44 protein-coding genes (2 of these 44 running past the window's edge) are annotated in these 57,671 nt (G+C 36.8%); 24 read left to right on the top strand and 20 right to left on the bottom strand.

Annotated features, from left to right (window positions below):
- The 3 genes from L2586_RS15345 to L2586_RS15335 form a co-directional block, all read right to left on the bottom strand.
- Positions 1-960, bottom strand: the 5' end (the start) of a protein-coding gene (locus L2586_RS15345; protein ID WP_235293805.1) for an outer membrane beta-barrel family protein. It extends 1,524 nt beyond the left edge of the window; only the first 960 of its 2,484 coding nucleotides appear in the window; it begins with the start codon at positions 958-960; its stop codon lies off the left edge, out of view.
- A 52-nt stretch (positions 961-1,012) separates the two neighbouring features.
- Positions 1,013-1,267: a hypothetical protein gene (locus tag L2586_RS15340; protein WP_235293804.1), complete on the bottom strand. Its 255-nt coding sequence runs from the start codon at positions 1,265-1,267 to the stop codon at positions 1,013-1,015.
- Positions 1,268-1,349: 82 nt separating this feature from the next.
- Positions 1,350-2,861, bottom strand: a complete 1,512-nt coding sequence (locus L2586_RS15335; RefSeq protein WP_235293803.1) for an ABC transporter ATP-binding protein — start codon at positions 2,859-2,861, stop codon at positions 1,350-1,352.
- A 71-nt stretch (positions 2,862-2,932) separates the two neighbouring features.
- Here L2586_RS15335 and L2586_RS15330 point away from each other — a divergent pair, with 71 nt between their 5' ends.
- The 3 genes from L2586_RS15330 to L2586_RS15320 all read left to right on the top strand — a co-directional run bounded on the left by L2586_RS15330 (position 2,933) and on the right by L2586_RS15320 (position 5,311).
- On the top strand, positions 2,933-3,826 hold the full coding sequence (locus L2586_RS15330; RefSeq protein ID WP_235293802.1) for an ABC transporter ATP-binding protein: 894 nt from the start codon (positions 2,933-2,935) through the stop codon (positions 3,824-3,826).
- 1 nt (position 3,827) lies between these two features.
- Positions 3,828-4,634 (top strand): ABC transporter permease subunit, encoded by an 807-nt coding sequence (locus tag L2586_RS15325; RefSeq protein ID WP_235293801.1) that lies wholly within the window; start codon positions 3,828-3,830, stop codon positions 4,632-4,634.
- A gap of 494 nt (positions 4,635-5,128) precedes the next feature.
- Positions 5,129-5,311 carry a hypothetical protein gene (locus L2586_RS15320; protein WP_235293800.1) on the top strand — a complete coding sequence of 61 codons (183 nt, stop codon included), beginning with the start codon at positions 5,129-5,131 and terminating at the stop codon, positions 5,309-5,311.
- A 339-nt stretch (positions 5,312-5,650) separates the two neighbouring features.
- Here L2586_RS15320 and L2586_RS15315 read toward each other — a convergent pair whose 3' ends face one another.
- From L2586_RS15315 to L2586_RS15305, 3 genes are all read right to left on the bottom strand, one after another.
- Positions 5,651-5,932, bottom strand: coding sequence for a hypothetical protein (locus L2586_RS15315; RefSeq protein ID WP_235293799.1), 282 nt, complete (start codon positions 5,930-5,932; stop codon positions 5,651-5,653).
- A 55-nt stretch (positions 5,933-5,987) separates the two neighbouring features.
- Positions 5,988-8,234 carry a right-handed parallel beta-helix repeat-containing protein gene (locus L2586_RS15310; protein WP_235293798.1) on the bottom strand — a complete coding sequence of 749 codons (2,247 nt, stop codon included), beginning with the start codon at positions 8,232-8,234 and terminating at the stop codon, positions 5,988-5,990.
- A 368-nt stretch (positions 8,235-8,602) separates the two neighbouring features.
- Positions 8,603-9,145: a DUF421 domain-containing protein gene (locus L2586_RS15305; RefSeq protein ID WP_235293797.1), complete on the bottom strand. Its 543-nt coding sequence runs from the start codon at positions 9,143-9,145 to the stop codon at positions 8,603-8,605.
- A 350-nt stretch (positions 9,146-9,495) separates the two neighbouring features.
- Here L2586_RS15305 and L2586_RS15300 point away from each other — a divergent pair, with 350 nt between their 5' ends.
- The 4 genes from L2586_RS15300 to L2586_RS15285 are packed head-to-tail and all read left to right on the top strand — an operon-like array spanning position 9,496 to position 15,354.
- Positions 9,496-10,725: a Tm-1-like ATP-binding domain-containing protein gene (locus L2586_RS15300; protein ID WP_235293796.1), complete on the top strand. Its 1,230-nt coding sequence runs from the start codon at positions 9,496-9,498 to the stop codon at positions 10,723-10,725.
- 19 nt (positions 10,726-10,744) lie between these two features.
- The gene (locus tag L2586_RS15295) at positions 10,745-11,605 is read left to right on the top strand and encodes a phosphoenolpyruvate hydrolase family protein (RefSeq protein WP_235293795.1); all 861 of its coding nucleotides are present in this window, start codon (positions 10,745-10,747) and stop codon (positions 11,603-11,605) included.
- Positions 11,605-12,012: a cupin domain-containing protein gene (locus L2586_RS15290; protein ID WP_235293794.1), complete on the top strand. Its 408-nt coding sequence runs from the start codon at positions 11,605-11,607 to the stop codon at positions 12,010-12,012. Before L2586_RS15295 ends, L2586_RS15290 begins: the two co-directional genes overlap by 1 nt.
- A gap of 18 nt (positions 12,013-12,030) precedes the next feature.
- Positions 12,031-15,354, top strand: coding sequence for a PVC-type heme-binding CxxCH protein (locus L2586_RS15285; protein WP_235293793.1), 3,324 nt, complete (start codon positions 12,031-12,033; stop codon positions 15,352-15,354).
- Between the two features lie 236 nt (positions 15,355-15,590).
- Here the strand turns inward: L2586_RS15285 and L2586_RS15280 are convergent, their stop codons facing one another.
- Entirely contained in the window at positions 15,591-17,054 is a 1,464-nt protein-coding gene (locus L2586_RS15280; RefSeq protein WP_235293792.1) for a DUF1501 domain-containing protein, read from the bottom strand.
- Between the two features lie 5 nt (positions 17,055-17,059).
- Positions 17,060-20,293 carry a DUF1553 domain-containing protein gene (locus tag L2586_RS15275; RefSeq protein ID WP_235293791.1) on the bottom strand — a complete coding sequence of 1,078 codons (3,234 nt, stop codon included), beginning with the start codon at positions 20,291-20,293 and terminating at the stop codon, positions 17,060-17,062.
- 740 nt (positions 20,294-21,033) lie between these two features.
- Between L2586_RS15275 and L2586_RS15270 the strand changes: the two genes are divergently transcribed.
- Together L2586_RS15270 and L2586_RS15265 are read left to right on the top strand one after the other, a co-directional pair.
- Entirely contained in the window at positions 21,034-23,280 is a 2,247-nt protein-coding gene (locus L2586_RS15270; RefSeq protein ID WP_235293790.1) for a GH92 family glycosyl hydrolase, read from the top strand.
- 793 nt (positions 23,281-24,073) lie between these two features.
- On the top strand, positions 24,074-26,659 hold the full coding sequence (locus L2586_RS15265; RefSeq protein ID WP_235293789.1) for a T9SS type B sorting domain-containing protein: 2,586 nt from the start codon (positions 24,074-24,076) through the stop codon (positions 26,657-26,659).
- Between the two features lie 6 nt (positions 26,660-26,665).
- Here the strand turns inward: L2586_RS15265 and L2586_RS15260 are convergent, their stop codons facing one another.
- The 3 genes from L2586_RS15260 to L2586_RS15250 all read right to left on the bottom strand — a co-directional run bounded on the left by L2586_RS15260 (position 26,666) and on the right by L2586_RS15250 (position 34,950).
- Positions 26,666-28,768 carry a right-handed parallel beta-helix repeat-containing protein gene (locus L2586_RS15260; RefSeq protein WP_235293788.1) on the bottom strand — a complete coding sequence of 701 codons (2,103 nt, stop codon included), beginning with the start codon at positions 28,766-28,768 and terminating at the stop codon, positions 26,666-26,668.
- Between the two features lie 120 nt (positions 28,769-28,888).
- Entirely contained in the window at positions 28,889-29,065 is a 177-nt protein-coding gene (locus tag L2586_RS15255) for a hypothetical protein (RefSeq protein WP_235293787.1), read from the bottom strand.
- 167 nt (positions 29,066-29,232) lie between these two features.
- Positions 29,233-34,950 carry an alpha-2-macroglobulin family protein gene (locus L2586_RS15250; RefSeq protein ID WP_235293786.1) on the bottom strand — a complete coding sequence of 1,906 codons (5,718 nt, stop codon included), beginning with the start codon at positions 34,948-34,950 and terminating at the stop codon, positions 29,233-29,235.
- Positions 34,951-35,121: 171 nt separating this feature from the next.
- Between L2586_RS15250 and lgt the strand changes: the two genes are divergently transcribed.
- The 3 genes from lgt to L2586_RS15235 all read left to right on the top strand — a co-directional run bounded on the left by lgt (position 35,122) and on the right by L2586_RS15235 (position 38,287).
- Positions 35,122-35,940 (top strand): prolipoprotein diacylglyceryl transferase, encoded by an 819-nt coding sequence (lgt, locus tag L2586_RS15245; protein WP_348535565.1) that lies wholly within the window; start codon positions 35,122-35,124, stop codon positions 35,938-35,940.
- Between the two features lie 66 nt (positions 35,941-36,006).
- Positions 36,007-37,512 carry a TlpA disulfide reductase family protein gene (locus tag L2586_RS15240; protein ID WP_235293784.1) on the top strand — a complete coding sequence of 502 codons (1,506 nt, stop codon included), beginning with the start codon at positions 36,007-36,009 and terminating at the stop codon, positions 37,510-37,512.
- Positions 37,502-38,287: a class I SAM-dependent methyltransferase gene (locus L2586_RS15235; RefSeq protein ID WP_235293783.1), complete on the top strand. Its 786-nt coding sequence runs from the start codon at positions 37,502-37,504 to the stop codon at positions 38,285-38,287. Before L2586_RS15240 ends, L2586_RS15235 begins: the two co-directional genes overlap by 11 nt.
- Positions 38,288-38,347: 60 nt before the next feature.
- Here L2586_RS15235 and L2586_RS15230 read toward each other — a convergent pair whose 3' ends face one another.
- Both L2586_RS15230 and L2586_RS15225 read right to left on the bottom strand, forming a co-directional pair.
- Positions 38,348-40,093: an arylsulfatase gene (locus L2586_RS15230; protein WP_235293782.1), complete on the bottom strand. Its 1,746-nt coding sequence runs from the start codon at positions 40,091-40,093 to the stop codon at positions 38,348-38,350.
- A 1-nt stretch (position 40,094) separates the two neighbouring features.
- A complete protein-coding gene (locus L2586_RS15225; RefSeq protein WP_235293781.1) occupies positions 40,095-40,325 on the bottom strand; it encodes a DUF3820 family protein in 231 nt (76 codons plus the stop codon).
- Between the two features lie 274 nt (positions 40,326-40,599).
- Between L2586_RS15225 and L2586_RS15220 the strand changes: the two genes are divergently transcribed.
- The 3 genes from L2586_RS15220 (at position 40,600) to L2586_RS15210 (ending at position 42,335) form a co-directional block, all read left to right on the top strand.
- Positions 40,600-40,854 (top strand): SemiSWEET transporter, encoded by a 255-nt coding sequence (locus tag L2586_RS15220; RefSeq protein ID WP_235293829.1) that lies wholly within the window; start codon positions 40,600-40,602, stop codon positions 40,852-40,854.
- Complete coding sequence (locus L2586_RS15215) at positions 40,854-41,279, top strand: hypothetical protein (protein ID WP_235293780.1); 426 nt, start codon at positions 40,854-40,856, stop codon at positions 41,277-41,279. The genes L2586_RS15220 and L2586_RS15215 overlap by 1 nt, the downstream gene beginning before the upstream one ends.
- A gap of 114 nt (positions 41,280-41,393) precedes the next feature.
- Positions 41,394-42,335, top strand: a complete 942-nt coding sequence (locus L2586_RS15210) for a hypothetical protein (RefSeq protein WP_235293779.1) — start codon at positions 41,394-41,396, stop codon at positions 42,333-42,335.
- Between the two features lie 8 nt (positions 42,336-42,343).
- Here L2586_RS15210 and L2586_RS15205 read toward each other — a convergent pair whose 3' ends face one another.
- A complete protein-coding gene (locus L2586_RS15205; RefSeq protein WP_235293778.1) occupies positions 42,344-43,045 on the bottom strand; it encodes an SIMPL domain-containing protein in 702 nt (233 codons plus the stop codon).
- A 1-nt stretch (position 43,046) separates the two neighbouring features.
- Entirely contained in the window at positions 43,047-44,219 is a 1,173-nt protein-coding gene (locus L2586_RS15200; protein ID WP_235293777.1) for a tetratricopeptide repeat protein, read from the bottom strand.
- A 44-nt stretch (positions 44,220-44,263) separates the two neighbouring features.
- Between L2586_RS15200 and purB the strand changes: the two genes are divergently transcribed.
- Both purB and L2586_RS15190 read left to right on the top strand, forming a co-directional pair.
- Entirely contained in the window at positions 44,264-45,595 is a 1,332-nt protein-coding gene (purB, locus tag L2586_RS15195; protein ID WP_235293776.1) for an adenylosuccinate lyase, read from the top strand.
- 12 nt (positions 45,596-45,607) lie between these two features.
- The gene (locus L2586_RS15190) at positions 45,608-46,315 is read left to right on the top strand and encodes a hypothetical protein (protein WP_235293775.1); all 708 of its coding nucleotides are present in this window, start codon (positions 45,608-45,610) and stop codon (positions 46,313-46,315) included.
- A 290-nt stretch (positions 46,316-46,605) separates the two neighbouring features.
- Here the strand turns inward: L2586_RS15190 and tnpA are convergent, their stop codons facing one another.
- A complete protein-coding gene (gene tnpA / locus L2586_RS15185) occupies positions 46,606-47,067 on the bottom strand; it encodes an IS200/IS605 family transposase (RefSeq protein ID WP_235293774.1) in 462 nt (153 codons plus the stop codon).
- 348 nt (positions 47,068-47,415) lie between these two features.
- A complete protein-coding gene (locus L2586_RS15180) occupies positions 47,416-48,591 on the bottom strand; it encodes an AIR synthase related protein (RefSeq protein ID WP_235293773.1) in 1,176 nt (391 codons plus the stop codon).
- 153 nt (positions 48,592-48,744) lie between these two features.
- On the opposite strand from L2586_RS15180, the gene L2586_RS15175 reads away from it, so the two are divergent.
- On the top strand, positions 48,745-49,359 hold the full coding sequence (locus L2586_RS15175) for an START domain-containing protein (RefSeq protein ID WP_235293772.1): 615 nt from the start codon (positions 48,745-48,747) through the stop codon (positions 49,357-49,359).
- Position 49,360: 1 nt separating this feature from the next.
- Here L2586_RS15175 and L2586_RS15170 read toward each other — a convergent pair whose 3' ends face one another.
- Positions 49,361-49,903, bottom strand: a complete 543-nt coding sequence (locus L2586_RS15170; RefSeq protein WP_235293771.1) for an NADPH-dependent FMN reductase — start codon at positions 49,901-49,903, stop codon at positions 49,361-49,363.
- Positions 49,904-50,027: 124 nt separating this feature from the next.
- On the opposite strand from L2586_RS15170, the gene L2586_RS15165 reads away from it, so the two are divergent.
- From L2586_RS15165 to L2586_RS15155, 3 genes are read left to right on the top strand one after another with little or no spacing between them, the layout of a single operon-like run.
- Positions 50,028-50,855, top strand: a complete 828-nt coding sequence (locus L2586_RS15165; protein WP_235293770.1) for a ParA family protein — start codon at positions 50,028-50,030, stop codon at positions 50,853-50,855.
- Positions 50,856-51,740, top strand: a complete 885-nt coding sequence (locus L2586_RS15160) for a ParB/RepB/Spo0J family partition protein (protein ID WP_235293769.1) — start codon at positions 50,856-50,858, stop codon at positions 51,738-51,740.
- Between the two features lie 39 nt (positions 51,741-51,779).
- Positions 51,780-52,385: a DUF5683 domain-containing protein gene (locus L2586_RS15155; RefSeq protein ID WP_235293768.1), complete on the top strand. Its 606-nt coding sequence runs from the start codon at positions 51,780-51,782 to the stop codon at positions 52,383-52,385.
- Here the strand turns inward: L2586_RS15155 and L2586_RS15150 are convergent.
- Positions 52,382-53,062, bottom strand: a complete 681-nt coding sequence (locus tag L2586_RS15150) for an RluA family pseudouridine synthase (protein ID WP_235293767.1) — start codon at positions 53,060-53,062, stop codon at positions 52,382-52,384. The two genes, L2586_RS15155 and L2586_RS15150, sit on opposite strands and share 4 nt — an antisense overlap.
- Positions 53,063-53,728: 666 nt before the next feature.
- On the opposite strand from L2586_RS15150, the gene ald reads away from it, so the two are divergent.
- Complete coding sequence (ald, locus tag L2586_RS15145) at positions 53,729-54,844, top strand: alanine dehydrogenase (RefSeq protein WP_235293766.1); 1,116 nt, start codon at positions 53,729-53,731, stop codon at positions 54,842-54,844.
- A 131-nt stretch (positions 54,845-54,975) separates the two neighbouring features.
- Positions 54,976-55,224, top strand: coding sequence for a DNA-binding protein (locus L2586_RS15140; RefSeq protein ID WP_235293765.1), 249 nt, complete (start codon positions 54,976-54,978; stop codon positions 55,222-55,224).
- A 58-nt stretch (positions 55,225-55,282) separates the two neighbouring features.
- Here the strand turns inward: L2586_RS15140 and L2586_RS15135 are convergent, their stop codons facing one another.
- Positions 55,283-56,650: a 3-keto-disaccharide hydrolase gene (locus L2586_RS15135; protein ID WP_235293764.1), complete on the bottom strand. Its 1,368-nt coding sequence runs from the start codon at positions 56,648-56,650 to the stop codon at positions 55,283-55,285.
- Between the two features lie 103 nt (positions 56,651-56,753).
- On the opposite strand from L2586_RS15135, the gene L2586_RS15130 reads away from it, so the two are divergent.
- Positions 56,754-57,671: the 5' portion of a Gfo/Idh/MocA family protein gene (locus tag L2586_RS15130; RefSeq protein WP_235293763.1), read on the top strand. The gene runs 411 nt beyond the window's last position; only the first 918 of its 1,329 coding nucleotides appear in the window; it begins with the start codon at positions 56,754-56,756; its stop codon lies off the right edge, out of view.

Genomic DNA, 57,671 nt, shown 5'->3' with positions numbered 1-57,671 from the left:
AAGACTTATGTTTCCATTGACTCCATTTCTATTCATATCTCTGGTGGAACTAAAAATCTCTGATGTGCCATCGAAGTATTTTTGCTCTTGATAAGTAAAACCTGAACCTGGTCCAGTTCTATATCCAGCGCCAATAGAAGAAAATAAATTAATTTTTTCTCTTCTATAATTAAGGTTAAAAGCGGTAGACCCCATTAAAGGATAACCACCTGAAACATCTATCGAACCATTAAATCCACGTTTTCTATCTTTCTTTAATACGATATTAATTATTCCAGCCATCCCCTCTGCTTCATATCGAGAACTCGGATTAGTAATGACTTCTACTGACTCGATCATATTACTCGGAATATTTCTCAATCCATTCGTATTGCCATCACCCACCATCATACTTGGCTTGCCATCGATAAGTATCCTTACACCACCACTTCCTCTTAGTTCTACACCTCCATCTAGATCTACAGAAACAGAAGGCACATTATCAAGAACATCTTCTGCCGTTCCTCCTTTATTTGTTAGATCTTTTCCAACATTAAATACTTTTTTATCTAAGCTAAGTGAAACTTGTGATCGTTCTTCCACAATAACTACTTCGTCTAACTTTTCCGCATCTATGGACAAGTTAAAATCTGGCAATTCTATGTTTTTATTATCTTTCGTTACAACGATGTCTGTAATCTTTCCAGGTGCATATGAGATGAACTCAATTTCTAAATAATAATTTCCAGGCTTTGTTTCAATGGTATATTTTCCTTCTTGATCTGTAATAGCGCCTCCTACGAGTGTAGAAGTTTCTGTTTCAAATAAAGATAACGTTGAAAACTCTAGTGGTACGCCACTGTCTCCATCAATTATTTTACCAGAAATAGTATGTTGAATTGCGCTTTTGTTGTTTTTTTGTCCATAGCCCAAGGTTAAAGTGCATAAAAATACCAGTAGGATTGCTAATCTATTTTCCATAAGTTGAATTTCTTCTTAATAACTAAGACAGAAGAAAACTGGAAAGGTTTAATTAAGCTCTAGTAAAAATTAATTCCATGATTCTTTGGAAACTATTCTCGAAGAAATGTAAGTCCGGAAGTACAATTTCTTCAATTCTGAAATCAGAATAACTAATGTCACCCATATATTCAGCTATCATCAAAGTATTTTCTGTACACAAATTCAGATAAGCGAAACAGGACAGGCTTAGGAAAGCAACTGCAAAGAACATGTAGGCTACATGTTTTCTTCTTTTTTCTTGTGGAGGCATAATAATTGTTTTCATTGGGTTCTATCTAAAAGACACAATCTTTTTGCAAAGGTTGCATACCATAAGAACGGAACTAAGATTAAAAAAGTTACACTTATCAGTATCTATTTAAGAAATATTTAACCTTATAGATGGAATTAATTAGTTCTTTGGCGTATCCTTCTTGGTTTTCTTCAAATAAATGTTTGGTTTCACCTAAAAATTCCATTCCTCCATTCTTCATTATCAACACCCTATGACAGAAATATTTAACCAATGAAATATCGTGCGAAATAAACACAATCGTCAGATCATCACCTTTACTTGAAAGCAAATCTATGATCTCCATTTGTACTTTCAGATCTAGACCAGAAGTGATCTCATCACATATTAACACAGATGGATTACAGGCTAAACTTCGCGCTAGATTTACCCTTTGCCTTTGGCCTCCTGATAATTCAGTGATCTTCCTATTAAGAATATCAGTTGATAAATTAACCGAAGCCAACAATTCTCCGATGTCCCGTTTTTTTTCTTGAAGTCGGATCACTTCATGTAGAATTGCCTTTATAGAGAGATCAGGATCAACTGAATTGTACGCATCTTGGAAAACATAACTAATATTTCTCTGATTAACTTTTGAAGAAATACGACCTTCAGTAGGAGGAATCATTCCTGATAGACATTTCGCTAATGTAGTTTTGCCACTTCCAGACTCTCCTATGATACCAAGATTTTCCCCTTTCTTTATACAAAAACTCAAATCCTTGAAGGCATACTTGCCACTTCTAAATTGAACAGAAAGCTCTTTAATATCCATTAAATCCTCTGAATTTCCCGAAACCTTAAATTGACCATTATAAAAGTCTTTTAATTGTTCCACTAATTGCTGAGAGACCTGGTGTGCCGACTTAGTAAAAAAAGAATCCACATCTTGATTAGCGATCAGTGCGCCCTTATCAATGTGCAAAATCCGATCAGCAAAATCACTAACCAATGCCAGATCATGGGTAATCAATAATATACTCAATCCTTCTTCCGCCTTCAGCTTTTTTAGAAGATCTATAATTTTTATCTGGACAATTCTATCCAATGATGCAGTAGGTTCATCAAGTATTAAAAATTCCGGATGGCAGGCAAGTCCCATCGCAATCATAACTCTCTGAAGTTCACCGCCAGATAATTGATGCGGAAAGGAGTGATAGATTCGATCAGTTTCATTTAGCTCGACTTTGTGGAAGAGTTCTTTCGTGTTCTGCTCTGCTTCTACCCTACTGAGCGACATTTGCTTCCTAAGAATTCTTTTTATCTGCACACCGCACTTCACAACCGGATTAAGGGATAACTGTGCATTTTGAAATACAATAGCGATATCTTTCGGCAGCGATATCTGAGGGTTCTTTTTATCATTATAAACCAATTTTTCAGCAGATACCTTTGCAATATGGGCCTCTAACAAATTAAAAATTGAAGAAATGGCAACTGATTTCCCGCTGCCTGTTTCGCCGATTATCGCAACAGTTTCTCCTTTTTGTATGGCAAAACTAAGATCCTTCACAACCTGAGTTTCTCCGAAATAAGTATTTAATTTCTGGACTTCTAAAATTGTCTGTCCATCAGAATGCTGCATTAATCGTATTTTAGTGCTAAAATTAAACAATCTGTCTTATATTCATCATTGCAAGACGAACGAACTAACATATGTCAGTATTAAAAATAAATAATCTCCATAAAAATTATGGAAATATACATGCCTTGAACGGGTTAAATCTGGAAGTGGAAGCTGGTCAGGTTTACGGAATTTTAGGCCCTAACGGTAGTGGAAAAACCACCACCTTAGGAATTATCCTTGGTATTCTTGAACAGACCTCGGGCTCTTTTACTTGGTTTGATAATAAATACGGAGATAATCCGAGGCGAAGAATAGGAGCCATATTAGAAACTCCAAATTTCTATCCATATTTGGATGCTATTTCTAATCTGAAAATCGTACAAAGAATTAAAAAATCGCACAACGATGACTTAGATGAAATTCTCCGAAAAATTAACTTATACGAGCGGAGAGAAAGTAAATTTAGAACCTTTTCACTAGGAATGAAACAGAGACTAGCGATAGGTGCAACCTTAATCGGTGAACCTGACGTTGTTATTTTCGATGAACCGACGAATGGACTGGATCCACAAGGAATTGCTGAAGTTAGGACAACCTTACAAGACATTGCAGACTCTGGAAAAACGGTCATCATGGCAAGCCACATCTTGGATGAGGTAGAAAAGATATGCTCTCACGTAGCGATCATTAAAAAAGGAAACCTACTTGCAACTGGATCGGTTGGTTCGATTCTAAGTACCGATACAACTGTAGAAATCGGTGCAACAGATATGAATTTATTGAAGAATATCTTAAGCAATATATCTTCTATTAAGTCGGCAATCGATCGCCCAGGATTCATTGAATGCTCAGTTGCTAATGAGGATCAATTCGAAAACATTGTCAAAAGCTGTATCGATGGCGGCATCGTGCCTACCCACATCATTAAGCGTAAGAAAAGACTAGAGGAAGAATTTTTAGAAATCACAAAAGAAACGGCTTAACATGTTAAACTACTTGAAATTAGAATACCAGAAATTTGGCAATAACGCCGTTGTGAACATGCTCCTTGCAATGTACATGTTGTTTTTGCCAACTTTGATTTTTATCGGAAAGCAAGTTCAGCCTATTCCCCCAGTTCTGCTTAGCAATGATGTATTTTTTGAATTTCCTACCGTATGGGAATGGATGGGATTCGCTGGAAACTGGTTGGTATTTTTCTGTTTAGGCTTTGTTGCTGTGCACATCATTACTTCTGAAGTATCTAACAAGACGATGCGTCAGGCGGTGATAAATGGTCAGACGAGAACGGAATTCTTTATCGGGAAAGTTATATTTATTGTTACGCTAAGCTTTCTAGCAACTGTATATTTTGCACTTGCGACTTTTGTCATCGGATGGTTTAACACAGATTCTCCTACGATCGGTCTAGCTCTGGAAGGATGGCCAGCTATATTAAGATATTTTCTGATGTGCCTAGGCTATTTGTCTTTCGGACTAATGATCGGTATTGTCATTCGACGATCTGGTATAGCAGTCTTGACTTTCTGGTCTTACATTTTATTCCTCGAGCCAGCGATTCGGTGGTTAGGACACAAGAAGATATTCAATAATGAAACAATGAATTACTGGCCTATGAATGCGGTAGAGGACTTACAACCTTTCCCATTCTATAAATTTGCCAGCTTTATACCTAGCGAGGTCAAATTCGACTTTCTATTAGACTATAAAGTTGCGGTCATTTTAACATGTTTTTATACTGTTTTATTTATTGGTTTAGCCTATTGGAGCTTGTTGAAGAAAGATATGTAGGTTTTTATTTGCTTTTGTAACTCAGCCTAAATCTACTTGTAGTTAGCATATTTATTAGCCAATAAAGGGCGTAAATAATGCATATGTAGTCACCCTATCATTTTCGAAGTGATCTGACTTATTCATTAGAGTTCATTATTCTATGTCAATTTATAAGTTTCCTATAACTATAAATAAAGACTTGATTGTACATACTTTCAAGCTGTATAAATCATCTCTACTTTTTATCTGCCCAACCTCTTATTTATCTAATTAGCTTGTTGCTTTTATGAAGCTGTATCCAAATACCGCATCTATAGCTTTTATATTTCTTGACATATTTCCCCTACTCCACTTCTAAATAAGCATGAATTCTTTTCTAATGCCAATGGTCTTTTGATTCGTTAGTTGCTTGCCTTTCAATATTTTTGTTTAACATTTACAACTTAATACTTGAACAAAATAGCAATATTAACAGTTTAGATAATATATTAATCATTATCAAAATCAATACAATGCTGAAAAAATTAAGCAAAACAGATGTAATAATGCTTTTCCTAGCTTTCTCTACGCTCATCTTATCAGAAATCATGTGGTTTAACGGAGAAACCGACGGAGCACTTTTCTTAGGCTTATGGGTACCTTCTATTCTAGCCTTTGCTATTTATTTAAAACTTATAAAGATTGACAACAAATGATAGACCTCATACCATATATCTCAGGAGCAGTCACCTTACTGTTCGGAATTAGCTTTTATTTTGGATTACAAGAATTCAAAGACATTCAAGATGAAGAAAAAATTCACCATAAATAATGTTTGTGGTGGATATACCTAGGTCTATATAAAGCAAAATGTGGAAGAGTTTCAGGTCAGTAACTATGATTAGGAATTAAAAAGAGATTATTAGATTAAGCTAATTGTTCTCTAATAACTTCTTCCGTTTTTAATGGTCAATGTAGTTGCTATGAATATTGCTAATGCTAACATCACATTAAGCTGCTCTTATTTCTAGGTCAATGTATAAATGTCATTCATATTAATCAATTGATCTAATTATCCTAAGCGCTTTTTGATAGTCAGCATCAGGCATTTTTTTAGTAGGAATGGTTTCAAACTCATTAAAACTTTGAGAACTATCATAGTGGTCAAATCCAATACCTGTCTCATCCCCTTTTTTCCAATGCATACCTTCTGGTAATATAGGATGGAAACCCCATTCTACCTTCTTATCATTAGCTCTAATCTTAATGTAATACACTACATCGATACCGTGACGATCTGTAATTTGGTCATAGACCACTTTAATAGGTTTTTCCATATAATGATGGTTTAATAATTTAGCTTACTAATGTATAATGATTTTTGATCATCAATCATTTCAAATTTTCTTTGGATATTTCAGTTCGAAACTCATCAATATATAGTCCCATTTTATCAAATGGAATCGGCTCGAACCCTGGAATCTTTTGGAATACTTCTGAATCCTTTTTCAGATTGAAATTCTTATTCTCATAATCTAAGAATCCTGGATCATTTTCAGTTCTATAATTATTGACATAATCACATTGCGCATGCTCACCACCAGCTAGATGTAATGGGTTTTCAGGACCACCAACGATTAAATTATTACTTAAAATGTTACGTCTAGAACGCATCCCTTCCCATTCTTTTCCTTCAACGATTGGATCCAGGTAATTCGCTAATTCTGGATACCTTTCTGAATATGGACTAACTGAAATATTGACATTCTCTAAAAGACGTTTTCTTAATAATCCTTCTTCCCCAAATGTTGCTTGCCCTCCATTTTTATACCAAGAATAATAGTGTGCAGAAAATTCTCCTGTTTTCGAAATTGGTTCTATGACTATGTTATTCTTAAATTTTAAATCCCAGCCAGTATTGGTAAAGATCACGCCGTGCTTGGTATTCATTTTATAAAATACATTTCCATAAACAAGCACATCAGTACTTGAATCATCACAATAAATCCCCATATTCATTCGATTAGGATTACCGCAATCATGAAAGTAATTATACCGAATAACATTTCCGCGATCACTTGGATCTCTTCCGATATACCAAGGTGAAGTATCATCAGAATTTAAGGTTACATGATGAATATGATTGTATTCGAAAAGATGTTCATTACCGTGCACATAGATTCCCTGCCATTCTGAATCAAAAATTTCACAATGCGATATTCGATTTCCGCAACCATCTATATTGATTCCAGACCATAAAAATTTGTTTCTTCTGTTGTAGTTATGAACCTTACAATTCTCAACGTAATTATTCCCTGGAATCAGTTTACGCTTACTACCTCCACTTAAGTAAATCCCTCCACTTCCAGTATTATAGACATCACAACTTACAATTCCATGATTGGATCCAGCTTTACGATCCCAATGAGTATATTTATAGATATGCCCCTGAAGATTTCCTATTCTCCTTGAAATCGGAACACCTTCATAATCATCGTGTGTGATGTGTGGAAATGTTTGTTTCGCTCCTTGTCCCATCAGAATTCCGCTTGTCCCGACGTTTCTAACTGTACACCCAGCAATTAAATTATGAGAACCTCGCTCTATATAAATACCTATTCCTCTCCCTACTTCTACTATTAGATCACGTATTGTCACATAACTACTTCCTTCTAAACTGACGATCGGATCTTCTAAAATAGAAACCATTATAGAACTAGCATTCATATCTGCAGGTGGCCAAAAATAAAGTATCCCTGAAGATTTATCTACATACCATTCGCCAGGACTATCTAATTCTTCTAAAATATTGTAAGCCACATAATGCTGAAAATCTCGACCGCTTGCTACTCCATATAAAGAAGGAGTTGTCAATTTGATTTGCTTGTTTTTTGGATTGATTGATTCAACTAAAATGTTATCATCAGCATAGCCATATTTAAATGAACCTTGAAACCAAACATCTTCAAGTCCAATCCATTTTTCATGTCTTAGATCTGTATATTCGAATATACCACCTCGCTCACCATAATCTTGAACTCTAGGCACAGATCCTGGATCTATGACTTTACCAATTTTAATATAACCTTCGTTTGGATACCTTGCTAATGTCATCGCCTCATTGTTAAAAAACAACTCGATTGGAGAAGGATTCACGGACATCGCATGACCGTATTGCTTGATTTGTCCATAATCAGTGATGCCCATTGCTCCTAAATCGATCTGCATCACTTTACCTCTTGCTTCTTTAGGTAACCGGTCTAGAATAGAAGAATTCGACACCTTTTCAAATTGCTCTACTGGAAGACGACTTCCTCCTATGATTTTAACTTCTTCATTAGGCATGGCTCGCCAAACAATTCGAGCATCTACTTCACCTGAATCATTTTCATTAAGTGCGAAAGCTTGATTTTGCTCATAAGTGCCCTCTCCTATCCATACAGTAATTCCTCCTTTCGGCAAATCATTTAATGATTTGTACTTTCTTATTAAGTCACGCGCCGCTTCTAATGTTGCAACGGGTTCAGATTCTGTTCCAGGATGTGCGTCGTTACCGCTTGGATTAACGTAGATGTTTTGAGCGGTAGTAATAATTAGAGTAAATGAAAGTAGAATGGAAACGAAAATCTTAAGTTTCATGCATAAGTCTTTATCAGTGTGGAATAATTCGAATGTAAGACTTTTTCAAAAAACTACATACTATCATCTAAAGTACTTGTGCAAATACCACGCTTTAGTTCGGCGAATTCGAAGTTAAAAACAACCGAAAAGAAAACTTCATCATATCAACTCTTGTACTTGTCCGGTTACCAGCGGAAGCTTATGAATGTATTTACTTCGAATTAATTAAGTCTTTCGCAACCCATAATATTGATAGGCTGACTACAGGTCAGTCCATCAAATTATTCGACAGTTAAAGAGGAAAACTTCATTATGATTTTTTTAGGTCAATGCAAACTCATATCTATCAAATAAAATTGGAACATAGAACATATACTTAAGCAATCCTAGACCGATGAACTTGTACTCCTTCTCACACCTGAAAGCAATTCCTCATCAAAATTTTCATCCTTTTTATCATACGAAGAATGAAGCACAGAAATATCTCCCGTAGATTCTAAAACAACAGCATAAACTTGATCATAATTTAGCACATTGGCCTCTCGTAATTTAGCTATGAGTTGTTCCTTTTCTATTCGAGCGAATTTCAAATTATCATATAAGATATCATTACCATCCATCAACAATAATGGAGCATTAGAAATCAAACTACTTAAAGCTGGCGATTTTCTTTGCAAAAAAGAAAAAAAATAGGTAATCAAAAGCAATCCAGCGATTGCAATAGAACCATGTACCAAACTTGTAGAAGAAGTCAACGTAGAAGATATGATACTACCAATCGCAATTGTAAAGGCAAAATCATATGCCGTAAATTTTGCGAAAGAACGAAGTCCTATGATTCTGGTAAGTATTATGATGACAATGAAAATATAAAAACATCCTATTAAGGTTTGCAAAAGAGGATCGTCGGTACTGTATATCCAATTCATATTTGTAATTTAAATTTATTTTCCAATGTCTTGTCTTTACCTAAATACGACATACGCTACCTAAGTATTTCCTTATTTAAATTGTTCGCAACATATACTTTAATACGGCTCGACTTGATAAACACTGTTCCTTTATTTAGAAACAAAAATTGACATAAACCAATATGATAATCTAGGAAAATGAAAGAGTGTTACTTAGCCTATAGCACGTTAAAATTTACACTCATAGACCAATTCATCAAAAGCTTATTCATCCCTTCGGCTAGAAGATTTCAAGAAATGTTAAAATTTCATTGTTGACAGATAGAATTTCACAGGTGAATTGTTATTTTTAGTTAACTAATAAATATATGGACACATTTAATTCTGGTCGGCAGTCCAAAATGGTCATTTTGGGATGCTTTGATTCAAAAAGTGAGGAATTTGAATATTTATATTCATGCCTCAAGGAATTAAATGTAGAGGTTTTCACTATAAATACGGGCGTTCGCTCAACTGAGGTAAATTTCCACATTGATGTTTCAGCAGAGGAAGTTGCCAAAGCTGCTGGATATGAATTATCGACAATTTCAAAGCTAATTCAAAGAGGTGAAATTCTTGAAATCATGGGATTAGGTGCCCAAGAAATCGTATCTGAATTAAAAGATAAAATCAATATTTTAGGTGCCATCGGAATGGGCGGTGGCGGTGGAACTTACTTGACTATTATGGCCATGCAAGCTCTACCTTTTGGCATACCTAAAATATGTATCAGTACCGTTGCCACTAAAGATTTATCTAGGCAAATTGGTGCTAAAGATATTGTGATGATTCCTTCTATTGTGGACTTAGCTGGTCTAAATTCCATCAGTAGAAAAGTCATCAGTCAAGCAGCATCAGCCATCTTAGGCATGGCTAATGCTAAGCAACCAAAGGAAGCGTACACCAAGAAAACCATTGCTATATCTATGTTCGGCAATACGACCGAATGTGTCAACTATTGTTCAGATTTGTTAAAAGCAAAAGGATACGAAGTACTTTGCTTTCATGCTGTAGGATCTGGCGGAAGGACCATGGAAGCATTAATAGAAGATGGTTTAATAGATGCAGTTTTGGATATCACAATCACGGAATTGGCAGATGAACTTTGTGGAGGAATCTGCAGTGCAGGACCTGAAAGACTAGAAACTGCTGGAAAAGTAGGGATTCCTCAGGTTGTGGTGCCTGGATGTCTTGACATGGTCAACTTTGCTCAATTAGATACGGTACCTAAAAAGTATGCTGACCGATTGCTATTTAATTGGGCTCCAGACGTAACATTAATGAGAACGGATAAAGCTGAAAACATCGCATTAGGTAGCCTCATAGCCAGTAAACTTAATCGCTCAAAAGGAAAAGCGACCATACTATTACCTCTAAAAGGTATTTCAATTGTCAGCTCTGAAGGAAATTTGTTTTATGCTCCTGAGACTGATAAGGCATTATTTGATACTATTAAATCGAAAGTAAATAACAATATAACCATCAGAGAAGTAAACTTTAACATAAATGATATCGCTTTTGCAAAAGAAGCAGTAGATTCAATACTTGAACTTATTTAAATTTTAAACCAACTATTATATGCCAAATCCATGGACTGGGATAGGAAATCCTTATACAAAACAAGAAGTAATAGATCGACTTCGAATAACCATCAATGACAAAAAAGCCATCATCGGCGCAGGAGCAGGAACAGGAATTAGTGCCAAATTTATAGAAAAAGGTGGTGCAGATTTCATCATCGTATACAACTCAGGTCGTTTCAGAATGTCAGGGCACGGCTCTACAGCTGGGCTAATGGCCTATGGAGACGCGAATGCAGTAGCCATGGAAATTGGTGAGTTTGAGGTGCTTCCAGTGGTTGAAGAAATTCCAGTAATCTGCGGAGTGCATGGTAGTGATCCAAGAAGACGAATGTGGCACTTCCTCGGCAAAGTTAAGGATATGGGCTTCTCTGGAGTTAATAATTTCCCTACACATTCGATCATCGATGGACACTTCAGAAATGTGCTAGAAGAAACAGGAATGAGTTTTCAGAAGGAAGTAGAAATGATTAGACTTGCTTCGAAAATGGATTTATTCACCGTAGTTTATGTCGCAAAACCTGAGGAAGCTGTACAAATGGCTGATGTTGGAGCTGATGCGATTATCACACATGTCGGAACTACTGTAGGAGGCTCGATAGGTGTAACTTCAGCTTCTTGCACAATGGATGATGCCATCGAGAGAACTCAAATAATCATTGACGCAGTCAAAAAAAGTAACCCAGATACTATTTTTCTTACCCATGGAGGGCCCGTTAATACACCAGCTGATGTAAGGAAGGTACTTGATCATACAGAAGCTCATGGTTTCGTCGGCGCCTCTTCGCTCGAACGAATGGGTGTGGAAGCTTCATTGACATCACTGACTCAAGAATTTAAATCCATCACTTTAAGATAATGAACAATTATTTTAAATTTCTAGAAGAGAAGGAAACTAAAATTGTCGATTATCAAGGTCGCGGTCATCGATGGTATTTTAATCCAGACGAAACTGCGGGCGCTGATACCATTTTGGTACACGTTACGATCAAAAAAGGTGACGGACACAGTTTCCATCGACACCCAGAAATGAATGAAACGCTCTATATTTTAAAAGGAACGGCAGAACAATGGATAGAAGAAGAAAAAAGAATTCTGACGAGAGGTGCTGCTGTTTATATAGATCCGAATATCGTACACGCTACTTTTAATATTGGCGATGATGACTTAGAATTTCTAGCTGTACTTGCTCCTGCGGATGGTTGGGAAGCTGGAACGATCGATGAATCTATGAATCTCCCTTATTCACAATACCGAACTACTTAACAACACAATCTTACCACTATGAAATACGCACTAACCTTATGCTTTGCTTGCCTCTTCCTTTTTTCCTGTGAATCAGATGTCAAAGTTGATTTACCGCCATTGACTTACAGTGGAGAAAATCCAAGAATTCAAAATCCGCTGACTCCAGAGGAATCACAAAAACATATTCAATTGCCCAAAGGATTCACCGCTGAACTCTTTGCAGCAGAACCCAATATCATTAATCCTATAGCAATGACTTGGGATGAGAGAGGGCGGTTATGGGTTGTCCAGTCCATGGATTATCCGCATGAGCTTGAGAATGAAGTAGGTGGCGATCGAATCACCATTTGTGAAGACACAGATGGTGATGGTAAGGCCGATAAGTTTACAGATTTTGCGACAAAACAAAGTCTGACTACTGGAATTGTCAAAGTCAAAAATGGAGTAATCGTATCAAAAGCGCCTAATATGGTTTATCTGTCTGATCTAGACGGAGACGATGTAATGGATCAGGAAGAAATACTTTTTGGTGGATTTGGAATATGGGATACGCACGCAGGGCCTTCTAACTTGAAATATGGCTTCGATAATAAGATCTGGGGTTCTGTAGGATACTCTGGATTTGAAAACACATTCGAAGGTGAAAAAGTGAATTTCTCAAGAGGTGTTTTTAGATTTACTCAAGACGGAAAGTCTTTCGAACCTTTAGGTCAATTTAATAATAACACCTGGGGACTAGGAATTTCTCAAGATTTCGAAATCTTTGGATCTACTGCGAATAATAATCATGCATGTTACGTGGGTATTCCCATGAAATACTACGACTACTTAGGCAAGAAACCAAAGTGGGCGATCAATGCTGATTTTATCCAAGGACATTACGAAATAACTTCAGTAGATACGATTCCTCTTCAGCAAGTTGATGTAAGAGGAGGATATACCGCTGCGGCAGGAGCGAATTTTTACTTGGCTAATAATTATCCGAAAGAATACCAGAACCAAATGTACGTCAATGAACCTACTGGTCACCTCGTTCACCTTGCTAAAATTGTTCAAGATGGTGGTGGATTCAAAGAGATCGATGGTGGAAATATTTTTGCTAGTACGGATTCATGGACGGCACCCGTATTTTCCGAAACTGGACCTGACGGCAACCTTTGGGTAGCAGATTGGTATAATCCTGTCATTCAGCACAATCCAGATGCTCGTGGCATGGATAATCAAATCTGGAATGATGTTAAAGGCGAAGGAAACGCCCACTTGAACGAAAATAGAGATAAGCGACACGGTCGGATTTATATTATCAAGCATAAAAAAGGCAAAAAATCTTCTATTCAATCCATTGACCCTTCAGATGACAAAGCACTCTTGGCAGGATTAAAGAGTGACAATATTTTTTGGAGGACGACTGCACAACGCTTAATTGTAGAAAATAAAAAGACAAATCTACGTTCAGCATTATTAGATTTAGCAAAAAAGAAGGAAAAGGGAAATACGGGAGTCGCTGCTCATGCACTCTACGCATTAGATGGACTAGATGAATTAAAATCTGACGACAAAGCGAGCATGGATGCATTAAAGCAAGTTTTGCAAAATGGCTCTATTGCTTCGAAAACTGGAGCAATACCATTGATTCCAAATGACGAAATAGGCAGTGAGTTGCTTAGCCAATCAGGACTATTAGAGGATAATTATCTACCGCTTCGGAAGAAAGCTATCCTAAAAGCCAGTGAATTGCCGGAAACTCCTGAAATATTTGCCAGTATTGAAAAATTGAGCAATAATAATACAGATCAAGACAAATGGATTACAGCAGCACTGAATGTATACATGAAAGTGGAAAACAATGAAGTAATCTCTAAGAACGAAGTAGAAATGATTATTCCAAGTGCTGAAGACGCTGCTATTTCTTGGAAATACACGACTGAAAAGCCAAGTGAAGATTGGATGGAAGAAGATTTTGACGATAATAAATGGTTAGCATCAGATGGAGCTATAGGAACACCAGGCTTGAATGCAAATATTAAAACAACTTGGGAAGAAGATGAAATTTGGATACGTAGAACTATCGATTTAACTGAATCAATAGAAGAGCCTGTTTTAAAAATACTGCATGATGATGATTACCAAGTATATGTCAATGGTCATTTGGTAAAGGAAGCTAGCAGATCGAATAATAAGCATGAGTTAATCAAACTAGATCAAAGTGTTTCTAAATATTTCAAATCTGGAAAAAATATTATTGCAGCGTACTGCATAGATACAGGTGGTGATCAAGCCATCGATCTTGGGTTCGGAAAAGTGAAAGGTTTTCAAGCGGATAAGGTCATATCATTAAATACGGTGCCACAGAAAATGGCATTTGATGATACGTTGATTTATGCAATGGCTGGTCAGAAAATAGAGCTTAAATTAAAAAACATTGATGAGATGCCTCATAATATGGTATTGATTCAGAAAGGAAGCTTGGAAACATTTGGAAAGATTGTAGATCAATTTTTAACTGATCCCAAAGCTGCAGAATCCAATTATCTACCTAAATCTAGGTATATCTTAGGAGCAACAGATATGTTAGATCCAGGAGAATCTGGTGTCATCCGACTTACACTACCTAATGAGCCAGGAGTCTATCCGTTTGTATGTACTTTTCCAGGACACTGGCGAGTTATGCAAGGTAAATTAATCGTCAGTCCACGAGGAACCTACATGTCTAAAAATCCTTCGGCACCGATGGTTGCTATTATGGGAGGTGGTGGATCTCACAATTTCCAAGAATTCTTTGGAGTTTGGGATGGGAAGATACTAAGTGAAGGAGGAAGAAGTGTGAATTATACAGAAGAGACTGAAGAATTAGCATCATGGCTAGATAAGACAGATCTCTTAATGTTAACTAACAACAAACCATTTAATCCAGAGACTAAGTCAGCAATCCTTAAACATGTAAGTGAAGGAAAACCGATCTCGATTAATCATCCAAGTACTTGGTACAATTGGAAAGATTGGCCAGAGTATAATCGAACTTTAGTTGGTGGAGGCAGTGAATCGCATGAAAAACTTCAGGAATTTGAAGTAGAAGTGAAGAAGCCGAATCATCCGATTATGAATGGTGTTCCGAAGACTTTTAGAATAACGGACGAACTTTATCGATGGAAAAAGGATCCAAAAGGAACGCCGATTGAAGTGCTAGCGATTGGGAGAGGATTAGAGTCGGGCGAAGAATTTCCGGTAGTTTGGATTGTTAAGCATCCTAAGGCGAGAATTGTAGGAAATACATTAGGTCATGATGAAGATGCTCATGGCTTAACACCCTATCAGACAATTATAAGGAATACTGGAAATTGGTTGCTGCCACCTAAGTAAAATTCTTATAAGGAGCGCTTTCTATTGAAGGGAGCGCTTTCTATTGATGATAGTATTTTCCTGATGACAGCGCATACTCTTGATGACAGCTCATACTCTTGATGACAGCGCTTCAAGCGATGTCATCAATGTTTCGATGAAATAGTATCGTAAATGAAAATTTTACCTTTTCTCACTCCACTACCCTTCCCCACACAAAAAGTGTCAAATTAAGCCTAACTTTCAACCAAAACCCTCTACGCTAACACACCCTTAACCACTCTACCATGTACATCCGTCAGTCGATACCTTCTTCCTTGATGCTTGAAAGTCAGCCTTTCGTGATCGATTCCTAGCAAATGTAAAATCGTAGCATGAAAGTCATGAATATGGACCTCATCCTTAATTACATTATAACTAAACTCATCAGTCTCCCCATAAACCGTCCCCGCTTTCACTCCTGCTCCAGCCATCCACATGGAGAAACAACCTGGATGATGGTCTCTTCCATAATTGGTCTCCGTTAATCTTCCTTGTGAGAAACTTGTTCGACCAAATTCTCCTCCCCATATAACCAAAGTATCTTCTAACAAACCTCTCTGTTTCAGATCTGTGATCAGTCCTGCAGTCGCCTGATCTGTATCAAGCGCTTGCCTTTTCATTCCACTTGGTAGACTACCATGTTGATCCCATCCAGTGTGGTAGAGCTGGATAAACTTTACATCTTTTTCGGCTAATCTTCTCGCTTGCAGGCAATTATAAGCGTACGTTCCTGGCGTTCTCGCATTTTCGCCATACAGTTCATAAGTATAATCTGGTTCTTCGCTTACATCGACTGCATCTGGAACAGAACTCTGCATTCGATAAGCCATTTCATATTGATTGATTTTAGATTGAATTTCTGGATCGTGCCAGATATCATATTGATGACTATTTAATTGCTGAATGTGATCTAATGCTTTTCGTCGATCTTGAGCATTTACTCCTTCTGGATTATTTAGATACAAAACAGGATCTTTACCAGATCTAAATTGAACACCTTGGTGATGAGATGGCAGAAACCCATTAGCCCAAGCAGCAGAATTAAGTGGTTGTGCACCTCCACCTTGAGACAACATCACCACGAAATTCGGTAAATCTTTATTATCAGATCCTAGTCCATAACTCAACCATGATCCAATAGATGGTCGGCCACTTTGTTGTGATCCTGTCTGTGCAAACATCACTGCTGGCTCATGATTGATCGCATCAGTCCGCATGGACTTAATAATACAAAGATCATCAACGATCTTAGCGGTATGTGGGAATATTTCACTCACCCAAGCGCCTGATTGACCGTATTGTTTGAAGTCATAGATAGATTGCACAAGTGGAAAAGAAGATTGACTGAAAACCATCCCTGAATTTCTTTGAGTTCCTTGTACCGAGGGCGGAATCTCTTTTCCGTGCCATTTCGCTAATTGAGGTTTGTAATCGAAACTTTCCAACTGCGAAGGCCCACCACTTTGAAATAAGTAGATGATTCTTTTCGCTTTTGCATGAAAGTGTGTCCCATTCACCAAGCGATTATTCAGCAGCGCCTGAGGCTGGGTCGCATTTCCTAAAAGCGAAGAAGGAGCCAGCAAACTTGATAATGCGATGGCACCAAATCCCAAAGAAGAATGCTTTAGAAAATTCCTTCTACTTTCCCTATGCAAATGCTGTTTTATGATTTCATCCATAATTTTTATCTTATTGTAAATCCATCCGTTGTGTTCATAATTCCATTTAGAACGGTAGCTAATGCAGCTACTTCTGCAACATTTTGTTCTGAAGTGGGCGCCGAACTCCCTATCGAAACAAAAGCTTCTGCGTCATCGATCCGTTCAGAAAATTTCGTCACTTCATCGCTATAAAATTGACCTAAAACCAACTTTTCCTGCTGATTAGGTAGCCTTCCTGTGGCAAGCTGATATGCATTCGACAACCTAGCATCCACACTGTCATAATTTGCTAATAAATTTTCAGCCAAAACCCGGGATGCTTCGATGTATTGTGGATCATTTAACAAAACTAAAGCTTGTAACGGAGTACTTGTTTCTCTTCGATTAACCGTACATACACCCCGCTCTGCAACATCGAAAATCGTCATTGATGGCGGCGGAGACGTCCTTTTCCAGATGGTGTACAAACTTCGTCGATAAAGCCCCTCCCCTGGTTCTTGTAAGTATTTATATCTCCATTTCTTATTGGTTAATTCATTCCAAAGCCCCTCTGGCTGATATGGATAGACACTTTCTCCTCCTAATTTATGAGAAAGCAAACCACTTATGGCAAGCGCATTATCCCTAACCATTTCTGCTGTCATCCTAGACGAAGGCCCTCGAGCAAGTAATTTATTTTCCGCATCTATTTCAGCCAGCTCTTCCCTATACTTTGAGCTTTGCTGGTACGTAGAAGACATAACCATCAGCTTGTGCATCTTCTTAATATCCCAACCGCTTTCCATGAAAGTAACTGCTAACCAGTCGAGCAATTCAGGATGACTAGGCAGATCCCCTTGGTTACCAAAATCATCAGAGCTCGGAACCAATCCTTTGCTAAAGTGCATTTGCCAAAGTCGGTTCACGAAAACACGGGCAGTTAATGGATGATCCGCATCGAAAAGCCACTTTGCTAACCCCAATCTATTTCTTGGTAAATCCTCATCAAATGGAAGGACTTTAGAAGGTACATTCGGGAAAACCTCCGTAGTCGGAGCATTATACATCCCTCTATCTAAAATGTAAGTTGGCCGAGGTTCAGGAAGATCACCCATGACCATTATTTCTTGTACGGTATCTAACAGATCTATTCTTTCTGTTTTCAATGCCAGTAAATCCTCATGAACTTTCTGATATTGTGTATCCATCATAGCAAAGTGACTTGCGACCAAAACCTCAGATTGCTTATCTTTTAAGAAATTTGAAGCCTTTGCATCATCGTCTGCATATAAAACTTCTAAGGGTGAAAGCGCTCGATTATAAATCTTCAGCTCATCCAATCCACCGCCAAGAAATGTTTTCAGTTTATCCCGCATTCCTAGAACAAAACCACGAAAACCATACGTATGAATATCTGGAACAAATTCAATGGATTTATACAGATTGTCAATTTGTCGATCAACCGCTATCACTTGACCATTGATATAAAACTGAACACCTTCAGCACTTCCTAGACCATCATAAGAAATCGTCAGGTTAGTCCACTCACCGATCGGCAGCGGATCGGAAGCAAGAACTTGAATCGAATTACTCGGCCAAGAATTAGCAATGATAAATTTAGGTTTATTGTCCTCCAGAAAGAGCGAATAACCTTTTAGCCCAAGGCGACGATCTTCACAGTGAGAGAAGATGGTTACATCAGGATAGTTCTTTTCTGGATGGAGCGCAATAGAAATAGTGAAAGGATCTGTCATATCGAACCAACCTTGCTTCGAAGGCAGTATGACGCGTGTATATTCATTTACAAAAACACCTTGGTTCTGAGCGCCTGTTCGCAGTTCAGGCTCATGTACACTTGCATATTCCGATGGAGTTTTTTGGTTTGCAGCATTAAACTGTTTCGGATTTTTTTCCTCCAATTTGTCAAAAGAATAATGAGCGATGAGCGCCTTATTAATTGTGCTTTCCAGACTGTCTGTAAGTTCTGATGTGTTTTCAACTCGTACTTTCTTATCCGCCAGATATCTAGATTCTATTTCTGTAAGTTGCTGAGTTTTTTTGTCAATTTTTTTGTCAATGTAAGAAAGAATTTCATCCTGTTCATCCGTGGTTAAAAGTAACGAAGGACCTGGAACTTGACCCGGGCCATAGACGGGTGTGCCGATATCATTTGTACTGTTGAAAAAGGCAGACAACTCGTAATATTCTTTTTGGCTAATGGCATCGTACTTATGATCATGACATCTTGCGCACTCCACGCTTAAGCCAAGAAACGCTTTGCCTAGTGTCAAATTCCGATCTGCAACATATTCCAATCTGAATTCCTCATAGACAATTCCTGCTTCTGAATTTTTCTTATGTAATCGATTAAAGGCAGTCGGAAGAATGGTTTCTTTTCTAGGATTTTCCACTAAATCTCCCGCGAGCTGCAACGTGACGAAATCCTGATAACTCACATTTTGGTTAAACGCTTCGATAACCCAATCTCTGTAAGCACTAAAATCTCGATGTTTGTCATCCAGGTATCCATCCGTATCAGAGTAACGCGCCACATCCATCCAGTCTGCTGCCATCCGCTCTCCATAAGTTGATGAATCTAAAAGTCGGTCTACCAGATTTTCATAAGCGTTTTCACTTTCATCTGCCAGAAAAGCTTTCATTTCCTTCAATGTTGGCGGTAATCCAGTCAAGTCAAAGTAAAGTCTTCGAATAAGAATCTCTTTACTTGCTTGGGGAGAAGGTTTAATATTAAGCCGTTCCAATTGAGCACCTATAAAGTGATCAATTTCATTACTAGCCCACTTCTCATCTTTGATTCTAGGAATGGATGCTTTTTCAGGCTTGATAAAAGACCAATGTGGTTTATATTCAGCACCTTGACTAATCCATTTCGCAAGCATAGCTTTTTCTATTGGAGTTAGCGTGAGGTTAGATTCTGGCGGAGGCATCATCACTTCCGAATCATCTGTAAATATTCGGTGGATCAATTCACTGCCATCTGGATTCCCAGGAACGATGGCTCGATTTCCTGTTTCTGTTAGGGTCTCGGTTGCATTTTCAAAGATATCAAGTCGAAGTCCAGCTTTTTGTTTGTTTTGATCCGGACCATGGCAAGCAAAGCATTTATCGGATAGAATAGGTTTAACATGAAAATTAAAATCGACCTTTTCGGGAAGTTCTTCATAAATGGATGCAATTTCATCAGGTGGTGTCCATGCACAATTAGACAGCAAAACTGTTATCAATAAAAGTGATGTAATCCGCAGAAAGTTTTCCATGTAAATATAATTACCCTAATATAGGAAATGAGGAGAAACTTTCAATGATGAGGCCTCATTTATTTAAGAAAGTAAGAAAAAAGTAGAAGCGCTACATCTTGATGACAGCGCTTTCTGCGATGACATCAGTCTTTCCAAAAGTAATTTAGAACCTCGCCGCTTTAGTGCGAGCTTTTCAAGAGTTAAATCTTTAGGTTAAAACTCTAGATCCTCCCACCCGAAACCACATTTGATAGCCTCAACTCTATGTGAGACCATCATTTGGTTTCCTGATCTTAGCGCTTCCTCAGATTTTAGCATCTTCCTGATGTTAGCGCTTTCCGCGATGAAATCAGTCTTTCCAAAATCTATCATAGGACCACGTCACTTTAGTACGAGAATTTCAAGAGTTATATTTCTCAGGTTAAAACACTAGATCCTCCCACCCGAAACCACATTTGATAGCCTCAACTCTATGTGAGACCATCATGTGGTTTCCTGATCTTAGCGCCTCTCCAGATGTTAGCGTCTTCCTGATGTTAGCGCTTCTCGCGATGACATCAGTCTTTCCAAAATCTATCATAGGACCTCACCACTTTAGTGCGAGATTTTAAGAACTTCTTTTTTTGCCCTACTAAAACTTAAAGATTGGAAGTACTTAAACCTAATAAGCGCCACATTAAATATCTTCGGATCATTTATACTTTACCCCTAATTCCAATTTGATCTGTATATTCAACCTTATTTTTAATAACTGACTCATGCTTCTAAAATACGCTCATCCTTCTATAGGTTTAATTTCGGTACTGCTGCTTATATTTTGCCACAAGAGTGACGCGCAAAAACCCAGCGATTGGGTAAATCCCTTTATCGGTTCAAGCAACTACGGAACAACAAATCCAGGAGCAGTGGTTCCTCGCGGAATGGTCTCTGTCGTTCCATTTAACGTTTCCGGAAGCAAAACACTAAACAAGCACGATAAAGATGCTGGTTGGTGGTCGACTCCCTATTCCTGGGATAATAAATTTTTTACCGGATTTTCGCATGTAAATTTAAGTGGAGTTGGATGCCCCGAATTAGGCGTAATTCTACTTATGCCAACAACCGGTGAAGTCAATGCAAATGTTTCGGAATATGGTTCTGAAATGAGTAACCAAGTAGCTCATCCAGGATACTATTCAACTTATCTCAATAAATACAATATTAAAACTGAAGTATCGGCATCGGAACGAACAGGCATTAGTCGGTTTACTTTTCCAGCAGGGAAATCGAATATTCTTATAGACCTTGGCAACGGGCTAAGCAACGAAAGCGGCGCATCGATAAAAATTGTAAACAATCAAGAAATTGAGGGCTCTCGAATGACTGGAACTTTTTGTTACAACGATGGCACCGAACGACCTGTCTATTTTGTTGCCCGTTTTAGCAAGCCTGCCGAAAGTTTTGGAACATGGAAAAAAATGGCCAAAATGGGCCCTGAATCAGCATGGTCGGGCACGAGTAATAAATTTAAATACTATAAAAACTTTAAGGCCGAAATGGCAGGTGATAGCATTGGCACTTGGTTTACTTTCGATACTGAAACCAATGAAGAAATTATTGTTGAAATGGGAATTTCGTATGTAAGTATTGAAAATGCCCGCTTAAACCTAGATACGGAATCGAATAAATTTAATTTTGAAACGACAAGAAAAAAAGCAGAAGAAAAGTGGAGTAAAGCACTTTCGACGATAACGGTGAAAGGTGGTAGTGATGATCAAAAAACCATTTTCTACACTGGTTTATACCACATTCAAATTCACCCTAATATTTTAAGCGATGTAAACGGGCAATACCCTGCAATGGAGTCATTCGAAATTAGGGAACATAAAGATGGAGAGCGTTACACTGTTTTTTCATTGTGGGATACCTATCGCAACCTTCATCCATTTTTAAGTTTGGCTTTTCCCCAGCAGCAGTTAAATGCCGTTCAGTCCATGATAGAAATGTACGACGAAAGTGGTTGGCTGCCTCGTTGGGAGTTAAATAGTACCGAAACTCATGTGATGGAGGGCGATCCTGCCATTCCCGTTATTGTAGATACCTGGTTACGTGGCATTCACGATTTTGATATAGAAAAAGCTTATGAAGGAATGCGAAAATCGGCAACAACTCCCGGTGCTGAGAATAAAATCCGACCTGATATTGACCATTATATTTCACACGGTTATGTTCCGTTAATAGGTAAATACGACAACTCGGTTTCACATGCGCTGGAATATTACATTGCCGATTGGAATCTGGCACAAATTGCCAAAGAATTAGGTCACGATGAAGATTATGAACGGTTTTTGAAACAATCCCGTGGATACAAAAATTATTTCAGTACTGAATTCGGAATGATTCGTCCAAAGCTAGAGAATGGTGAATTTATGCCCAATTTTAATCCACGTCAAGGTGAAAATTTTGAACCAAGTCCAGGCTTTCACGAAGGAAATGCTTATCAATACACATTCGCTGCGCACCACGACATGGAAGGGATGATGGAATTAAATGGAGGTCCGAAGGCGTTCTCAAATAAGTTACAAGCCATTTTCGACGATGGTCATTTTGATATGGCTAACGAACCTGACATTCATTATCCATGGTTATTTAATTATGTCGAAGGCGAAGAATGGCGTACTCAGAAAGAGCTCGATCGGTTAATGAAAACCTATTTCAAGAATGCTCCCGACGGCCTTCCTGGTAACGATGATACTGGAACCATGTCTACCTGGATTGTTTATTCAATGATGGGGATTTACCCTGTACTTCCGGGAGATATGAACTATGCAGTTGCGTCTCCAGTTTTTGATGAAGTCCGGATTAAACTTGACCAAAATTTCTATCCTGGCGAGGAAATCGTAATCAAAAACACAGGTTCTGGCGAAAAAATAAAGTCAATTAAATTTAATGGTGAAACTCTGGAATCCTTTTTTATCAACCATGCTGATTTGGTAAAAGGTGGGATTTTAGAAATAGGACATTAGTGGATTTTAGGGTTGCCTAAAATTAATGCGTCATATTGATTCTTCTCTTGATGTCAGCACTTCCTTTTGATGTTAGCGCTTTTCGCGATGACATCAATGGTCTAGAATCGCTCTCTCAAAAATGCAACACATTCTCACTTACCCACTTATCCGCCCTAAAATGCGTCACATTGAATTCTTCTCTTGATGTTAGCGCTTCTAGCGATGACATCAAGAGAAGAACATCACTGTACCTCGCCACTTTAGTGCGAGCAATTCACAACGTATTTTCTCGAGTTAAAACCCAAAGACTACACCGCATTTTCTGCGGTGGTCCATTAATACCATAATTCTAAATTATGCATTTTACTTTCTGAATGTTCAATTCCTCCTATTCGAAACCACATTTGATAGCCTCAGCTCTATGTGAGACCATCATGTGGTTTTCTGATGTCAGCGCTTCCTCTTGATGTTAGCGTTTTTCGCGATGACATCAATGTTTCAGAATCGCTCTCTCAAAAATGCAACACATTCTCACTTCCCTACTTATCCGCCCTAAAATGCGTCACATTGAATTCTTCTCTTGATGTTAGCGCTTTTCGCGATGACATCAATGGTCTAGAATCACACTCACAAAAATGCAACACATTCTCGCATTGAATTTCACTCTTAATATCTGAGGTTAAATCGATTAGGCATCTAACAACCAATTTTAATTTTTTAATCCAAAATTTTTGCAGCGTTTAGACTCAATTATGTTTTATAAAGGTAGGAGGAAACTCTAAACCTTAAAATTGGATTGAAAGCGAGTAAAATGATTAGAAAATTTATTTACGTTCTTGGATTATCATGTGTTTTATCATCGTTACCCATAGGATCTGATTCTATACTCTTACAGAACGAAACCTTATCCAATCAGACTCTTAGAGGTATTGAGTCTGATGGGAATAGCGAAAACTGTGAAGCAGAAACACAAACATTTACAAACCAAGCAACCGCAAACCTATCCTTTGATTCCTATGAATTCCTTCTAGATTGCTCCATATTATCCATCACTTTTTGTAACACAGGATCCGTAGCATATGATAATTCCATATTTTTTACTACCCTGTACGATGTTAACCCTTTAGTGGATGTGGCTCAACAAGCATATCCTTTTACAATTGATCTAAATGAAGTTATCGAACCTGGAGAATGCTTTGAAACTAGGCTTTTCAAAATAGATGTAGTCTGGGAAGAGGAAATGCTATATGGTTTTATAAATGACAATAATACCATACCAACGCCACTTGATTTAGTGAACTATAATCCACCATCAGGTTTCGTAGAAGTCGACTACTTAGATAATCTCTTCATGATGGATTTCACTGTGTGTGACCATCCAATTGTTGAAATATGTAATAACGCTATAGATGATGATGGAGATGGACTTACGGATGCATTTGATCCGGAATGCCAATGCAATAATGAGGCTAAGAGTAGCGAGAACCAAGTACCAAATGGTGATTTTGAAGAACATTCAGGATGTTGTTCAGAAATCTCGCAAAATGCAAGTTGTGTAAATGACTGGGAAGGAATCGGCGGAACTGCTGATTATTATGGTGTTGATTGTATCATTGGTAGTACAATTACAGATATAGAAGAGGCTAATGTGACCAATTTCGACCAATCTTTTATTTCAATCGGAACTTCGGAAAATTTTTCAGAAACCATGGGCACTTGCTTGCTCAGTCCAATGCATGCTGGTGAAGAATTCAAGGTGTCCATATCGGCTAGTCTGCCTCATGACTTTCTCGTTAATCTAACTTCTGCTATTGAGCTAACTGTCTATGGTTTTACAGATCTCTGCCCAGATTTCTCATCCATTCTAGGATCCTCTAGTAATAATTTCTGTTCTACTACTTTATCCGAAAATGCAGAAAAGTTGATCACCATTTCCTCTGATGACTTGCTAAATATGGAATTCACAGTATTCGAATCGGCCTTTACTCCTAGTAAGGATATTAACTATATCGTTTTGTCCATAGATTGCAATGATGATAATAAAGGCTCTGCATTTTTCCAGATTGCTGAAATTGGTATATATGATATGGGCAAAGATTCTTGGTACTTCGATGATACGATCAGCGTTTCAAGTACATGTGAAAAATCAATTATCCTCAGTGTTCCATTTTCCGATACGTTGAATTATCAATGGTATCAAGACAGTATGCCTTGGATCGGCAAGGAATCTTCCTCCATCGTAATCAATAATACCAATGATCATTTTTCTGATTTCCGCGTTTTTGTCTATAACGAAAATGGTTGCAAATTGGTCGGACCAGCTATTTTTGAAACCATTGTAATTCCACCAACGCTAGTTAATGCTTCTATTTGCGCGGGTTCAGAATACGTTCTTGGAGATCAGATTCTAACAAGTGCAGGATTGTATTATGAGACTTTAGAGAGTCAACTTGGATGTGATTCGCTCATAGAATTAACATTAGAAATTTCTAATCAGATTATTGAAAATATATCTAGGTCAATTTGTGCGGGTGAGACCTTCTCATTTAATCAAATGGAACTTAATCAATCTGGTATCTATTCCGATACTATCTCCAATTCGGTCGGTTGCGATAGTATTTATATATTAGACTTAGAAGTTCTGGAAGGTTCAGCTTATGCATTTCAAGATTCATTTTGCGCAGGTGAATCATATCCGTTCAGTGGTGAAGAAATTCTCTCTCCAGGTGTCTATTCTCATACACTAAGTAATGACGTGGGCTGTGATAGCATAATAACGCTGACGCTTACTGAAAAAGCGATTCCACAAATGTATTTTAATAAAGAGATTTGCGATGGTGAAGAAATTAAAATTGGCTCACAAATTTACTCAGAAAGTGGCAACTATTCAATGATGCTAAAGGCAGAAAATGGGTGTGACACTTTACTGACTTTATCGCTCCACGTCCAAGAAATGATTATCGGTGATACGATTATTGCACAAATTCGAGAAGGTGAATCTTATCATTTCAATGGAGAAGATTTCGATGAAGAAGGATTCTATGAAATGATCATTCCTTCACATTCAGGATGTGATAGTTTGGTCAATCTAGACCTTAGAATCAACAGAGATGTCTACGTTCCCAATGTTATTTCCACAGCTTCGACCCTTGGCAATGATCACTTGATTGTATACAGTACCAGTGATCTGGTGATCAGAAATTATAGAATATTTGATAGGTGGGGTAACATTATTTTCACAAGTCAAAACTTTAGAACGTCAGATGGTATGGATCACTTCTGGAATGGACATTCTGATGGGCAGGTTACTGCTAAAGGGGTCTATATCTACTACATTGAATACGAAGATGTTGATGCTAATCCTAAAATCCTAACTGGATCGGTAACTGTTATTTAATCAGTTCTAATCCTTTATTAGATTCTTTGCAACGACTTCATCAAATTCAATGAGGATGGATTCCGGCAATTCTGATTTCTTTTTCCATTCTGCACTTCCGTATACTCCTGCTTTTGAGAAATCAAATGGTTTGAAGTTTATTTTGTCAATTGTTTCAGTGTTCTGAAATCTAAAATCGAAATTGGGCGCATCTATAAAATTAGGATTTGCTATTAGGCTATTTACGTCATGGCCACTTTGCTGCCACTCCCTAAAAGATTGACCATTAAAATCGTAGGAATCACCTCCCGTATTCCAGTAGAGGTTATGGTCCATTTTGATGTCAATTTTATTCCATGCCCCTTTAAGCACAACTCCTTCATCAAACACAATGATGTTATTGCTGAAGTCAAATGAGCGATGATCTTCTACCCTAGTGCATTGCGCTTGATACAGTTTTGCATAGGCAAATATGTTATTCTTCATGATGTTGTTTTCTCCATAATGCTGGTGAAAGCCACCTGTCTTTGTACTATAGACCAGATTATTCTCCATTACAATATCTGAAGAGCCTTCGTCTGTATATAATCCCCAACCTCCATAAGAATACGCATGAACATGGTGAACAATATTATTACTTATCACCGTTCCTTCAGACTTTCCGAGCGAATAAACTGCAGCCATATCACTTAATAAGTCCCAGCCAATATGGTGAATATGATTATGCGTGATGATATTTCTTTTCGCAAGACTTGGTTTATATCCCCAAACCCAACCTACAGAAACACCAGAATAGTAAAAATTCCCGATGTCATTATGAGTAATGGAATTATCTGAGCTATGCCCTACCCAGACACCAACGGCAGGAGGAAATTCTTGCCCACCTGACTGGATTATATTGTTGTCTAAAGTGATATGATTCGTATGTTCTACACCATCTAAGGCCGCTTTATCACCTAAGTATATTCCTCCACCGCCGATATTATTGATGAAGCAATGCGTGACCTTAGAAAAACTACATCCTTTACCAAACCAAATGGCATGTTGACCAACCTGTGAAATCTCACAATTTGAAAATGTGATGTGCTTAGCACCTTCGAGCATAATGCTGGAGGAAATAGCAATGGCTGCTTGATTAGGTTCGAATCCACTGCGCGGCATCTTATAGTGACTATGCTTGAATGCAATGCCTTCAAATGTGATGTGTTCAACAAGCTTGTTCTTAGTCGCATCACCGTTTATTTTGATCAAGTTATCTAAAACTGGAGCAATAATCTCCGTATTCTCGATCGTCTGACCTGGCAATGGAATATATGACAATATACCGTTCTTACTCAAGAACCACTCCCCTTTTGCGTCTAATGCTGCTTTATAATTTTCAAGAATTATTCGTCCATCTTTTTTTAATGGGTTCCAAGGTTTCATCCCTTGTCCTGATGTGAATAAGGCTAGACTGTCTTTGTCAATTTTATCTACATGTCTGATCGTGAAATCCCACTTATGGTAAGCCCGGAATCGGAGTAATGCTAAGTCTTCTTCGTCAATGTTTTGTAACGATTGAAAATTATCTTCATCAAACTTGAGCACTTGTTGTGCTTTTAGCGCGACTCGGCCTGATCCTCTTTCCCACACATTCTCTTGAACATCTCCTATTTTTAGAAATCCAGAATTAGGCGTACGAGCAAGAATTGCCCGAGAATCATTTACATAAAGCTGGTCAAATCTCCATTTATAATATTTGCTTTCAGGAATTTCAGCTTCCCACACCCCATTTTCTTTAACTTCAAAACCAGTGATCTTCTTTCCTCCACTAAATATTGGTAACGCCCCGTCCGCCGCTTTATAGATAATCGGATATTCCTCTGTACCGCTGTCTTCTGGATAAAGTTCGAAGATCTCATTCATCGTATAGAATCCATCAGTAATGATAATGGTATAAGATGATGGCTGCGCTTTTGCTTTTTTGTGTGCACGAATGGCATTTCTAGCCCCGGTTAAGGAAGCTAGAGGTTGATCAGAAGTCCCAATGTTTGCATCATTTCCATTTGTAGAAACGTAAAATTCTACTTGGGCATTAGCATTGATTAGGCTCAGTGAAAACCCAATAAATAATAGAAAAGTTCTAATCATTTGGCGAGGCATTTTGTATTACGAAAACGGAAGGTAGTAATCAGCCTTAAGAGATGAAAGTTTTCCAATAACAAATAAGCAAACACTAGGCTATATAAAAATAATTACTGGATGTTGAATTCATAATTCTTCGTCTTTAGACTTGTTCTTCTTTTTCATTAGTGTGGTTCCTGTTCCTACACCGATGGCGATTCCTAAACTCAGCCATAAAGCAATATTCCCTGTTAGAATCCCAACTAAGCTACCCAATGCAATGCCGATTGCGGTTCCTTTGGCTAAAGTGTTATCTTTTTTCATCATCCGTGTTTATTGGCATAAGATAATCAATTAGATATGGATAAGAGGTATTAAATATTTAAATAATTTGTACTGATTTTAATTCTAAATCTTGAAAAATATAACATCCTTCTCTTTCGCTCAAGCTGCCTTAAGGATGTCATATTTAGACTTTTCTTCGATTCTTGCTACTCTACATTGATCCGCACTGACTTACTATAATCATTAAACTCTGGTGCATAAACGTTCTGAATTTCTGCAACACCTGAATTAAAGGCGCCAAGATTATTGATATACATCTCATATTCTATAACATACTTTCCTTTCGCAATCTGATCGATGAAAAAATGCGTCCCCAAGTCTTTAATCGACTTGTAATAACTTAATCTATTATTCCATGAATATCCACTAGATAAGTCTACAGGCTCACATCCCGCTGGCCGATCATCCGATACATGCACAAACTCCATCGGACGATCACTATTAATTGTCAGTCGAACCTTGATTCTATCTCCTAACTGCAGCGTATGGTTTTCTACATTCACTAGTTCATCCTTCAGGCCAATTTTATAAATTTCCTTCTTAATATCTAAGAATGCATTATCCGTTCGCTCTACATCATTGTAATCTTGGAAAAACTGGTGATGCACATTCGCCCAAGCTTTATTATCATTCGAATTTTCGAATTCGACCTCCTTCATTTCCCCTATTTCTCTTCGATCTGAATAAGCTATTTTCTCATAATTAATACCTGAAGTTTCTTCCCCCTTTACAACCTTCCCATCGATCGAAGTAACTATAGCTTTTCCCGCAGCAAAAGCACTTGACTTTCCTAAAGTTAGCGCATACACGGCTGAAGAAGTAGCGATATTAGAATCCCAACTATTCGTACGCTTATTCGCAATCAACCAAAATTTCATTTCATCCACTTCATCATCATAACCTCCTATCGAATTAAACAATGAGATTAATGAAGCTTGAAGACTGATGTCCCATGAGCTATAAATCCCATTTGGATTACTATTCCAGAACCTACCTAACTGCTCTTTGTAGAAAGATTTCTCCAGCAAGGAACTAGCAATTTCCTTCATCAGTTCAGGCTTTTCTTTCTTGAAAATTTTAGCAATATAAACTTGATCCTGAATCCCATATTCAAACCATTTCTCTTCTAAAATCTTTTTGACCATGTTGACTTTTCGGAGATATGCTCCCGATGTTTTTTCTGTCATCATTTCATTTATCCACACATTTCTGATCAGATTCGAAGGAACATGATCCTTCCCATCGTATGACATCTTAATCACCATATTTGCGCAGTAATTAAATAATCTTGATTTCAAGTTGATATCCTGATCACCCAATCCTAATTCTTCCATTTTCAGAAAGCCTTCTAGAATATATTGGCTCATATAATAATTAGCTCTTCCTCCTTGATACCAAGGAAAACCTCCATCTCCAAGTTGCATACTTTTTAACTTTGCTAATGTCGACTTTAACTCCATTTCTACCTTGGCTCTATCAAATAAATTAGCCATTTTATGCATCGTCTCTTCCTCAGATAAGGCATCTTTAATCCATGGCGTTTGGCTGAGGTCAATGTTTTTAAGTGATTCATTCAATGTTAACGTCGATTTCAAAGCATTTTCCGCTTTCCATTTCTTATAGTAAGCCTCTATTAATGGATTCTCGTTAAGAATTTTAAGTGCTAAAGCATTGGCAAAATATCTATTAAAAACAGCTTCAGAATTTTCTTCGTCGTTTTCCATAAGATATGGCAAAGTTCTTACTGCATACCAAGCTGGACTTCCTGTCGTCTCTATCGTCAACGCACTCGTTCTCTTGGTTTTATCAAACAACGCACTCAAGTTAATTCCTCCTGAGCTGTTCGCATCCAATAAAATCGTTTCTGAATCTATTAAGTAAATGTCCTTAGGCATAACAGGTACAATATGCTGTTCTGCATCTTCATGCTTTTCACCCGAAACACTATACACAAGTTTCACTAACTGCACCCCATCTGGGACCTCCACTTCCCAAAAGATTTCTTCCTGCCCATCTTTATCTAACTTGATTGGATTCTTCGCTCCATTAATGGTAATTTCTTTTTTCGTTTGCTCATCATAGATAGCTAATTTCGCATTAACGGATTGAGCGTTTTCTGCAAGATTAATCAACTTCGCAGATAAAGATATCTTATCGCCAACTCTTAGAAATCTTGGTTGATTTGCTTGAATCATCAACTCTTTCTTAGTCACAATTTCTTCGGAAGAGAATCCATATTTCAAGTCTTTAGTATATGCGAAATTTTGCAACTTCCACTTAGTAAGTGCCTCATTATTATTGAATTCTATGGTCACTTCACCGTCTTCATTCGTCGTTAAATCAGGATAGAAGAAAACTAATTCAGCGAGATTTGTTCTTACTGCAGGAGGTGTTGTCGGTTCTGTTGGCGAAGGTGAAGGTGGAGGTGGAGCTATTGAATTGTCAGCATCACTCATCATTGCGGCTTCTGCCATCGGTGCACCTTCCATCTCTTCTCCATTAACATTTCCTACCATCCCTTGCTTTCTAGACATTCTAGGCATCGATTTATATTCTACTCCAAATTGCGACCAAGTAATCGGCGAAAATAAATAAGATGGAGCATAAGGAACCGGTAAAATGTTTCCATTAATTCTGTTCCATGAGTAATTACTCGTGTACAAAAATTGGTTCCCATATCCATAATTTCTCGTGTAAGGAACGCCGTGATATGTAGGAAATAAATTCCAATTCCAACTGAAGGGCTGAAACTCATCTAAGGATGCATCGTACATAGAAGAAAGCAACCGACTCTTCACTGGGTCTCCGTTTTCATCAGTTACAACGAAAGTCCATTTCTCAGGAGCACCAGGCTCTGTCACATAACGAATCGTTTTTGGCTTAATATACAAGCGCTTATGATTCCATGGAACATTTACGTTAAGTGATTTTTCAAAATACCGATTCATATAGTATGCTTTAAACAGATATGAATAGCCACCATAATCTGAATCTGTAACCATATTCGATATGGAGAATGTAGGATCTAAAGTTGTCCAAAATTCTTCTACGAGATTACTATTTTTATATTTCTGAACATGAATTCTGAGCGCAGGAATCGCACTACCTAATTTGATCTCAACTTCCTCTCCTGGTGCATAGCTAGAAGCTGTATTGTCAATATAAAACACTTCATTAATCCCAAATTCACCTGATTCGAAATTATTTATTTCAATTTTTGATTCGAAATCATTTGCACCATCACTTTTAATTTCCACTTTATAATTTCCTGCTCCTAGTAATTTATTCAAATCTAGAAACGCAGTATCTCTCACATCAATGCTCGCTTCATACACCTTACTGGTATACATTTTATCATCCTCCGTAAATGAGAATGCTGGAAAATCAATAGGTGAAACCATCGTCGTATCCGGAAATCCCCAATATCTATCCACTTTGAATCTAGTATCCTCTTTCTTATAAATCGTTAGGTCTACTTTCGCATTGATCAACTTATCTTCTGCATTCACAGTCGATATAAAATATTCATCTCTCTTTGTGTCCTCCGCAAATTTGATAAATACCGATTGCTCACTAATAGAAATATTTTTACTCACCGATTTCGTTTCTCCAGTATTATCAATGACATCGATTTCCACCGTGTAATTAAAGCTTTTCAAATTTGGATGGGTAAGTGAACGCTCTGCAAAAAAGTCAAAGGCGATTTCTCCTGCCTCATTTGTTTTTACTTCACCAGATTTAATCAATGTATTTTCACTACTCCGAGGAGGAAAATGAGATCCGAAACCTCTATAAAAATAAGGAATCCAAGTACTCCGATGAACCTTATAAACTACTTTAGCATCACTAATCGGCACTCCTGTAAAAGAGATTGCTTTTGCTTCTACTCTTATGTTTTTATCCAGTGCCAATTCTTGGTTTACATCTTCGAATGAAACTTCATACTTCGGCCGTTTATATTCTTCTACTTTAATAGAAGTATAAGAACTCACCATTTGATTATTCACTTTGAATCGGAAGTTCAAGCTACCATTTTGCTGTTGATCTGGAATGTTAAATACTCCGTCATAAGCGCCATATTCGTCTGTAGTCAATGTTTCCTCCATCACTTTGTTTCCGAAATTATCATTGACTTGAATAGTTAACTTTTGATTCGGATGGATCGATGGTACACGTTGCTCATCGATGCGATAAAGGATGCCTTGGAAATGGATTTCCTGCCCTGGTCTGTAAATCCCTCTATCTGTTAATAAATTTGTCATTAACTGGTTGCTAAGTCTATTTTGACTTGTATAAAAACCATTTCTTTCCATGAAAAAATGGTCACCATATTTCACATACGGAAAGTAGTTTTTGCTTGGATTAGAATCGTATTTAAAATCCGGATTTCCTTTACCTTCATGGACCGTCACCATTTGCTGACCTTGGCCTCTATTATATTGGCGATCTAAAATTTTAAAATTGGCACCGTTAAGCACTTCTCCTGTCATTCTATTAATACACTGTAGAACAACCTTATTGGTTTTCGCATCAAAAAAGCTATTCAATCCAATGTTTGTTGCTAGAAAGTTCGATGTATACAATGGATTCTTGTCTGCAATTTTAAATTCCATTTCTGTATTGACTACAATTCCGTAGAAACCAGGCTGTAAAGCAGGAATTTCTATTTCTGAAGATTGCTCCACATATTTATATTGAGCCGCTGAAAGTAGAATTTCCTTTTCATACACCACCGTTCTATTCTTGTAAGGAAAACCTTTCTCTCTGCGCTCTTCGATCATATCTTTTTCAGATAGCTGATAGATTTTTACGTATACTTTATCTAAATTTTTATAACTGATATATGCAAGAGATTTTAGCTCCGACATTACAATCTGTTCTACGGAAACTTGTAGATTAATTTTTTCTATTTGTTCAATCTGGACTTTTGCATTGTTCACAAACACGTCATCACCCGAATTAAGAACAGACTCAAATTTTGCATAACTTTCCTGGAGTAAATCAGATTTCTCTTTCTTATCATCACTTTGGTTCGCTTGGTTAGAAAGTTCTTTTCCAGTGTGATAATCTAAAATATACTGATAAGTGTCGCCATATTTCGCATATAAGGGCGCAATATCCAAGTTGAAAAATTGGTTTTTCTCTATCTCCGTCAGGAGCTGAAGTTTAGTTTGCTTATTCTTTTTCAACTTATTAATAAGAACATCATACAGATTCTGAACATAAGATCGCTGCTCCTCTTCACCTAGATATTTGATGTAAGGATTAGATTTCCAAAGTTTAATTTTCTCCAGCATAAAGAAGTCCCATAATTTGACGCTAGGATCATAGTTGCCTTCATTGAAGAAAGACTGCACATCTTTTATAGAAAGGTTTTTTATCTCATCTGTAAGAATTTGATCAAAATGAAACGCTATGGTATCATAGTATTGCTTTCCACTCATATCATCATCACCGGACATTTCCTCAGGGATAACGTTCTGGTTAGATTCCCAATAGTTATTATAGATGATCGCAATGGTATAATTCAGAAACGCTTGAGAAACGTCATCTTTAGTATTATCTAGTTCAGATTTCAGATAAGCCATTTGATTAGCCATAAAATCTTCTTGAACTAAATTTTTCAAGTTGATCTTTTTCAAGATAGCTTGTGTTGCCACGATCGGGTCTTTATTTTCTCTGGCTTCCACAATGAGATCATCTAAAGATGTAATAGCCTTTTCTGGAAACCCTTTTTTAATTAATTCATTTATATTTTCCCATTGAGAGGAATAGGAACCTTTAATTTCTGTATTCAAATCTTTTTGAGTTTGACAAGTGCACAATCCTAGCATTAAAATACTCGCTAACCATAATTTCTTCATGTTCTTTTCCTTTATTTACTTACTAGACGATCAATAGATCGAAATTACATAAATCTAATAACATTTATTTTATACAATTTCGTTGAAAATCTGTGGTTTTGTATAATAAATGTAATCCCATCTGATTGATCCCAATAAATTATAATACTTTTGCCACTTGAACATAAGTTAATAAAGATGATAAACCTTGCTATTACTTGGGGACCAGATCCAGTAATTTTTAATCTGTTCGGAGCATTACCGATCAGATATTACAGTTTGCTATTTGCTGGTGGGCTTTTTCTTGGGTACATGATTGTGAAAAACATGTATAAAAAGGAAGGATTGGATCTAGAAAACCTAGACACGCTTGCTTTTTACATTTTTGTTGCTACAGTTCTGGGTGCTCGATTAGGGCATTGTTTATTTTACGAACCAGATTATTATCTCAGCCACCCACTTGAAATGATCTTACCTTTCAACTGGCATGGAGGAACATTTAATTATACTGGATTTCAGGGTTTAGCCAGTCATGGCGGAATTCTTGGTGTTTTCATAGCCATATGGTTGTATTGCAGAAAAACAAAAGAACCATTTTTCGGAGTACTAGATAAAGTGGCCGTTGCTGGAGCGCTTGCTGGAGCATTTATCAGATTAGGTAATTTCATGAACTCTGAAATTTTGGGTAAAGCAACGGGAACTGATTTTGGAGTAATCTTTAAGAGAGTAGATAATGTAGCACGTCATCCTGCTCAATTATATGAGTCTCTAGCATATTTTGCCATTTTTGCAATTCTCTTGTTCCTATATCGATCGAAGTCCATGAAGGTTGGGAAAGGCTTTCTTTTCGGATTATTCTTCACCTTGCTTTTTGTTGCTAGATTCTTAATAGAATTCTTTAAAATTAATCAAGTAGCCTTTGAAGATGGAATGACTTATAACATGGGACAACTCCTAAGTATTCCTTTCATCATCGGCGGTATATTGGTCATGATTTGGAAAAGAAAATAACGTATTAATAATTTTCTTTATATTTCCTTCAATTTATAGTAATTTTACGTGCAAATCGAAAGTTAAATGAAATTTTTATACCTATTATTTATTGGCATTCTTACAATGTCTTTTATTTCTTGTGGAAACGGAAATGCAGCAGACACTTCTAATTCTAATGCTGTAAGTACTTATACATCTGGTGGAAATTACAAAAGAATATCACAAACACCTGACCCGAATCGAAAATTAGAAAATCTAGATGTAAAGCTGAAAATAGAAGGAATGCCGAATGGTACTTTCTACCTTATGGGTATTTTTGCAGAACAATACTTCCTAGTGGATTCCTTAAGGCCAGTCAATGGAGTCGTTCATTTCAAAAGAGACGAACCTGTTACTCCTGGTTTATATTATGCCCTATATCCGGATAGATCGACAGCTATTCAAATGATTATAGATGCTGATCAATCTTTCACATTATCTACTGTAGACGGCGATATCGTCAATAGTATGAAGGTAAATGGAAGTAAAGAGACCGAAATGTTATATGAATCGATGAAATTTGAATTAGGGATGCAGCCTGAGTTTAATAGAGTTGGTGCTGCGTTCCAAAATCTCCAAGTTGGTTCTGCTGAACACAACGCTTTAATCGAAGAGCAGAAACAACTTATGGATAAAAAAGTGGCTCACTTAGAATCTATGTTTAGAAAAGATCCTAAATCACTTTTTACAGCATTCAAGGAAGCTGGGCAGAATCCTAATATCAAATATGACTTCGAAACTAACGGTAGCTTGTCTACAGCATACCTTGCAGAATTAAAAAAAGAATACTGGACGAATACAAATTTTGATGATCCACGATTGATGAGAACACCAGTAATTTCGAACAAGCTAGAAAAATACTATGGTAGCATCATGCCACAGCAACCCGATTCCATCAAGAAATATACGGATATTCTGATCAATCAATGTTTGAACAATGACGAATATTACAAGTATTTTGTTAATTGGATTACGTTGAAATATGAGCCAACGAAGACCTCTCTAATGGATGCTGAAGCAGTATTCGTTCATATGATTCAGAATTATTTCACCAAAGAAAGAGCGTTTTGGCAAGATACGGTTCAGACTTATGGAATTCAAATGAGAGCTTACGAAATGGCTAGTAGTTTAGTTGGCCAAGTCGGTCCGAATGTTACCGCCGATGGAATAGATGGCAAAACTTACTCTATCAATGATATAAAAACGCCTTATATCATTGTTTATATGTGGAATCCAGAATGCGAACACTGTGCTGAGCAAACTCCCAAACTTGTAGACTTATATAACAATCAGTCTCCAAAAGAATTTGAAGTATACGGAATAGCCGTTAATACAGAAGATGATAAATGGAGAGATGCGGTGAAAAAGTATGGTATGCCATGGATTAGCGTTTTCGATCCAACGAATAAAGCCATCTATGCTAAATATTATGTGGACAATACTCCTGAGCTCTATATTCTAAATCCTGAACGTAAGATAATCGGAAAAAACTTAAAAGTTAACCAAGTATATACCATCATTGACAGAGATAAAGAAAAGCGTGGAAACTGATATTAATATCAATAAGAAATCATGGAATCAAAGGGCTGAAGTTCACTTTGATTCAGATTTCTATGATAATGAATCATTTATTGCAGGTCGCAATTCCTTGAATCCAATCGAACTAGAACTTCTTGGTGATCTCAAGGGTAAGTCCATCTTGCACTTACAATGTCACTTTGGACAAGATACAATTTCCCTAAATCGAATGGGAGCAGATTCTACTGGTGTAGATTTTAGTGATAATGCAATCGCTAAAGCGAAACAATTAGCTAAAACTACGAATTCAAGCAGCAAGTTTATTTGTTGTGACATTTATAGTCTTCCTGATCACTTAGATCAAGAATTCGATATTGTTTTCACAAGTTACGGGACAATCGGATGGCTTCCTGATCTGGACAAATGGGCATCAGTTGTTTCCCACTTTTTGAAAAAAGATGGCGTATTCATAATGGCTGATTTTCATCCTGTTATCTGGATGATGGATGATGATTTCACGCACATTAAGTATCCATACTTCAATAAAGTAAGAATAGAAGAAGCAGAAATGACCTATACTGATGGTGCCGAAGATCAATTATACGAGAGTGTGAGTTGGAATCATGACATTTCTGAAATTCTAAATGCTTTAATTAACTCAGGATTAACGCTGAATCAATTTAATGAATACGATTATTCACCCTATGATTGCTTTCAGAAAACAGTTGAATTCGAGCCTGGCAAGTTCCGTATCGAGCCATTAGGTGATAAGATTCCAATGGTGTACGCTATAAAAGCTAGCAAATAATAGACTTTTCATTATTAGAGCCATTACTTTTTTTAGGTGTAAATGATGACACATAGCCATTTATTTTACTCGTCTTAACATCAATAATCTAAAATCCATTACTGAATTCCCGGGAATATCCAATGCTTTTAAGGAAAGCTTTTGGGGGCCTTTAGATAATCTAAATTCCCCGATTGACATTGACTTAAAATCCTTCGTATCACTTTCCATTCTTGGATAAATATCATTTATTGCTCCTGTAAATGGTGGATCAAAGGCTACTGTGATTTTAGAAGTAATTCGAGCATCACCACAAGTTAATTCGAAAGAACTGCCAACATCTTCTTCAGGACAAGTATAAAAAATCTCCACCGAGAAATCACCTTCTTCTACTATATCTACATTCCAATAAATCTCATCATTTAGAGCAGTCCAGTTGCTAAGAAAAGTACAATTAGGATGCCTATTCGATCTGTGTATATTCCCGGAAAACTCTGCATCTCTAGCTGGAATCTGGTGAAATTCAAACCCAGGATACCCAATGGTAATCGGTCTACTGCTATCATAATCGAGTAGAGATGCAACATTATCTACCCAATCCTTTTTAGCAGATAACATCGCTTGGTATTGTTCTGGATAGTCTTGTTGAACATCTCTAACTTGTCCTGAATCCAATTGCATATGATACAAGCGATCTTGATCATCAAGTCTAAAATACTGACTTCTAACAGACGTCCGCTTTTGCCAAAATTGAAATAAATACCGATCAGCTTCACTCGAATTTTCATTTAAAATTGACTTCAAACTGATACCATCAATAGGATTAGAATAAACATGATCGATCCCAACTAGGTCGAGTAAAGTGGGTAGAATATCAATTCCACTAGCTATCGTTTCTGTTTTTATCCCTGGTCTTATATGTCCTTTCCATTTCATTGCCATCGGCACCCGAACACCACCTTCATCAGTGGAACCTTTCTTCCCTTTCATGCCACCGTTCCATCGCACTCCATTCGGACCATTGTCTGACATAAAGATAACGATGGTTTCTTCCTCTAAATTAAGTTGACTAATCTTAGCGTTTATTCGCCCCACATTATCATCGATATTTTCTACCATCGCTAATGCTGCTTTGGTGAACATTGTATCCTCAGATGCTGGATATATGTTATGAATAGCTAGTGGCTTATCCTTTTTCCCATCCCAGTATTTCTGCGGAACTTGCATAGGACTATGTGGAGTATTTAACGAAAGTAAGAGAAAAAAAGGATGGTCTTTATTATTTTCAATGTAAGAGATAGCGTGATCAGTTAAGTCATCTGCCAAGAATCCATTACCTTGAACAATCTTGCCATTGTGCTCTAACATTGGACTAAAATAATTGCCCCAGTGTCCTGATGCAAAACCATAGAAGTCATCGAATCCCTTAGCATTTGGATGGTAAGGAGCTTGCATCCCATTGTGCCATTTACCATAAATTGCGGTTTTATATCCGTTATTTTTAAGAATCTGGGCAATCGTAACTTCATCTGCATTCATCCGTTCACCGCCCCGAGATGTTGAATAAACTCCAGATCTTACATGGTATCTTCCCGTCAATATTTCTGCTCTAGTGGGAGAACAAACTGGTTCTACAAAAAATCGATTGAATATGATTCCATTATTCGCTAATTCGTCGATATGAGGTGTGCTTAAATTTGAATTCCCATTAAAACTTACATCACCCCAACCTTGATCATCAGTAAGAATGATGATGATATTAGGCTGTGCTGAGATCTGCAGAGTGAAGATTATGATCAGAAAGAAACATGTACAAAGGTGCTTCATTTCATCTACGGATTACAGATTTGATCTGGCGTAAAAGTGGTTCCATGCCATTGATTTTAATTTCATACACGTTCTGCATCAAGTAACCAATTTTTCCTGTAGGCCACTCCTTTTTGTTAAACCACTCCAAATAGAAGATAGGAAGATCACAAATCAATCGGTCTTTGTATTTACCGAAGGGCATCCGAATCGTAACGATATCAATTAAAACTTGCTTGTCAGGTCCTTCCATGCTAATAACATTGAATTATAATATGCAATATAAAAGAAAACTATAATGTAAGAATCTAAATGGGGAACGGAATGGAAAACTTACCCTTATTTTGTCATTAAATACAGAATATTTACACCAAAATTCACATGAATATGTGCCAAATTTAATTTAGAGTTTGCATATTGCAGCCCAATTTGAAAGTGATCTACTATTTAGAGTTACACCTGAAATTATAAGAGTTTATGTTCCTTTATTTTCATGGTTTGAAAAGAGCCAAAAAATCGCTACTAATATGAGTTATATCACTTTGATAGGCATAGTTGCAGCTATCATCACAACTACTTCTTTTTTGCCACAGGTCATCAAAATTTACAAGACGAAAAATACTAAGGATATTTCTTTATCGATGTACTATCTTATAACTAGTGGTATTATTCTATGGCTTGTTTATGGAATATTAGTAAAGGACCTACCGATAATTATAGCGAATGGTGTGACTTTTATTTTGGTTTGTTCTATATTAGTCATGAAATTAAAATATAAGTAATGAATTATACAGCGATAATTATTCTATTTGCACTCCTTCCACTTTGGATAATTAGTTTGTATTTATTCTCACGAGCCGCATGGAGCAAACTATCGAACAATTACAGAAGTATCGATAATTTTTACGGGAGTAATTTCGGTAAATTTAATGCTCGTATTAATGACTTAAATTATAGTTCTAGATTATACTTACAATACAATGATGAGGGCATTCACCTTAGTGTGGTAAAACGATACCGGCCATTTCATCCTCCTGTTTTTATTCCTTGGAATGATATTCATGAGGTCAATAAGACTGAAGAAAAAGTACACATCATCGTCGGCAATCACTTGGAAAACACACCGATAGAAATTTCAATGACTACCTTTAAAAAACTTGAAGAAACATTGATTCAGTATACAGAAAAAGTTAATGCTGATTTATAGCATTCTTATTAAATGTGACCCGACTAGTTAGTTGAGATCAGTAGATTTCATTAGCTTTTTGTTGTAACAATTGTCATTCTATTTCGCTCTTGTTATGTAACAAATGAAATACCAATGAAGAAATTTCTGATATTCATTCTGCTGAGTTGTATTTTCTTTTCCTGTTCTAAAGATCCTAACACTGAACCTTTACCAAGCCCTCGAAATCCTAATCTAAAGTATTTTGGCTTTTCTTTAGTGGATGTTTTTTTTGATGATCCGACTGATGATGATCCGAAAACAAATTATGCTAGTGAAGTCTTTGAAATGTCTAATCTTGCTGACATTCTAGTTTTCGCACCTGATCAAAACATCATCTCCAACTTAGAGATTATGGATGGATTTCAGATGAAAGCATATCTGCACCTGAATGAAATATTCTTCGAACTTAAAGAAACTGGGGGAGATAAAAGTGGTGTTATAAATGGATTACGGAGCGATTATCAAGAGCGTTGGACCGAATTTGTCAATGTTAACCATATAGAGGAAAATCAAAAATATATTCAAGCCTTCTACATGGGAGAAGAACCTTTCTGGAATGGAATCTCATTTGAAGAGTTAAAAGAAGCGTGTGATTATGTTAAAGCCGATTTTCCCAATGTTAAAATTATGATGGTAGAAGCCCCTGGAGCAATAGATGAAATGATGGTCCCGGAATCTGTTGACTGGGTGGGTTTTGATCATTATTTCATAAAGGATCCAACGAGTAATCAGGAGTTTCAAGAAGAATTCGAATTACTAAAAACGAAATGTACCAATGGTCAGCAAATTATTGTCGTCATGGATTCACACTTTCTTCCATTGTATCATCGCTTGGGTGGCATTAAGAAAAGCACCTTGGATGAGGTGGCAAGGAATTATTACGCCTTGGCGGATAGTGATGAAATGGTTGTAGGTATCATTGGTTATTTCTGGCCTAGTGGTTTTGATTTAGAAAATTCAACTGGAGCTCGAGGTTTGCCCCAGCATGTCAAGAATGAATATATAAGAATCGGCAAGGCAATCACTGGAAAATAGGCCTTCCCTTAATCAAGGTAAAAATCTAGCGTTGATACCACTCGGATAATTTTATCCTTATAGAATTCTGCACTTTCACTGGATCGATCTCCTGGGAGAAATTGGAATATACCTTGATTGGCTCTTCTAATCTTTCCAACACTTGCGCCTGAATTAGCTGCAAATTCTTCAGCAGCACGCTTCGCTTCATGTGTTGCTTCCGCTATCATTTCTGTTTTTACATCGGTAAACTTTGTATAATAGTATTTTGGTCCATTTTGCCATTTATCACCTGAAGTCAATACGCCTTTCGAAATCAGACCAGACTTGTCACCCGATGCTTTCTCAATAGCATCTACATTTGTGGAGGAGACGGTAACTCTTAAATTGGCATTAAACCTAAACGTAGCATTATTATAATCATTCTGGTAAATATTAATATTATCAGTAGTGATTTCTGAGGCTGAAAATCCTTTTTCCTTAAGATAATCAATGATGCTTTTCTCCTGAGATGCCATTCTTGCTTTAATATCTTCTAAAGAATTAGATCCGAAAGAGGTATTCACAGCCATCCAACCTCGGTCAGCAATTACCTCACGTTCTGATAGACCTTTTACCGTTACGAAACTATCATTTGCTCGAGCTTGCTTCCAATAAATCCCAAGAATAGCAGATCCTAGAATAAAGCCGATTGCCATGATTACAGCTGGTAGTGAATAGTTCTTTGTCATGTCATTTAAATTTTTCTATGCGTGATATGTTAAACGGTAAAGCATGGTGATCATATTTTAAACTTTCCGCTTTTTTATAAAAAGCTAGTGCCTTTTCTTCATCCGTATCTTCAAATATTACTCCTGCAAAAAAATAAATCTCCCCTTGTTCGAATTTTGCATGCTCTATCGCTTGTAATACATCTTCCTCCGCTTCTTCCTGATATCCCAACCTATATTGACAATATGCTCTATTCGCTAATGCTAATGGATCTTCAATTTTGCCAAGCGTCAAGGCATGAAAATCTCGCATGGCATCATTATACTCACTTAACTCAACAAGTGCTTTTCCTCTCAGAAAATACAAGTCATAATTCGCTTTTCCATCGTAAATAATGTTTGTAAGTTTTTCTACAACTTCATCATAAGCATGAAGTCTAATTTTAGCTTTAGCCCAATACGCAACATACTTTAATCCTGGATTCATCTCCGAGATATAGTCTTCAAATTCCTTCACGAATGCTTTAGAATCTTTAGTCAAGTGATAAATTTCCATCTTAGTTTCATAAAAATAGCGCTCTTGTTTCTGATCATTATCGAGCATGTCTAATTTCCTCAATGCCTCAGAATAGTTTCCTGCATCGATCTCATCTAAAGCTTCATTGTACAAATCAGGCAAATCGTTTTTCGCAAATAATTCCAATAGCTGCCGACCATCATTATAAACGGTATGACCATTGGGCAATTTAAAAGCAATATGACTAGGAATTAAATTGATGATAAAATCCCAGAAAGAGGATATCATTAAAATTGCTAGAATAAATTTAATTCCATCATCTATATTTTCTTGGAAAAGAAGGAATAACAAGACACTAGCTAAAAGCAAACTAAAGAGCGGTCCACTTAAAATAATAATTATATTTTTTATACGACTTTCACTTTCTCGATGTGCGCATAGTCCGATGTCTAAATTCCAAATAATGAAAGAGAAATGAATGGTTAATCTTCCTAACTTTAATTGCTTCTTCTCCTGTACATTTCTATCCGTACCTACGTACATATTAACAGGACCATCAGTAAGTAGCAGTGCACTCATGCTATGACCTAGTTCGTGAATAAAAGTAGTAAGCAGCCTGCTGAATACAATTCCAAAAATTGTCACAATTCCGATCACTACTCCTAAAACTACTTCCATTTGTTTTTTTTACATTTACAGCTTTAATAACTAAACCAAGTTGAATGTTATCAGCACTTTCTCCACTCGATGGAAGATATGAATCAAAAATTCAGTCTCTTAAACCCTATTTCTCAGAGCAAGCATTAATCAAATATAGGGTATTTGTAGAAATAAAGTACTTCTTACAGCTTTGCGAAACAGTCCCTCAATTAAGTGATGTCAATGAAAAGAATAAAGCAGATATCTCGAAAATTGTTGAGCATTTCAGTGAAAAAGATGCTGAAATCATCAAAGAAACCGAGAAAACGACAAATCATGATGTTAAAGCTGTAGAGTATTTCATTAAGGAGGAATTTAGGAAATTAGGTTTAGACAAACATTTGGAATTCATCCACTTTGGATTGACATCTCAGGATATTAATAATACAGCTTTTCCATTAATGATTAAAGATTCTGTAGATCAAGTGATGCTCGTTCATCTTTCATCCCTTGTAGAAAGATTGAAAACACTAGCTAATGAATGGAAAGGCATGCCGATGTTAGCCAGAACGCATGGCCAACCAGCCTCCCCTACTACACTAGGAAAAGAGATGCTTGTTTTTGTAGAGCGCTTAGAGGTACAAATTGAGCAATTAAGATCTATAGAAATTAAAGCGAAATTCGGTGGTGCGACTGGTAATTTTAATGCTCACAAGGTGAGTTATCCTGATACGGATTGGATAGAATTTGGAGATCGTTTTGTTTCCGAGGCCTTAGGATTGAAACGATCTAAGTATACTACTCAAATTGCTCACTATGATCAACTAGCAGCGTTGTTCGACGCATTTGCAAGAATAAATACGATTTTTATTGATCTGGCTAGAGATTTTTGGACATATATTTCAATGGACTACTTTAAACAGAAAGTAATTGCAGGTGAGGTGGGATCATCAGCTATGCCACATAAGGTAAATCCTATTGATTTTGAGAATGCAGAGGGGAATTTTGGCATTGCCAATGCGATATTTAATCACTTAAGTGGAAAGCTTCCCATTTCGAGATTACAGCGAGACTTAACAGATTCTACGGTATTGCGTAATGTCGGTGTTCCGTTTGGGCATTCTTTAATTGCGTACCAATCTTTATTAAAAGGGCTGAGTAAGGTCTTAGTTAACACTTCTAAAATGGATCAAGATCTAGAGGACAATTGGGCGGTTGTTAGTGAAGCGATTCAGAATATATTAAGAAGAGAAGGTTATGAGAAGCCATACGAAGCTTTAAAATTACTAACAAGAGGAAATAATAAAATTACTAAATCCAGTATTGCGAACTTTATTTCAGAATTAAAAGTTAATGATAATATTAAGGCGGAGATGCTCGCCATTACTCCTCACAATTATGTTGGATATTTTTAAACTTAGAAACAAATGAACTTTTTCAAGAATTTATTTAAAAAATCAAAAGATACTGTAGAAGATTTTGCTGAGAGCGAAACCTTCCAGAATGCGAAAGAAAGCTTAAAAGATTTTGGGGACAAGGCCTCAGATGCTGTTGAAGATTTAGCAGAAAATGTTAAAGAACTTGCTGATAAAGCAATGAAAAATGAAACAGTTAAGGATTTTGTAGATAAAACAAAAGAAGCTGGTCACCAGATCAAGGATAAAGCAGAAGATTTGGCTGAGAAAGCTATGAATAATGAGACTGTTAAGAACGTTGTTCATAAAGCGAAAGAAGCAGGAGAGAAAGTGGTTCATAAAACGCAGGAGTATACTGCGAAGGCAACGGAAGAATACAAAACGAGATTTGGTGGAGATGATGCTCCTTCTGATGTTGCTGAAGATTTGAAATCTCAATCAGAAACTGCTGCGAGTGAATTTTCTAAAAATACGGAGGAGGTTGTTGAAAAGGTATCAGATGAATTAAAAGAGAATTCAATAAATGCGGTGAAAGAGAAAACTTCAGAGGCTGCGAAAGTCGTTGCTGAAGATTTAGCGGAGGTTAAGGAAGCTGTTTCAGAAGGAGTAGAGGAAGTTGTTGTTGAAACAAAGGAAGCAATGTCTGAAGTGTCTGAAGAGATCAAGGATGTGAAATCTGATATGGGTGAAGCGGTGAAAGACCTATCTGAAGAAGAATAATTATTTTCAAGATAAAATAGGAGCCTCTATCGAAAGCAATCGGTAGAGGCTTTTTTTGTGGTTATAAAAGACAAAAGTGTCACCCCTACAGGGCTCTTTGATAAATCTCTATTGACGCTACATAGGTCTAACCCCGCTGGGGTTGTGTAACTACTAATATCAGCTAACCATTTGGGCGTTTAATATTTAGATACATCACTGTTTGGGTTTCACCCATACCCAGGCTACTATGCCTGTTCGTATCTGCATATGGCTCCAGAGGAGCGACACCTTAGTGCTTTCTAGAACATTCAATCATTAAAATCAAACAAATATTCTTCTTTATATTTGATTTCAAATTTGTTTAAAAACTCAATATATTCTTCCCTAAAAGAAGTTTTCTTATGATGTTCAGGTTGATTTAAAATATACTTAACGACTAAACCAATTTGTGATTTCGCATATGAAAATGCTCCAAAACCTTCTTGCCAAGCAAATTTACCACGAATCCATTTTTCATCATTAATGAATTTTGATGAACTAGATTTTATTTCCCTGGTAATATCTGAAATGGCAATACTTGGGTGCAATCCAATAAACACATGTGTATGGTCAGGATTACAATAAATGGCAAGAGGCTTAGATTTATTATTTCTAATAATACCACACATGAATTTTTCCAATCTTTCACGGTGCTTTTCTATAATCAAATTCTGTCTCCCTTTGACAGCAAATACTAGTTGTATGTTAATTTGGGTATATGTATTTGCCATAATTAAGATTTTATCTAAAGATAATGCATTACAACAAATGTTTCAACACAGATGCCACAGTAGTGCCATCTTATTAGGTGTCACCCCTACAGGGCTCTTTGATAAATCGCTATTGACGCTACATAGGTCTAACCCCGCTGGGGTTGTGTAACTACTAATATCAGCTAACCATTTGGGCGTTTAATATTTAGATACATCACTGTTTGGGTTTCACCCATACTCAGATTACATTGCCACTTCGTAATTTCACATGGCTCCAGAGGAGCCTAACCTTTGTAATACCCACCAAAAAACTGAATCTAGCTCCAGAGGAGCGACACCTAAGGGCTTCCTTCCTTTTTCAACTATTTATTCCGAGTAATTGAAAGTTCCGTACTGACTTTGGATCTCAACTTCATTAAACTCAGATGATTCCACATGCCCGATGATCTGTCCTTTAATATTAAAAGATGCTCCTATTTCTATCATTTCCAAAGCCGTATCCTTATTCGTGTATACCTCTAATCTATGACCCATATTGAATACCTGATACATCTCCTTCCAAGATGTCCCAGATTCAGCCTGAATCATCTTAAAAAGTGGAGGTGTTTCAAACATATTGTTCTTAACAATCTTCTTTCCCTTTATAAATTTCAGAACTTTGGTCTGTGCTCCGCCAGTACAATGGATCATTCCATTTATCTGATCCTTATATCGCATAAACTGTTGAATCAAAGGAATATAAGTTCTAGTAGGCGAAAGTATCAACTTACCAACTGGAATTTCCTCACCTTCTATATTCAAAGTATCCGTAAGTAACTTAGATCCAGCATAAATTAAAGATTCTGGGATATTAGCGTCATAAGTATCTGGGTATTTTTTGCGATAAATTTTATCTAAAACATCATGTCGTGCAGAAGTCAATCCATTACTACCCATCCCTCCATTATAAGAGTCTTCGTACGTACATTGACCATCGGAAGCGAAAGCAACAATAACATCACCCTCTTGAATATCATTAATGATTAAATCCGATCGTTTCATTCTTCCAAAAGCTGTGAAACCAACATCAGCAGTTCTAACAATATCACCCACATCTGCTGTTTCCCCTCCTGCATGATGTATATGAATACCGAGCTCTGCATATTCCTCCAGCAACTGCTTCGTGCCTTGAATGATAGCGGTGATCACCTCACCAGTGATCAGATTTTTATTTCTGCCGATAGTAGATGAAATAATCATATTATCCACGCAACCTACACAGGCCATGTCATCTAAATTCATAATCAAGGCGTCTTGAGCGATACCTTTCCATACACTTAGATCGCCAGTTTCCTTCCAATACGCATAGGCTAAACTTGGCTTCGTACCTGCAGTATCAGCATGCATGATGTTACAATAAGCATCATCATTTCCAGCAAAATCTGGTAATATTTTACAAAACGCAAGGTCAAACAAACCTTTATCTAATCCTTCGATGGCTACATGAACTTCGTCTTTCGATGCAGAAACCCCACGTAAACCGTATTTTAAATCATCGCTCATGACGCAAATCTAAAATTATTTTATCAGAAAATAATAAAACATAGAATAATGCTGTTAAGTCTTCAAATTTACGATTGTATTAATATTTCGTTAAAATTGGATCCATTTATGTTTTCTAAACGTCTTATTAGTGTAATCAACAATAATTAGGAAATGATTAAAACTACCATATTAAGTTTTTTCTTAGGCATCATTAGCTTTAGTAGTCCATTGGACACTATCATTGCCCAAGAATGGAATTTTGTGAAAGAAGAGAATGGTGTTAAGTTATATAGCAGAAGTATAGACGGTTTCGAGTTTAAAGAAGTTAAGGCGATCTTAAATTTGAACATTGACATGAATAAAGCCAAGGAATTTTTACTTAATCCAAACAACATTGAAAAATGGATGAGTGGATGCAAAATGAGCATTGTGAAAAAGTCTGAAGGCAACAAGAAAGAATATTATAGCATATTCGATGCTCCGTGGCCAGTAAGTGATCGTGATGACTATGGAGAAATGATATTAGCAGAAGATGCTCCACATAAATTGAGAATAGATTTTAGAAGTTTGCCCCATGCTACACCAAAAGTTTCAAGTATGGTAAGGGTTCCCTATTCTAAAGGTCACATCGTTATAAGGAATAATAAAGACGGTTCTAAAGAGCTAGTTTATCAATTCCTGGTAGATCGCGGTGGCACTTTACCAAACTACATCAAGGAATATTTAGAAAATAGCTCTCCAGTAAAAACGGTGCATCAGCTCAAAGTTGTCTTAGAGCAGCTTTAATCTAAAAGGAAATGAATCCTTGGGCATGTGAATCTAATTCTTTAATCAAGGCGGGTTCTGTAAATTGTCCAAATTCATCCATTACTTTTTCTATTAAGGCAATGGGCAAACGGTTCGGAAAGATATTCATCTTTAAGTAATTCAAACTTGTAGTCAAATGATCCATACCACGCAAGTTACCTCCACGTCCTGAAGCAACACCGATTAAGGCTACTTTCTTCCCTTGGAAATTCTCTTTATAGTTTCGAATAGAAATAGCATCGATAAACAACTTGAATATGCCTGGAAAACTTCCGTTATATTCAGGAACGACGAAGACCAATTTATCAGCAGGTGTGAAAAATTCATCTTGCTTTTCAGCTAGATCATTATTTTGATGTTCTGATATATACATTAAAGAATGCATGAAATCTTCAGATAAATCCTCTAATGCTAGAAATTTTATTTCTTCATCCGAATACTTGCTAATTAATTCGAAATAGCGCTCAGCAACTTGTTTTGTTCTACTTCCTTTTCGATTCGTACCAGCAATTACTGTAATCATTTAATCATCTTTTTATAAGAACATCTTAATAATCCAAAAGTTGAACTTTATCTTTGTAACTTTGCAAATATAATTTTTCGTTGTAATCTCGCACCGAAAATGGACATAAAATAATAAGTTAATAATGGGAAAAATAATTGCAATCGCAAATCAGAAAGGAGGAGTTGGAAAGACAACTACTGCAATTAACCTTGCTGCTGCGCTTGCTGTATTACAAAAAAAGGTTTTGCTTGTAGATTCAGATCCACAAGCGAATTCAAGCTCTGGCGTTGGAATATATGAAAATGAAGTGGAGTTTTCTATCTATGATTGCTTAATGGAAGGTATCGATCCGAAGACGGTAATTAAAGAAACTAGCACTCCTAATCTTTATTTACTTCCTTCTGATATCAATTTAGTAGGAGCAGAAGTAGAACTAGTCAGTGTTAAACGCAGAGAGTTCGTAATGAAAACTATGATCGATCAAGTAAAGGATGATTATGACTATATTTTCATCGATTGCTTGCCTTCATTAGGCTTAATTACAGTAAATGCATTAGTTGCTGCAGATTCAGTTATTATTCCTGTTCAATGTGAAATTTTCTCTTTAGAAGGATTAGGGAAATTAAAAAACACTATTGAACTCGTAAAAAATAATTTGAACCCAGATTTAGAAATAGAAGGAATCGTTTTATCTATGTACGATAGAAGATTAAGAATGGCCAATTTAGTAGTAGAAGAAGTAAATGCCATTATTAAGGACTTCATATTTGACACCATTATTCATCGGAATTCAAAAATAGGTGAATCTCCAAGTGCCGGATTACCTGTAATTCTATATGATGCTAGTTCAAAAGGAACGAGCAATTTCCTAAATTTGGCAAATGAGTTTTTAAAGAAAAATGATGACTCCATTTACGATAAAGAGAAGATGGAATCGTTTGATAATAAAATGAAGAAGAGTAAAATATAAATGGGTAAGAAAAAGGAACTGGGCAAAGGAATCAGAGCACTACTTAATAATATAGAAGATAGTAGCGAAGAAAAAGAGCAAGTTGTTCGAAAGCTGAGCAACCACATAGAGTTTATTGATCTTGAAAATATAGAAATAAATCCATTCCAACCAAGGAAGCAATTCGATCAGGAACAGTTAGAAGAGTTAGCTGAATCTATAAGAACTTATGGAATCATTCAGGCAATTACTGTTCGTGATATGAAGGACGGTAATTTCCAACTCATTTCAGGTGAAAGAAGGTTCCGTGCTTCTAAACTAGCAGGACTTAAGGAGGTGCCGGCATTTATTCGAATTGCAGATGATACGCTGATGCTAGAAATGGCCTTAGTGGAAAATATTCAGAGAGAGAATCTTAATGCACTAGAAGTTGCTATCAGTTATAATCGACTTCTTGGAGAATTCGATTTCACGCATGAGCAATTATCAGAGCGTGTAGGAAAAAAGAGAGCTACCATTTCTAACTATGTTCGTTTATTAAAGCTTCCCCCAGAAATACAGACAGCATTAAAAAATGAAACGATTTCTATGGGACATGCACGTGCACTGCTCGCTATCGATGATCTTTCACTTCAGCTTAAACTTTATAAACAAACAATAGATCAGCAACTTTCAGTAAGGACACTCGAAAACCTAATCAAAGAATATAAGACGGAAAAAGTCCATGGTCCTAAGCCAGTTTCTGAAAAAAAGCATCCTGAAGTAGCCAAAATGGAAAAGAATATCGCTGAAAAAATCGGTTATAAATCCGTTATAAAAAGAGCAGCATCTGGAAAAGGAGAAATTAGAATCCCGTTTAAATCAGATGATGAACTGAACAATATCATCGAAGCATTATTAAACTAAGCAACAACATCGATAAGCTGGACGTTTCTTAAATCAAGTATGAGGTATCTAATCTTCTTAATTTTTTTTATTCTTAGTTTCTATGCAAGTGGTCAGTCCCCGCTCACAAATGACTACGAAGAAGACTTATCTGAAAATTTCATAGATCCAGATTCTGTGGATTATGAATCTTATACTAAAAAAACAAGTAGTTTCAAGGCTTTGTTCAATGGAAAACCTGGCCAAGCCATCATGTATGGAATGCTCATTCCTGGAGGCGGTCAGATCTACAATAAGAAATACTGGAAAGTACCTATTGCTTGGGTTGCAGAGGGAGCTGGCATATGGACTTTTGTCTATCTACGGAGCGAATATAATAATTTCAATGACGCCTACCGACAAACCGTCTTAGGTGAAGAAGGGATCGAATATCGAGGTGTATCCGGAACAGATCGATTAAATTCTTATAGAAAGCAGTTTCAGAAATACTCTGAGCAAGCTGGCGTGGGCATGATTGTTATTCATATTATAGCCGCAGTAGAAGCCTATATCGACAGGCACTTAACAGACTTCGACATCGATGAAGACTTAAGTTTTGATTATACTGCGCCGAATATCAATAATAACGGCAAGCTTGTGGGCGTCACGCTGAGTTATAAATTCTAATATCCTTTAACACCTTTCCATTCTGGGATTTTCGGCACTCTAGCAGATATTCTGATTTCTACTTTTTTCACTGGATGGACAAAAACTATTTCACTACAATGTAGACATATTGATTTGTCAGCATTCGGTGTACCGTATCCATACTTAAGATCTCCTACGATTCTACAACCAATATTAGCTAGTTGAACCCTGATTTGGTGATGACGTCCAGTCATCAGGTCTAGCTTAATCAAATAACGGTTATCGACTTCTCGGATAAATTCATACTTAAGTTCAGCAAGTTTTGCATTAGCAGCACCTTTTTTAGCGATATAAGACTTGTTTTTAATAGGATCTTTTTTCAAATAATCTTTTAGATATCCCGACAAATCAGGCGGTCTGCCTTCTACTAAAGCGAAGTATGATTTCTTGATATCATTATCTCTAAATAATTTCGTCATCCTTGTTAAAGCTTTAGATGTTCTCGCATAAACAATCACTCCGGAAGTTGGACGATCTAATCTATGAATGCTGCCCAAGAAAACATCTCCAGGCTTTTTGAATTTCTCTTTGATATAAAGTTTAATATGTTCTATTAGTGAATCATCATTACTCTTATCTTTCTGAGACAGGTCCCCACCCTTTTTATTGATTGCAATCAAGTGATTATCTTCAAAAACTACATCTATTTTCGCCATCTGAATCTTTTATTTTCAATAAGTAACATATTAAAATAAATAAATATTTATATTTTACTGATTAATTTATCAATACATATGTAAATAATCAATAATATGTTATATATTTGAATTGTGTAAGTTTTGGTTATTAATTGTAAAATTCGTTTATGCTCGTGGAACGCCACGAGCTTTTTTTTTGCCTAAAGTAAAGTAATCGATTTCTATCACACTTTCCACCATCTCTATTAACTGGAGACCCAACTAATTCTACATCAAAATATTCCACCTTCTTTCTTCCTAGATATCCTTTTCAGTTCCAATCTACCGCCTACATCTCACGCTAACATCTAGCAAATCTTAACATATTACATAATTGTATAATGTGTTGGCATGATACTTGCAATTTAATAAATAACTGAGATGAAATAGTTTTCATTTCGAAATGAGTTACGATTAAATTGAGTTATGCCTGTGTCTAGTCACCACAGGCTTTTTTTTTGTCTATTATTTACGCTCCCCACTTAACAAACTAATACCTTCAAAATCAATAAGTCACCTTCCATAAGTTGCTCATATTATTGCAAGTTACTTTATAACATTGAAAGAAATAGAATCTTGCATTCAACATACATTTCCAACTAAGAACAAAATTAATTAATATTGCATCATAAAAAATAAAGCCACATGATTATAGGAGTTCCGAAAGAAATCAAAAATAATGAAAATAGAGTTTCATTGACACCAGGAGGTGCCCTTGAACTTATTCGAAGAGGCCACAGAGTCCTTGTTCAGCATGACGCTGGGAGAAATAGTGGTCTGCCAGATGAAATTTATGAAAAGCAAGGTTGTGAAATTCTTCCTACCATAGAAGATGTTTACAAGAATGCTGAGATGATTATTAAGGTGAAAGAACCGATAGAGCAAGAGTATGACCTTATACAGCCGAATCAACTTGTTTTCACTTACTTTCACTTTGCATCGCACGAGCCTTTAACAAAGGCCATGATAAAGTCAGATGCTATATGCTTAGCATATGAAACTGTGAAGGACAGCAAAGGAGGTCTACCCTTATTAATTCCAATGTCAGAAGTTGCTGGTAGAATGTCTATTCAAGCTGGAGCAAGTTACTTAGAAATGCCTCATAAAGGAAGAGGGATTTTGCTTGGTGGAGTTCCTGGGGTGCAACCAGCGCATGTTTTAATCTTAGGAGGTGGTGTCGTAGGAACACAAGCTGCGAAGATGGCTGCTGGACTAGGCGCGAAGGTTACCATCTTAGATATCAACCTAGATCGTTTAAGATACCTTGCTGATATATTACCTGCAAATGTTACAACACTTTACTCTAACGAATATAATATTAGAAATCTGGTTAAGAGTCACGACCTTATTATAGGTGCCGTTTTAATTCCAGGCGCAAAAGCACCGAATTTAGTTACTAGAGACATGCTTAAAACCATGAGACCTGGTGCTGTACTAGTCGATGTAGCTGTAGATCAAGGTGGTTGTATAGAGACATGTAAACCGACAACTCATGCTGATCCAACTTTTGTTATAGATGATATTGTTCATTATTGCGTAGCTAATATGCCTGGCGCTGTACCATATACGTCTACTGTTGCATTAACCAATGCTACGCTTCCATTCGCCATTCAACTGGCTGAAAAAGGATGGAAAAAAGCATGTACGGAAAATGCTGCACTTAAAGAGGGATTAAACGTAGTGAATGGAAAAGTGGTTTATAAAGCAGTTGCAAATGCCTTTGACCTAGAATACAGCAATGTTGATGATGTTCTGGCTTAGCTAGCATACGCACCGATATATTCTGCATTCACTACAAATTATAAATTTTTCAATAGGTAAATGCCTTAAATATCAGTTTATTGTTTATTTTTAAGTGATAACTTTTTAATAAATTTTAAAGCTTACCTGCTATGCACATAACTTTCGAGGAATTACGAAGAATTAAGCACAAATTACCAACGGGAAGCATCAATAAAATCGCACAGAAACTTGATGTTGAAGAACAAACCGTTAGGAATTATTTTGGAGCCAAAAAATACCGTGATGGCAACATCGTTGGAAAACACATCCAACCTGGGCCAGATGGAGGATTTGTTCTCTTAGAGGACACAAAGATTCTCGATATTGCAAAAAGTATGATACAACCAGGACAAAGTTAAGGAATAAAAAAAGCGGCTTTAAAATTAAAGCCGCTTTTTTTTATTGTTATTTTAGAAATTAGAATTCTCTAATCTTAATATTCTTAAAGCTTACTTCATCGCCATGATCTTGCAACAAGATTAATCCTGCAGGTATCTGGCCAAAATTCTCCCACTTCTCATACTTACTTCTTTCTACCATTGCTCTAAACATCTGAGCACTTCTATCAAACTCCACTACCTTGATCTCATTCAACCAGTGTTCAACCATTCCTCCTTTCACAACAACTCTGGCTCTATTCCAGCTATTAGGACCATTTGCACGTTTGGTACTTCTATTACTCTCAGATAAATTCCCAGCTCTAATTAAGTCATATAGTGAACCAATTGTACGGTTACCATTTTTACCCTGCTTAGCATCTGGATGATTCTTATCATCTAGAATTTGAAATTCTAATCCGATAGCTGAACCTTCCCCTTTATTTAATTCTGTATCCACAAAGTACTTTAGTCCACTATTCGCTCCTTTCGTATACATGAAATCAACTGTAATTTCAAAATCACTAAACTCCTTAGTTGTTACGATATCTCCACCATTTCTTGATTCGGCACCTCCTGATGACAATACTTTAAGAATGCCATCATTTATTTCCCAGCCTTTAGTAGGAAATTCATCTGACTTAGCTCCTCTCCATCCATCAGTAGTTTTACCATCCCATAACAATCTCCAACCATGATCCTTTTCATACTCAGTTAATGTATTTTTTAGGTAGCTTATTTCTGCAACATTCGGGTCAGGAGTTGTTGCATAATCTTCAGGAGAATCTGTAAGTATTCTCGCTTTTCTCCACATCACCTGTGTTCCAGCTAATGCTTCATTATTTCCTATTCCATGTACTTGAAATCCAATTAATCCTTCAGCTGTAAGATCATCTACTAATCTTGCGCATTGAATACCATTAACAAATGTATTAATATGATCTCCTATTGCTTCTAACCTAATATGATTCCAATAACCTTGCTTAAATGCATTTTGTGATTTCTCATTTCGAGTTATCGGATACAACCACCCTCTTCTTGCTTCATCATAAATACCTCCAGTCCACTTCCTTGGTGAAGTCTCAAGCTCCAATTGGTATCCATGCACTCTGCCGTTACGGTCAGCAGGATCACTAATACTTCTAAATTGTACTCCTGAATTCAAACCCGCATCTACCTTCACTTCAAATTCTAAAATGAAATCACCATATTTTTTCTTGGTTGCCATAAAACTATTCGGAATATTAGTTTTAGAGGTTCCTATAAGTACTCCGTTTTCCAGTACATAATCAGCTGTCCCGTTAAGCTGCTCAAATTCAGACAAATCGCCATCAAATAGGTTATGCCAATTTTGAGCATTTATATTTAATGATATTGTTAATAGTAAAAATAAATAAAGTTGTCGCATGTTTGTTTTGTCAATTAATAATTAATTAAATTTTGTAACCAGGGTCCAAATTATTAATAATTTTCTTATTATTAAACCTAATTATATATTATAATCACTTAAAATGATAAAAAGACGAAATTTTATAAAAGCCTCTGCATTGGCAGGAACAGGTATTTCTCTTGGGCTAACTGCTAAATCTTATGCAAATATTATTGGGGCAAATGAAAAAACAAATGTTGCAATCCTGGGTTGTTACAGGAGATTCCCTGCATTAGCAGGCCCGCTTTCTGCCATGAAAGACGTAAACATACGTTATGTTAGTGATGTAGATTCACGCCGCCAAGCTAAAGGAATGGAGAGTATTAGCAAAAAAGCAGGATACGATACCATCGGCGAGAAAAACATGAACCATATATTAGATGACAAAGATGTAGACGCGGTTTTTATCGCGCTACCTGATCACTGGCATGCTCCAGCAGCTTGGATGGCGATGGATGCAGGCAAACATGTATATGTTGAAAAACCAGCCAGTCACAATCCTAATGAAAGTGAACTGCTAATCAAACTTCAGAAAAAATACGGTAAAGTCGTACAAATGGGCAACCAGCAACGATCTTCTCCTGAATCACAAGAAATAATAACTGCTATCCATGAAGGAATCATAGGAAAAGCTTATAAAGCACTAGCTTTCTATTCTAATTCTAGAGGTAGAGTTCCAGATGCTCACAAGGTTCCTGCACCTGATTATTTGGATTGGGATCTTTTCCAAGGTCCAGCTCCTAGGCAGGAATTTATAGATATAGTAGGTGATTACAACTGGCATTGGTACTGGCAATGGGGAACTGGAGAAACAGGAAATAATGCAACTCACGAATTAGATATCGCGAGATGGGCACTAGAAGTTAATTTTCCGAAGCGCGCAAAAGTAGAAGCATATAAACAGCATTTCGTGGATGATCCTTGGACGATGTATGACACGATGTACGCAACATTCGAATTCGAAGACCAAAAAGTCATTAACTGGGATGGTAAAAGTAGA

The sequence above is a fragment of the Portibacter lacus genome, assembly GCF_021533215.1.
Classification (GTDB): domain Bacteria; phylum Bacteroidota; class Bacteroidia; order Chitinophagales; family Saprospiraceae; genus Portibacter; species Portibacter lacus.
This window is presented reverse-complemented; position numbering and strand designations above follow the sequence as displayed.

Excerpts from the sequence above, each read along its gene's own strand:
- L2586_RS15160 (WP_235293769.1), top strand. The coding sequence starts at position 50,856 with ATGGGTAAGAAAAAGGAACTGGGCAAAGGAATCAGAGCACTACTTAAT.
- L2586_RS15205 (WP_235293778.1), bottom strand. The coding sequence starts at position 43,045 with ATGACAAAGAACTATTCACTACCAGCTGTAATCATGGCAATCGGCTTT.
- L2586_RS15155 (WP_235293768.1), top strand. The coding sequence starts at position 51,780 with ATGAGGTATCTAATCTTCTTAATTTTTTTTATTCTTAGTTTCTATGCA.
- L2586_RS15180 (WP_235293773.1), bottom strand. The coding sequence starts at position 48,591 with ATGAGCGATGATTTAAAATACGGTTTACGTGGGGTTTCTGCATCGAAA.
- L2586_RS15330 (WP_235293802.1), top strand. The coding sequence starts at position 2,933 with ATGTCAGTATTAAAAATAAATAATCTCCATAAAAATTATGGAAATATA.
- L2586_RS15295 (WP_235293795.1), top strand. The coding sequence starts at position 10,745 with ATGCCAAATCCATGGACTGGGATAGGAAATCCTTATACAAAACAAGAA.
- L2586_RS15175 (WP_235293772.1), top strand. The coding sequence starts at position 48,745 with ATGATTAAAACTACCATATTAAGTTTTTTCTTAGGCATCATTAGCTTT.
- L2586_RS15300 (WP_235293796.1), top strand. The coding sequence starts at position 9,496 with ATGGACACATTTAATTCTGGTCGGCAGTCCAAAATGGTCATTTTGGGA.
- L2586_RS15335 (WP_235293803.1), bottom strand. The coding sequence starts at position 2,861 with ATGCAGCATTCTGATGGACAGACAATTTTAGAAGTCCAGAAATTAAAT.
- L2586_RS15220 (WP_235293829.1), top strand. The coding sequence starts at position 40,600 with ATGAGTTATATCACTTTGATAGGCATAGTTGCAGCTATCATCACAACT.
- L2586_RS15260 (WP_235293788.1), bottom strand. The coding sequence starts at position 28,768 with ATGATTAGAACTTTTCTATTATTTATTGGGTTTTCACTGAGCCTAATC.
- L2586_RS15315 (WP_235293799.1), bottom strand. The coding sequence starts at position 5,932 with ATGGAAAAACCTATTAAAGTGGTCTATGACCAAATTACAGATCGTCAC.
- L2586_RS15210 (WP_235293779.1), top strand. The coding sequence starts at position 41,394 with ATGAAGAAATTTCTGATATTCATTCTGCTGAGTTGTATTTTCTTTTCC.
- L2586_RS15320 (WP_235293800.1), top strand. The coding sequence starts at position 5,129 with ATGCTGAAAAAATTAAGCAAAACAGATGTAATAATGCTTTTCCTAGCT.
- tnpA (WP_235293774.1), bottom strand. The coding sequence starts at position 47,067 with ATGGCAAATACATATACCCAAATTAACATACAACTAGTATTTGCTGTC.
- L2586_RS15305 (WP_235293797.1), bottom strand. The coding sequence starts at position 9,145 with ATGAATTGGATATACAGTACCGACGATCCTCTTTTGCAAACCTTAATA.
- L2586_RS15310 (WP_235293798.1), bottom strand. The coding sequence starts at position 8,234 with ATGAAACTTAAGATTTTCGTTTCCATTCTACTTTCATTTACTCTAATT.
- L2586_RS15275 (WP_235293791.1), bottom strand. The coding sequence starts at position 20,293 with ATGGAAAACTTTCTGCGGATTACATCACTTTTATTGATAACAGTTTTG.
- purB (WP_235293776.1), top strand. The coding sequence starts at position 44,264 with ATGTTATCAGCACTTTCTCCACTCGATGGAAGATATGAATCAAAAATT.
- L2586_RS15140 (WP_235293765.1), top strand. The coding sequence starts at position 54,976 with ATGCACATAACTTTCGAGGAATTACGAAGAATTAAGCACAAATTACCA.
- L2586_RS15325 (WP_235293801.1), top strand. The coding sequence starts at position 3,828 with ATGTTAAACTACTTGAAATTAGAATACCAGAAATTTGGCAATAACGCC.
- L2586_RS15135 (WP_235293764.1), bottom strand. The coding sequence starts at position 56,650 with ATGCGACAACTTTATTTATTTTTACTATTAACAATATCATTAAATATA.
- L2586_RS15290 (WP_235293794.1), top strand. The coding sequence starts at position 11,605 with ATGAACAATTATTTTAAATTTCTAGAAGAGAAGGAAACTAAAATTGTC.
- L2586_RS15190 (WP_235293775.1), top strand. The coding sequence starts at position 45,608 with ATGAACTTTTTCAAGAATTTATTTAAAAAATCAAAAGATACTGTAGAA.
- L2586_RS15215 (WP_235293780.1), top strand. The coding sequence starts at position 40,854 with ATGAATTATACAGCGATAATTATTCTATTTGCACTCCTTCCACTTTGG.
- L2586_RS15225 (WP_235293781.1), bottom strand. The coding sequence starts at position 40,325 with ATGGAAGGACCTGACAAGCAAGTTTTAATTGATATCGTTACGATTCGG.
- L2586_RS15170 (WP_235293771.1), bottom strand. The coding sequence starts at position 49,903 with ATGATTACAGTAATTGCTGGTACGAATCGAAAAGGAAGTAGAACAAAA.
- L2586_RS15265 (WP_235293789.1), top strand. The coding sequence starts at position 24,074 with ATGATTAGAAAATTTATTTACGTTCTTGGATTATCATGTGTTTTATCA.
- L2586_RS15280 (WP_235293792.1), bottom strand. The coding sequence starts at position 17,054 with ATGGATGAAATCATAAAACAGCATTTGCATAGGGAAAGTAGAAGGAAT.
- L2586_RS15255 (WP_235293787.1), bottom strand. The coding sequence starts at position 29,065 with ATGAAAAAAGATAACACTTTAGCCAAAGGAACCGCAATCGGCATTGCA.
- L2586_RS15340 (WP_235293804.1), bottom strand. The coding sequence starts at position 1,267 with ATGAAAACAATTATTATGCCTCCACAAGAAAAAAGAAGAAAACATGTA.
- L2586_RS15285 (WP_235293793.1), top strand. The coding sequence starts at position 12,031 with ATGAAATACGCACTAACCTTATGCTTTGCTTGCCTCTTCCTTTTTTCC.
- L2586_RS15230 (WP_235293782.1), bottom strand. The coding sequence starts at position 40,093 with ATGAAGCACCTTTGTACATGTTTCTTTCTGATCATAATCTTCACTCTG.
- L2586_RS15250 (WP_235293786.1), bottom strand. The coding sequence starts at position 34,950 with ATGAAGAAATTATGGTTAGCGAGTATTTTAATGCTAGGATTGTGCACT.
- L2586_RS15150 (WP_235293767.1), bottom strand. The coding sequence starts at position 53,062 with ATGGCGAAAATAGATGTAGTTTTTGAAGATAATCACTTGATTGCAATC.
- L2586_RS15165 (WP_235293770.1), top strand. The coding sequence starts at position 50,028 with ATGGGAAAAATAATTGCAATCGCAAATCAGAAAGGAGGAGTTGGAAAG.
- L2586_RS15270 (WP_235293790.1), top strand. The coding sequence starts at position 21,034 with ATGCTTCTAAAATACGCTCATCCTTCTATAGGTTTAATTTCGGTACTG.
- L2586_RS15240 (WP_235293784.1), top strand. The coding sequence starts at position 36,007 with ATGAAATTTTTATACCTATTATTTATTGGCATTCTTACAATGTCTTTT.
- L2586_RS15200 (WP_235293777.1), bottom strand. The coding sequence starts at position 44,219 with ATGGAAGTAGTTTTAGGAGTAGTGATCGGAATTGTGACAATTTTTGGA.
- ald (WP_235293766.1), top strand. The coding sequence starts at position 53,729 with ATGATTATAGGAGTTCCGAAAGAAATCAAAAATAATGAAAATAGAGTT.